This window comes from Paenibacillus qinlingensis (genome assembly GCF_031455095.1).
GTDB classification, from domain to species: domain Bacteria; phylum Bacillota; class Bacilli; order Paenibacillales; family NBRC-103111; genus Paenibacillus_E; species Paenibacillus_E qinlingensis_A.
In genome coordinates, this window is sequence record NZ_JAVDSB010000010.1 from 173,014 (window position 1) to 230,684 (window position 57,671).

The following is a 57,671-nucleotide window of genomic DNA, read 5'->3' on the forward strand; positions in this document are numbered from 1 at the left end:
TCCGTGAAGAAATCGCTCGGTATGTGTGGGAGTGGTGGGATTTGGGGACGGATTTGACGCCATTGTATGAGATGGAGGATGCAATCCTCCGGCAAGTGACAGAGGAATTCCGAGGGCTTCGCCTGATGGGGATTCCCGATTTGTTTGAGGCGATGAGCTGGGGGATTACGGGGCAGCAGATTAATTTGACTTTTGCCTATACGCTCAAGCGGCGTCTAGTCGAAACCTTCGGCACCTCCCTAGATTGGGAGGGTCGAACGTATTGGGCGTTCCCGACGCCGGAGCGGATCGCTGCGCTGTCGACGGAGGATCTCACCGCTTTACAGTTCACGGGTAAAAAAGCGGAGTACCTCATTGGCGTTGCCAATCTCATGGCGGAAGGCACGTTGTCCAAGGCTGGGCTGCTTGCGATGGGCGATTTTCTAGCCATGGAAAAAGAGCTGCTGCGCATTCGCGGCATCGGCCCCTGGACGGCCAACTATGTGGGGATGCGCTGTCTGCGCAACCCCGCCGCGTTCCCTTTGGCCGATGTCGGCCTGCATAACGCGCTGAGGCATGTGCTTGGGCTTGCGGCCAAGCCCTCGCTTGAAGAGATCCGCCAGCTCGCGGAGCGCTGGCGGGGGTGGGAAGCCTACGCCACGTTTTACTTGTGGCGTGTGTTGTACTAGCCGCGGCTGGGTGACGCGGCGGTTGAGTGCGGCTGCGCTTGTGGCGGCGGCCTGACTAGCTCCGCCAACAGGCGCGCCGTCAAATGCGACGCTCAGCCCAACCACCCGTCACCATCGCCACTAGAAACACTGCCCAGCCTTCATCACGCCGCCTCCCCCCGCCATCCTTTGCAAATACCTGGATTTTATGCAGTTAAATCTAGCAAATCTCAGCTTCAAAGCGATTTAACTGGATTTCATGCAGCTAATTCCCCCTCACGTCACCCTTTTAAGCAAAATCGCTGAATTTACCTACATATTTTCCAGTTATTTGCTCATTTCAACGAAATCCTTCAAAAATAGCTGTACTTTTTCCATCTAATGTCGGGCTTACGTGTAAAGTTGGGAGTCGGAGAGCCGGAATTGGGAAATGCACTACGGAAGAGTGACGTCAGCGTTCACCAGTCACTCTTCCTTATCCGCAATCACATGCACCACGTGTACCTCAGAAGAACAATCAAAGCATAACAAAGTTTTATCCGGTTGCACGACACCATCTAGAAAACCCATTCTACAATAAATAGGCTTCTCACATGTGCGACAATGCCCGATGAGCTCCTCCATTCAACTACTCCTCCTTCACTAATCGTTCTTAGAAAAATTTTCCTTACCCACTCGACACAAAAAAGGTTGCCCACGCTCGATATACTCGAATGTAGCAACCTTGTACTGTTCCAAATACTACGTAGCCGCAGGCGCCTCTGTCGGTGACGGCGGTGATGGCGGGGCAGGTCTATGCTCGCCGCCATGGCCTGGCTTCCCTTTGAACGAACCGAAATCGCCGCGAGGCTGAGGCACTGGACGTTCGCCGCCTTTGCGTTCGACGAAGTTTTTCAGTTCATCTGTCATGCTATCTTTGAGCTTGGCAATCAACTGATCTTGCGTGATGCCTTTGGCAGCCGCGATCTCGGCAAGGGATTTTCCTTCTTTACGCTCAGTCGCAAGTTCTTCTTCGGTTATACCGAGAATCGCAGCGATTTCCTTCGGAGCAACCCCAACACCACCAGCCATTGGCATGTTACCGCCACGAGGCATAGGCTTTTTATCAAAATTCATGGCGTGAGATTTGGCTTCAACGATTTTTTTCAACCGATCAGCAAGACCTGCTTTGAGCTTATCCGCTTGCTCTTGCTTGATTTTCCCCGAGCTCAGCGCTGTATCGATTTTCGTCGTTTCCGCCTCAGTCAGCTTAGCAATCAACGCATCTTCACTGAGGTTCGCTTTCTCTTGGGCGATTTGAACGAGCGTTTTGCCCGCTCCAATTTCCGTTTTGAGGACGCCTTTATCTATGCCCAGTATGGAAGCAAAGTCGATAACGCCGCCAAAACCGCCCTTCCCAAAATCAAACCCACCCCTCGGTGGCGCCGGATGTTTATCAAATCTATGTTTATCCTGAAACTTCTTAGGTACTGATGACGTCGTCGAAGCTGTGTCGTTAGCAAATGCTTGATTATACTGAAGTACGAAGCCGCCACTGATCAATAATCCAGCTGCGAGCGTGCCGATAAGCAACGTTTTATGGATGCGCTTCATGCGTAGTACCCACCTTTTTCAAAAATTGGTCAATTCTTCTTCAGTATAAATGATAATTGTGAAAAATCTTTGAATTTTCTAAAAAAGGTGAGCGCTGATCACGTTTTTTCTCGCGTCATCCAAACGAAGCAAAGCACGCCACCCAGCTCCATGAGTGCGATGATAATACCCAGCGGCACAGCCGTTTGGCTGCCGCCAAGTCCGACAAGCGGTGCCACTAATCCTCCGATGACGAAGGTCATAAGTCCTAGCAAGGCTGCGGCGCTGCCGGCTGTTTGGCCTTGATTTTGCAGGGCCAAGGAAGAAGTCGATACGGAAACGGGACCGATACAAGCGACTATGAGGAAAAACGCCGGCAAAATCAAGACGAGCCCGGCCCCGATAAGTGTCGCAATGAGCAGCAGCAGACCCCCGAGCACAGCTATAGCTAAGCCACCAGCTAGCAGACGGTGATTGCTAACTTTGCCTGCGAGTCGCCCCGTAATTTGACCAGCCAGAATAACGCCAGCCCCATTGACCGCGAAAATAACACTAAACATTTGTGGGGACACATCAAATATATCCTGCAAAACAAACGGCGACCCCGAAATATAAGCGAACATACCAGCAAAAACAAGCCCCTGCGTTAACGCGTAGCCCATGAACAATCGATCTGTGAGCAGGCCACGGAAAATACGAAGCGTATTCGTAAGACCGCCTTTGGAGCGGCGTTCAGGCGGGTGTGTTTCTTTTAGCCCAAAGACAACAACGATAAGCATCACGACACCGATCAAGCTGAGCACAAGGAATACCCCGCGCCATGATGTGAATTGCAGCAACTGGCCGCCGATAATCGGAGCTAGAATTGGAGCCGAACCGTTAACGAGCATCAACAATGCAAAAAACTTCGTCAACGCAACGCCCTCATACATATCACGAACGATTGCCCGAGAGATAACGATCCCCGCAGCTCCTGCCATCCCCTGTATAAAGCGTAGGATCAGAAACGCCCAAATAGAAGGAGCTACCATACATAGCGCAGAGGAAATGCCATAAATCAAGAGGCCAACCAACAAAGGCATGCGTCTTCCGCGCACATCACTCACCGATCCAGCTATGAGCTGGCCTAAGGAGAGACCGAGCATGCAGGCGGTTAAGCTCATTTGAGCGAGCGAAGTTGTCGTATGGAGGTCACCAGCAATGACAGGCAGCGCTGGCAGATACATATCGAGAGAAAGCGGCCCGAAGGAGGCGAGTAAACCGAGCACCAATACCATCCATAAGCGGCTGCCACCAGTTGTTTCTTTGGCTTGCGAGGCTATAGACATCATGAATCACATACTTTCTTCATTATCCATTTAACCTACCATTGGGATATGGTTTTGTCTAGTTAGTTCATCATGTAGGGACTACTTGCCGCAACGCGTGCCACCATCCAAAATAAAAAACAACCCATCTGGTCTCCAACCAGAAGGGCTGTTCTTCATGTTCTACATTCCGTAACTCGCTTACTTCGTAACCGTAACACTAACTACGTCGCTTGATGTCACGCCTGCTGCGTTGAACAGCTCGACGCGATACTGATAAACGCCGATGGCGCGACCCGCGATGGCTGTGACTGCGCTTTGTGCACTTGGTGAGGCGGCTTGCAAACTTTTCTCATCAATGAGTACATCATTTTCGTACAGGCGGTACCCTGTTGCGTTCGTGCCCCACCACATGTTCATGGTGACTTGATAGTTGCCATCCCCATCCCAGTTATTGTTCGATAAGACAGGCTTACCTGGCGTTGCGTCTGTGATTGTGACTACAAGAGGCTGGCTGGTTGTCGTCCCGAATACATTGATAAGTTCACTGGTGTATGTGTACGTGCCATTTGGTTTGCCAGTCACATCAACTTTGGCGATTTGAGCTGCTGGGGAAGCATCTGAAAGTGTTTTCGTGCTGATGAGTGAACCATTTTCGTATAGGTTAAAAATAGTGCCATTATTCCCCCACCACATGTTCATCGTGATCGAGTAACTGCCATCTTTTAAACCGGAATATCCGGCATTAGAGGTTAAAACAGGCTGACCAGGAGCGCCGATGGATAATGGCTTCTTAACCACGTTAAATGTCTGTGCACCACTTGTCGTGTTCCCTGCGGCATCCGCTACAAGATACGCCACCGTGTGGGCACCTAGAGCTAAACTTCCTGCAGCAATCGTTTGACCACTTGTAATGGCATGACCATCCAAAGTAAGAGAGAGATCAACAACACCCGAAATTGCATCACGGGCAATCAAATCGAATGTCACCGCATTCGCTTCGGTCACATCCTTGACGGCATGCCCAGATTCCGTAAGGGTCGCTGTTGGCGCTGTTTTATCCAGCTTCACTTGCAAGGACTGCGCAGCTTCCCCATTGCCCGCAGCGTCCGTAGAGGAATAGCTCACGGTTGTTGTGCCCTCAGTAGCAATCGCGATTGGTGCTGTGTAGGCCACCGAAGTTCCACCATTGATGGCATATTGCGTGACCACCGCTCCCGCTTGATCATCTACAGCCGTTAACGTTGCCGTTACGTCTTGCTTGAACCAACCCGCTGCATTCGGTGTGCTGGATAGGGTTGCAGTTGTTACTGGTGCCACTGTGTCAGCCACCACGCTGAAATCACTCAAGCCCCGTGGCTTCAATTGGAATACACCTTTGAAAATAGCGCCAACACCTTGAATCGTCACCTTTTGTCCAGCTGTGTACGGGAAGGTGCTTAAAGATAACCCAGTTCGTGTATCGACACGAATGTGGTTGCTTACGCCGTCTTTGATAGCGTCGAATTCAAAAGAACCCGTCGGTGTTGCCGTGATGATATTGCTTATCGTCACATCACTCAATGTGAGCAGTTGCCCTTGATTATCAGCTGTCACAGCGGATACAGGGGTTGCTGTTGGAAGTGCAGCGACGCCTGTTTTGGCAATCTCTACAGGATCAGCAAGCTCAAACTCTGTGTTGAATAGCGCTGTTGAGGCTGTTACTTTTGCCGTATCCCCTTGGTGGAAACCACTCAAGCTCTGGAATACGTACACGCCGCCTGTTGCATCTTGCAGGTAGAAGGCTTGCCCGCCAAAAGCACCTGGCTCCGTCGTAACAACGCCCTCTACCGTCACCAACGTACCTGCTGCTTTGGCACGTGCTTCCGAGATGGCGATCTTCGCAGGAATCGGATTTTCCTCTTCTGGGAGCGATTCAGCAGGTACGTTTCCAAGTGTGACGGCTTCCGTTTTCAGATTCGTGCCATTCTGACGCAATCTGAGATTCGCTGGTGCGGTCGTGCCTGGAACAACACGAACATTCAGATCCTTCGTCGCGTGTCCGTTGATGTCTGAGGTTACGCTAAACGTTGCACTGTATCCATTCGCTGTCGGCCATGTGCCATCTGCGTTCTGTACTTTGGCGATTTGTGAACCGCCAGTAACTAAGTAAATACCAAGACTGAAGCCCGTTACGGTTGTCGAAGGCGGCAAGTTATCCACAACGACTCTGATCGGGAAGTCCGCTGCATTTGGCAATACGGCTTGTTTTACAAAGCTGTACGTGGCACTCGCCGTTGCCGCTGGGCCACCGTAGGAGCCCGGCTTAAATGTGCTGCGGTCATACCATTTGTAGCCGGCATTTGGTGCCGCCCATGGTTCTGGCTGTGGTTCTGTCGATGCCGCTGGAGCTTCAAAAGGCAGCAAAGCCGTTGGCTGATCCAGCTGCAAGCCGCTTACTTCAGTGAGGCTCGTGTAGCTTTCTTTGGTCGAAAGCCAGTTCACCATATTCACCAGCAGTATGCCGTCATCCACTTCTTTAAACCCATCATATGTCGTCTTCTTCGCGCCTGTATCCTCGCGTACATATTTCGGCGTTGCATCCTCAACCGGTGAGGAATCCCCGATGAATGCCGCTTTGCCTGCGCCCGCTTTTGAAATGGCCACATACGGGCCTTCCGCAACACCGCCACCGTTGTAGACGCCTTGATCCACCGCGTTCGCCCAAGCTTCATTCGTCTGCGGCAAGTACACAATACCCTTCGCCTTCGTCGGGTCAATAATGGCTAGCGTAGATCCTGCATGCATCGCGACACTGGAGACACCTGTCGTTATCCCAAAAGCTTGCGCAGGCGCTACGATGTTATTCGCATTAATGTCGCCGAGGGCGTTATAGCGAAAACGCAGACCGAACTGCGTAGCCAGCCAGTCCGAGCTGGCTACATCTTGCATCGCAGAAGATGCTGTCTCTTCTGCGTTCATCCCCGCTGCTGGGTTCGTCCAAGCACCTCGGCGGTAGCCGTTGAATACCTCGGAGCCGTCCCAGCGGTTCTTGTTGCGATCAGCATTGTAGTGATCGCCGATGAAGAAAATACTGCCGCCACCAGCCACATATTGGGCTAAGGCGTTTTGCTCACTCGTTTTGTACGGAACATTGGACTCCGCTACCACGAACACATCATAACCGCTCAAATCGGCCAATGTGATTGGCGTTGTTTTGCGCAGTTCTTTTACATAATAACCATTATTCGCTAACGCATTGCCGAAATCCGAAAAAGCCCCATCAATGACCCAATCCGCTGCTCCAGCTGTCTGCTCGTGTGTATTGTCAAAAAGAACTTTCTTCCCAGCATTCCCGTTAACGACTTTAGCTTCAATAAAGGGTGCCGGATCTGTCGGCCCCTCCGCCATCACCGTCTGCCAGCTGCTCGCAGCTAACACTTGGAACGGTATCGCTACTGTCAACGCCAGCGTTGTCTTCCATAATCTCGTCTTCCATCCCTTGAGCTTACTCATTGCAATTCCTCCTTAGCTTATTGGCTGAGTCAAAATCTTTTCTACATAAGCGCTTGCTTATCGGACAGACAAGCTATTAAGAACGCTCTTATTCTACCATAGGATAATTGCGAAATTTGCTATTTTATTGTAAACACATGGAAATTTGTGCAGGATACCAAATAACTAGAGGGATTTCCAAAAGAGTTTAGATACTGCCTGTTCCCAGCCATAAAGCAGTGTCCTTCTGCTCACCCTTTACTCTCATCTCCCCCACCTGATGTTAGATGGAAATTATACAGTTAAATTCATTAGATTCCTCCATAAATTGGATTTAGATGGCAAAGATACAGGTAATTTAACCCGTTTCAGTAAAAAAGGTGAGAATGGCCAAAATTAGCTGCATTTTTTACAGTTAGTTCATTAAACACCTCGAATATCACAAATTTAGATGTAGGTTTTCCAGTTATTCGGTGGGAAGAGGAACGGTTCTCCGAGATTGGCCCTACCACATATCAGTTATTTATAGGTACCTGCTAATTCTTCACTCTCCGCTCCGCAATATTGTTCAGGAATATCACTTTCGTTCAGTTGTAAACGCTTACAATAAACCGTACGATACAGTGGAGACACGAGTTCAGAGCATCCTGAGTGACGGTCATCCCATTCATAGAAGGAGGAAGTTAACGAATGACAATCTACATAAGACGAATGCTCACTGCACTGTTGTATGCACTCTTGGCTGCTGTGTTTTTGGCACTTATCCCGCATCAAGCAAGCGCTGCAAGTGTTACGATCGCAAATGGCACAGCTTGGACAGATACAGCAGGGAATCCCATTCACGCAAGAAGCGGCAATATTTTAAAAGTAGGATCAACGTACTACTGGTACGGCGAGCATGCGGTGAGCGGAACGTTCGATAGTGTAAATGTATATACCTCAACAGATCTCAAAAACTGGACCTTCAGCAACGCCATCCTCACGAAAAACTCTGCGACCGAGCTTAACTCTAGCAAAATTGAACGGCCAAAAGTTATCTATAATGCCTCTACTGGCATGTACGTCTTATGGGCCCATTATGAAAATGGCACCGACTATAGCCTAGGCCGAGTCGCCGTCGCCACGAGCTCCACACCAAACGGAAACTTTACCTACCAAGGCAGCTTCCGCCCTCTTAACTATGAATCCCGTGATATGACGGTCTTCGCTGATACGAACGGTTCCGCTTACCTCGTGACGGCTTCCCGTAAAACCGGCGGCGCCAACGACACGATGGCTATCTTCCAACTCAACGCCAGCTACACGAATGTCTCTTCCTTCGTTGGCTGGATCTTCGAGAATGGCTATCGCGAAGCGCCTGCCGTCGTGAAGAAGAACAACACCTACTACCTGTTCACCTCCCAAGCGTCCGGCTGGTACCCAAATCAAGGAGCTTATGCGACGACGACTTCTATGACAGGCACTTGGTCCGCACTTTCGCCGTTTGGAGATCCTGCGGCTTACGCCACACAAATCGAGAACATTATGACGGTCTCCGGCAGCTCGACGACCAGCTACATTTACATGGCTGACCGTTGGAATCCGCTAAACCTGAGTGACCATAAATACATTTGGCTGCCACTGACATTGAATGATACGAGCGCCTCGGCTACATTGAACTGGTATAGCTCTTGGAACATTGACGCCGTAACCGGCACCGTCACACTGCCAACGCACGTGAATCACGCCACAGGCAAAACCGCAACGGCAAGCTCAACCGCAGCCAGCTCTTCCGCGGCTAATGCGCTAGATGGCAATGCCCAGAGCTCTTGGGCCGCTTCAAGCTCCACATGGCCAGCTTGGTGGCAGGTTGATTTCGGAGCACCGAAGACAATTACAGAGGTCGATATCTCTTGGTTTTTGTACAAAGGTTCTGAAGCCTATCACAAGTACAAAATCGAGATCAGCAACGACGGCGTCAACTACGCTGCGATTGATCGCACGACGAATACCGCCTATGGGTTTACAACGGATCAAGTACACTTCACGGCGCGCTATGTACGGATTAACCTCGTGAATGCTGTGCTGTTTAACAATCCGAGCAACTGGTATACGCCTACCCTGTACGAGGTTCGTCTCTTCGGGCCTTCAACGACGGATGCCACTGGCTATAGTAAATTTGCGTCTCACAATTTTCCAACCTACTTTATACGTCATAGTAACTACACACTTCGCATAGATCCTAACGTGTCACCTGCTCTGGATTCTCAGTTCCGTGTGGTTCCAGGTTTAGCTAATACGTCTAGCGTTTCACTGGAGTCCATTAATTTCCCAGGCTATTTCATCCGGAAAAACGCCAGTAATCAGATCGTCCTTGCTCAATATGACGGCACGACAGCTACTAATCAAGACGCTACCTTCAACCTTGTGGCCGGTTGGGCTGACAGCAGCAAAGTCTCGTTCCAATCCTACAGCGCGCCTACCTACTACATCCGTCATTACAACTATGTCCTGCGCGTGGAGGTCATTAACGCTTCAAGCACGGCGACAGTGAAGAGTGATGCCACTTTTGCGCGTACGAACTACTGAGTGGGCTTGCGCAATAGAAAAAGCACAAGTGACTGCCTCCTAAGAGGCCGTTTCTTGTGCTTTATAATACTTAGTATAAACGTTTTAGTGCATCAACTGTGAATGGCAGCAATTCATCGAATCGTCCGTCGCGAACCTTCTCAACCCAATTAGGATCAACCAACAAAGCGCGTCCGATCGCCACGAGATCGAACTCGTTCTGTTCTAAACGGACAAGCAACTCGTTGATGTCCGCTGTGCCTGCGCTTTTTCCTCGGAAGGAACCCATGAATTCATCATCTAAACCGACTGACCCCACAGTGATCGTAGGCTTACCCGTTAACTGCTTCACCCAGCCTGCGAAATTAAGTTCAGATCCTTCAAACTCCGGTTCCCAGAACCTGCGAGTCGAGCAGTGGAAGATATCTACGCCAGCTTCTACAAGTGGTGCAAGCAATTGACCCAACAGTTCGGGTGTATCAGCGAGTTTCGCTGTATATTCAGCCGATTTCCACTGTGACAATCGAATTATGATTGGGAAATCCGGCCCTACAGCACGGCGGCATGCTTCAATAACTTCAACAGCAAATCGCGTACGAGCTAACATACTGCCACCGTACTTATCGGTGCGTTGATTCGTTCTTTCCCATAGGAACTGGTCGATCAAATAACCATGGGCACCGTGGAGCTCGATACCGTCAAAGCCAATTCGTTTCGCATCTGCAGCTGCTTGCGCGAAAGCTTCTACGACTTGATCGATATCCGCTTGTGTCATCGGCTCATTCACTTGTTCACCTGTCAACGTGAGGCCAGATGGTCCAATCGATAGCGCTTCTGGATGCGGAAGTGATCCATTCTTACGTGTCATCCCTACGTGCCAGAGCTGAGGCACAATGCGTCCTCCTGCTTCGTGAACTGCGTCGACAACGCGTTTCCAGCCTGCGAGGGCTGCTTCTCCATGAATGTTAGGGATATTGGGATTATCCGTTGCCGCTGGATGATTGATTAGTGTGCCTTCGGTAATAATAAGACCAACGCCATTCTCCGCGCGGCGGCGGTAATAGTCCACCACATCCTGCCCGGGGACAGCTTCTGGCGAGAAAGCTCGCGTCATAGGTGCCATCACGACTCGATTAGCTAAGCTAAGATTTCCTAGTGTAAAAGGCTTGAACAATGCCTCGACAGAGTTCGTCTCTTGATTTGTTCTAGAATTTGTCATGGTTGTTCCTCCACTCCATATTTGTCTATTTCGTATAACTGCTGACTTCCGTTACGAATTCAAGTAGTCCATCCATAAGATAAGTTCGATTGTTATCGAACATTAGAAATATAGCATGAGATATGATAAAATGCAATCACTACGCTTTTAACGAGGAGGAAGCATCCTGAAAGTACTATTTCACCCAGACAAAGAGGATATGCATCTCTCATCCGTCCTCTATGCGTTAAGCGATCCTGTCCGATTATCCATCGTTTCAGAACTCAACAAACTAGGGGAACGTACCTGCGGTGGTATTGATGTGAGTGTCGTGAAATCCACCAAGTCTCATCATGTGCGAACCATGCGTGAAGCAGGTGTTGTTCATGTCCGGGTGCAAGGGACTCAGCGCTTATTGTCACTACGGAAGCATGATTTGGAAGAAAGATTTCCTGGCCTGCTCCATGCCATTCTGCAGGCTTACGAGGGGACAGAGGGGCAGAAGGTGTCGGAGTGAGTGTTCCTGCCTGAAACTAAAGAAGGCGCACAGGTATTTCCTGGCGTCTTCTCTTCATTTTAGCTTAAAGTTTTTATTGAAGGTGCAACAGATAATAGGTAGAAAATTGTGGTGTCTTACCATAATTACCCTAATACAATGTAACGTTTAATGGTTATATTTGTACTTGATTGAATAATGGATACATTCTGCACTACGGCGAAAAAGAAACCTTGAAAGGCGTGAAGCCGACCAAGGTTGAATGTTATACAAGTGTTACAGTACAGATTTTCGTTCAATATTAAAAATATCTATTTCATTACTTTCAAACAAATCTTCAAGCTTGTCTGTTCCGTTCTCTTTAGCGAATCGATATTCCTTTTCCGAAATGGGAATGGCAAGCAACCAAGTAACTTTTTTCTCAGGGAAGTCAATGTTTTTCAGGTGCTCTTCCCATAAGAAAGGTGGCACAAATAAAACATGTTCCACTTCCACATTTGGGTAATACATTTTCACAACACCTCTGAAAACCGTACCCGGAGAACAAGATTGCTTTGAGTTGATAATGTTAAACAAACTAGTTGCCAGCACATTTGGAAACAGTTCATACTCCGTTGCACAAACTCCGACGATCTCCAACCTCAATGGTACTTCATCAACAAAGTAATCAATTGAATAATCGGAAAAGCCAATAGTTGAGTAGGAGGTTATTCCATCATAAGGTGTGTTAGCAGATGACAGCAAATCAATGCTACTAACTTTTCCATCATCCCAATACTTTGAAACACTGGGTTTACCACCAAATGCTTGTAAGGCTGATTTTGCTATCACTTTGTTTTCATTTGAAATGCCCATCCGATACCTCCAATTTTGTTGTACTGTTTAACCTTAGTCCCCCGTCAACAACATTAGTTTTAGACAACACTAAAAACTTTTCGGAACAATTAGTATCACTAACTTTATCAATAGCAAAAAAAGAACCTTGAGAGGCATAAAGCCGCTCAAGGTTAAACCTATAAAAACAAAGAATTTTAGTAAATTGCTTTAAAAGGAGGGTGACCAGTTTCTTGATTCTGTAGCTCACTAGGCTTCCGAAATCTTAAGCTAGTCTGTAGCTCAAAAATTAGTAAATCTTCTCTTGACTCCTTTAGTAATACTTTTATCCAAATAGGACATAGCGGAATCCTGCAAGTTAGCATGTTTACAACTGTATCCAAATCTAACTCCCTTCCGTTTAAATTTTTTTCATTTAACATACCCCGATGTAAATATTCATCAGTGGAGTTAAGAGATTTACCACTTTCTTTTATAGGCACCAAGATAAATTTATATTTTAAATCTAGTTTTACACTTTGAGAAGCTAATATTTCGTTTAAAGTTATCAATAAATGCTCTTTGAAAGTAGCTTTATCCAAATACTTTATCATCTTGTTCACTCCGTCAACTTTTTTGATACTACTTTAGTGGAGTCGATAATGAAGCCATCAGTATCTATTTTATAGCTATACAACTCAAGCCATGAACCTTTAACATTTACCCCAGCATCTCGAAGCAGTTGGGGATAATTCATTGCTTCTTCTGGTGTGGGACGATAATGCCCTGATTCATTAGTTATTCTTCTCACCTCACCTTGTCCATTTATTTTCAGCTGTCCTGCCGCAAGAACTTCATCTCTATTTCCCAATGTATGATGTTTATTTCCAATAACCAGGCTTCCGTGTTTATCAACAACAAAATCAACTTCTGTTCTGCCATCAATCCCTTTAATCTTCCCGTTCTCTAGAGTATAGGAAAGAATTTTTCCGTCGGTAGGTAATGCCTCATCAGGAAACTTGTTCTTAATTGTTGGAACACCATTCCCAGAACTACCCTGAGCTGCATTACTTCCAAATTTATTAAATTTACCTCTGCTAAATAAAGTAGAGAGACTAAGAGCATAGAACTCACCTGCATTGTCAAAACCCATTTCCTGACCAGCAGTTTTCAATACAACATCCTTATTGATCTGAACATTGTAATAATCTGCATAATGGTTAAGTAATTCACCTACAGCCCAAGCTTGATCATCTGCATTCTTTAATTCTGAGTATGCGCTCGTTCCTGACGAAACGCCAAATAGGAAATTAAAATCGTTGCCATCCTCATCATTCGGAAGGATCGACCAGCCACTCTCCCCATATTCCACAAACGGAGGTAACATCAAATCAGGGTTTGAAAACGTACTCTTCCACTCTCGCTGAATCTCATCATAAATACTGCTATGCGGCACTAGACGGGCAATAAGAAGGTCCATAGATAAAAGTTTGAGTTTACTCTGAATGAAAGTGGCTTTATCTTGAGCTTGTGACGGCACTAATCCAGCCTGAAGTTCAGATTCTTTGGCATACACTCTATTACGATGATCTTCAAGGTATTTAATCCATGAAGCATCCGTATATCCAACTTCCAGAGTGAGTGATACTATCCGTGCTTGTTCAGGCTTAAGCGAACTAGAATTAGAGCCAGAATCCGTAAATTCTTTGTATCCCTTCGACATTCTATCCATCTGAACCTTGATTTTTCCAGAATCCATGCTTTCTACTACGTCTCTGCCTATACCTTGAGCTACCACAATCATAGCACTGCTCTTTACAAAATTCTCTTGATCTTGCTGAGTAATCTGCTCACCACGATCAATTTTATCCTCAATGTCCCTTTTAACTACTTCATGCTTATACGATTCCCAATCCCCAGCTGCCTCGTTCCCGTTATCCTGAACAAGCTGTGCTACTTGCTGGTTGCCACTCTCCAATCTAGCCAATTCTTGCCGTAATGAATCCGCTGCATTATGTGCATTTTCTTGCGCTTGTGTCCATTGATCGCGACCACTGCCTGCTCCCGCTTCTTCCCTTGCCCATATTTCCTTCTGTTCATCAATTGCCTTGATGATATCATTTACGGTTTGGGCAGCATGGCCAGTTGGATCAACATACATAATCGGATTGTTATGAACATAGGTGTATAAGTTCAGGCTTAATGGGTTGCTGTCTTCACCCCAATAACTGTCCTGAGAAATGAAACGCCCAATATAAGGATCGTAGTATCTTGCACGAAGATAGTATAGACCTACCTCCGCATCAAAAAACTCCCCTGCATACCGAATCGAGTTCGCATACATCTCAACCGTCAACGTAGCATTGCCAAAGATATCGTAGTCATACTGGTTCTGGGCTTCGCCACTCTCGGATACAGTCTGTACCAAATCACCATGACCATTGAACAAGTAGTAAGACAGCTTATCCGTTCCGTCCATACGAGCAATGTAGTTAATACCGCGCACATATCTCACCGCAACATCATCAGCCGCATCTGTCTCCAGAATAACATACTGACGATCATACAAATAATTGGTCACTTTCGCCGCATACTCATCCTTCGAGCTGCGCACAGTTTTGCGAATGCGGAGATCATCGCCATCATACAAGTACTCAACGGTTACGCGCTCTCCAGCCTTAACCTGCTCCACCTGCTTCAAACGGTTGAATCCGTCAAATGTATTGCTGACTTTCTCGATCAGGCTGCTAATATCGCCTTCGATCTCATCCCCGTACGGATTCCCGCCCGTGGTCTGACGCATGTCCCTTTTGTGCGGACGCAGGTAACTGACCTTTTGACGAAGCTCGTTGCCGTTGTCGTCGTACAAGAAGTTGGTCGTTTTTTCCAACACTTCTTTACCCGCGGCGTCTAGCATTTTCTCGACCAGTTGCTGCAGTTCGTTCGAACCCGAGTACATGTACTCGCTCTTCTTGACGAGGTACTTCACTTCCACGCTACTTGCGGAATCGGTAAAGCCGCTAGGTTGTTCAGATGTATACGTTTCGTTCAGCGTTTGGCGATTACCGTTCTTGTCGTATTCATAAGCGGTTGTTTTTCCCGGCGCTTCTACTTTCTCTACGCGACCAGCAGCATCGTACGTATAGTTCGTTGTGCCGAAGCTATCCGTTTTTGAAACTTGTCTGCCCGTTTCGTCATACGTATACGTGTACTCAGAAATGATGCTGCCGCCAGACTTCTTATTCGTCAGAGCGAGCAGTCGATTATTCTTGTCAAACGTATAGTCTTCTTTAACGCCGCCCTCGTACGCGATGGAGGTACGGTTTCCATTTTCGTCGTAGCTGTACTTCGTTGTCTTCCCTTGGAAGCTCACGGTTTCCATACGGCTAGATTTGTCGTACGTGTAGCTAGTCTTAAATCCTGTTTTATCCGTCACGCTCTCGATGTTACCAACCACATCATACGTGTAAGAAATCTGTGTCTTCCCATCCTTGGCAATTTGCTTCAGACGGTTATTGCTGTCATACGTATAGCTGCTTGTTCCGCTCTCGTCAGTCATCGACGCGCGGTTGCCTGCTTCGTCGTACGTGTACTGGATGCGATCGCCTGTTTCGGTGACAGCTCTCTCTACCAGCAGATTACGGCTATCATACAAGTAGCGTGTGTGGTTGCCATTTCTATCCGCGATCTCTGCTACGCTCAACGCCAAGTTATAACGGTAGGCCATCGATTTGTTAACTGCGTTAACAACTTCTCGTAATAAACCAAATGCGCCATAGCGATAGCGAGTTACTTTCCCTTTGCCATCCGTCATGTCCAGCTTATTACCTACCATGTCGTAACTGTACGTGACAGTAACACCTAGCTGATCTGTTACTTGGACGAGTCTTCCTGCATTGTCGTAGGCATAGGTTTTGCTATTGCCCAGTGCATCCGTTTCTTTCACTCTCTCGCCAACTGGATTGTACTGGTAAGCCACGGTAAACTTCTCCGGCTTTTTCAACGCCGCGATTTCCGGATCAACCGTCCTCACCACGCGATTAGCTAAATCGTAAGTATACAACCAGCCGTAGCGTGCTTCGTCCGTACCAGCTGATCTGTAACCTTTGGCGTCCATCGTTTTGACGGCATTCCCATTTTCATCATAGAGGTTTTTGCTAATCACTGCGTTGTACGGATCTGTCACTGTAACAAGTCGGTTCAGCTTATCATATCCGTACGTCATGCTGTTGCTCTTAGCATTCGTCTCAGCAATCTTGTTTCCTGCCAAGTCATACCCATACGTAAATGACTGCCCCTCGGAATCCGTTACCTTCTCAACCCGATTCAGCTTATCGTAGGTGTATTGGGTCTCAAACCCTCGCTCGTTACGCTCCGCTATACGGTTGCCAACCTCATCGTAGGTATACTGCTTGTTTACGTCGGTTCCGTTCACTTGATGGATAACTTGATTCACTCTGTTCAGCGTGTCGTATGTATAACGAGTCGTATACCTATCTCGGTTTTCCGTATCATCCAGTCCGTATGCATACGCACGTGGATCGACCTCTTTAACCCGATTGCCCAACACATCATACCCGTATCCGGTGATGCTATAGACTTTGCCGAAATGCTCAGCATCCTTCAAATACCGAATGTTCGGCCAACTCGCCGAATCAAGCAAATCCACTTCGTCCACAAGTCGAATCCGCTTAATCAGCCTGTTCTGGCTGTCGTACTCAAACTTCTCCGTGTCATATGTAGATGCTTCACGCATCTTCTCCGTCAAAATAACATTGCCATTCTTGTCGTAATGGCTCTTCGTATAGGCACCGCTGTTGTTGGATACGACTTGGAGCAAATTGTTATCGTAATACGTGTAGGTCGTCTCGCGTAAAAACTCAGCATCCTTAGATCCTGCAACGCTCTTCTTGATGACATTTCCGACTGTGTCATACGCGTATTGCTCTACGGCATAAACGACATTGCCACTCTCGTCCAACTCAAGCGGTGTCTGCTTCTCCGTTAATTGCTTGTTGCCATCGTACTTAAAAAGGGAGACACTGCCCCGCTTATCCTTCAGTGATACGAGATTGCCGGTCAGATCGTATTTACCTTCCACGGTATTACCGTACGGATCCTTAACAATCTTTTCTTTACCAAAAGCGTTATACGTATAAGCAGTCGTATTCCCGAGTTGATTCGTCTCGCTTGTCTTCCGGCTCAACTTGTCGTACGCATACGTGACGGTTCCACCATCTGCAAATGTGACTTTGCTCAATGTCTTGTCGGCATTGTACACATAACGAGTAGTATAATCACGTGCATCCGTCATGGTAATTACGTTGCCAAGCACGTCATATTCAAAAACAGAACTGTTATTCAACGCATCTGTCTTACGATTCATTTGGCCTAATCCGTCATACGTAAACACAGTCCCCGACGATGTTCCCATATCACCGTTATATCGCAGTCCGTCTACAACTTTCTGCACCTGACCGCGCATATTGTACTGGATATATTCGATGTCTTTTCCATCAGGTGAAATTGTTGATGTACGGCGGTTCATCGCATCAAATACGTAGGAGCTGCCCACCATCGTATCTACGGATGAAGCGTTATCCATAGCCGCCTCATAATCGTTCGGCAACACCTGCTTCGTCAAATTGCCGACGGCATCGTAGATATATCTCGTCATAGCAAATGAACCGTCAGCCGCAGCCGTTTTCTTCCGAATAAGACGATCCAGCTCGTCATAGCCGTAGAATGTGGAAACGCCCTTCGCATTCTCTTCTTCGACTAAGTTACCTTTGAAGTCATAACGGTACTGAGTCGCTGCTTGCAGAGCATTTGTCTTCTTCGTTGGCTTGCCGTCATAATCGTACGTATACTGAATACGATTCCCCTGAGCGTCCGTCTGACTTTGTAGTTTGCCATTCTTATAGTAGCTATAGCTTGTAGTGGATAGAATGCGATCCACAAATTCGTTATCATACTTCGCTTGCTTCAACGTATCCAAGCTGAGATCCGCTGTCTTCACCAACAGCGATTCCGTCGACAGCTGCGATCTAACATCGTACGAGTATCGGATGACGTCGTAGATGTCGTTCGCTACTTTTTGTTTCTTCGTTACCAGGTTACCAACAGCGTCGTATTCATGAATTGTTTCCTTGCCATTCGGCCCAGAAACCTTCAGAAGTCTTCCCGCTTTGTCATACACATACTCCGTTTTATCTCCAGCAGATTGCTTTGCACCCGAACCCTGCAACAAGAAAGTTTCGCTGCTGAGAAGGCGATTCGCTTCGTCGTAGGCCAGCTCCGTCAGCTTAAAAACAGATGCTGTACCCTCCGTCCGAATAAATTCTTTCTTCGAAACTGGATTACCCGAAGTGTTATAGGCCAAGACCTGCGTATTTCCCGCTTGATCATAACGCTCGGTCAGTTCGCCTTTGGTCGAATAAACAAACCGCTCATTTGTTCCATCCGGGTATTCCATACGGTACGGTTTATCAAAAACCGTGTTGAACGCCTCCGTTACCCGTCCTAGCCGATCAGTCTTTACGACCAGAGACTTCCCTGTCAAGTCATAGTCGTATGCTTCTTTGTTGCCATCCGCGAACGTTTTCTCTTTCGGCAGTCCGTTCAAATAGTACGCATACGTTGTTGTATTCCCCAGTGCATCTGTCTCAGAAAGAACATTCCCCAGACCATCATACGTGTACGTCGCAGAGACATGCTCAGTCCCGTTCTTTTCATTCAAAGAGAGCATCTCAGCCGAAACGACACTTGTCTTTCTGTTACTCGCATCGTACTCATATACATTACCATACGACTTGTTTGGCTGGGCCGAATTATACCCTTCCCCATCCGACTCTTTCACAACATTTCCGCGTCCGTCGTACTCTTTATAGGCAATGACATCTTTCACTTTGCCATCAAAAACAACAGCCTTCACCAAACGATTTAAGGCATCGTACTCGTACTCCGTTCCTGGTGCCTCTTCCTCGGACACAGATAAATATCTAGGATCGATCTCCTTGATCCGATTGCCATTCGCGTCATACACATACCTTGCCGTGTTGCCGAGAGGATCAATCTTTTTAACCATTTTACCGAGACCGTCATAGACAAAACTCATTGTCGTATCGACACCTTGGATCACCAATGTCTCAGAAGTGCGGTTACCCGTCTTGTTATATTGATACTTGGTCTGCTTTCCATCAGGCTTATCGCCATACGGTTCCTGCTTTTCTTTCACCTGATTACGGTAGTCGTAGGTATAGGAAGTTGTATCATAGCCGCTGCCGTTCAACACTTGCTCTTTGACGACATTACCAGCATAGTCTCGCTCCGTCAGTTTCTGATAATTCCCGTATTCTTGATACGCTCCGTGTGGATCAGATTCGCGATAGCTTCCCTTCTCCTCTTTCACACGTCCAGCAAAATCATAGCCATACGCGTACACGCGGTATTTCATTTCAGCTTCATCTGCATAATGGATGGATGATGTCTTGTTGCCATTTTTGTTATAAAAGTTTCTGATATGTCCCGTTCTCGTCTCTTCCATCTTGCTTAGCTCATCTATTAGTTGATTCAAAGCATCATAGATGTAGCTAACATCGGAATCTACAGCATCTGTTCCAGCAGTTACATGACCCAGCTTCACATTGGTGACATTGTTCGCCGCATCGTATCCGTAAGACGTATACGTGTAATCGGACGAGCCTTGTTTTAACACCTTTTTGACCGAAACCCTACCTAACTCATCATAGGCAAGATCAGCGACTTTTCCGCCTGGTTCCTTTTGCGTTACAGCTTGATTCCGTGCGTTATAGCTATAGCTGGTTTCATTACCAAGCGCATCCTGCCTCGACATCAGTCTTCCAAGATTGTCATAATTAAAACGAGTTGAGTTACCCCGCGCGTCCGTCTCGCTCACTTTATTCCCCACATAATCGTACATGTAAGTGGTCGCATAGAACTGGACGTTATCTGGAGTTACCTCCAACTTGGTGAGCCTGTCCAAGCTATCGTAGTAATATTTTTTCACATAGCCTTCTTCATCCGTAATCGTTACAACTAGTGGAGTCGAACTGTCATAACCAACCTGATAGCCGATCTTCACGTCGCCCTTGTTAACTGTATCTTTTTCATAAAAAGACTTCTGCTTTAACCTAAACTTACTGTCATATTCGTAACGAATACTTTGTCCATTCGCGTCAGTTTCCTTCGTCTTGTTACCCTTTGCGTCGTAAACGAAGGTCTGCAATACAGCCCAATTCCCATTATCAAACACGGTTGCCTGAAGCAAATTGCCCATGATGTCATACTCATACTGAAAAGGTACCAGCTCTGGGTCTGTGTAGCGAATCTTCATGTTGGCAAATGGATTTTCCTCGTAGCTGTATGTCTTAAAACTGTTGTCCGGTCGAATTGTCCTAACCACTCTGTTCATCGCATCGTATTCGTAGCTAGTTCTCTTGCCCCGCGCGTCAACCTCTACCGTTCTGTTCCCCGAGTTCAAGTCATAGGCATATTTTTTCGCACTCTCTTGCCCGTCAAGCATCCCGTATTCCTTGCTCAAATATGCGCCTTTAACGTCCGCGCCATTGGCGTCAGTGCCATATTCATATTGGGTAACAAACGTTTGCCCGCCTGATCCCGCGGATTTCTTCGTTAAATTGCCGTAGCCATCGTACTCATAGTCCGTCACAATCCAGTTATTCGTGTCCGTAGTATTGATCTTCGTCTCTTGCTTGACATTCCCTAGCCCATCTACTGTGTATAAGTTCTGAGCGGTCGTGTCCTTATCTTTTTTCCACGTTTTCGAAGCGAGCACATGGAATTTGTCATAGGCATAAGAGTAGACAACCGTGTGTTCCGTGTTAATGGGATACCCTTGCTCGTCCCTTTCCGCCTCGGGTCCTGTATAGTTGGTCAAATTCCCGTATTCATCGTAGCGGTAGTTTTCGATTTTTTTGACAGGGTCGCCGTTAGCTTGTCCGTCTACGACTTGGTAGCTCTGGGTCTCCTGCTTTTTGACCAATTTCATCTCATCTCGTTCGCTAAGGAGGATTTCTTTATGATCCTTCCCCAGCTTGTCCGTCACGAGCAATTGGTTAACGCCGTCATACGTATATTTAATGATATTACCCAATAGATCCGTTATTTCCGTAAAATACCGATATGTCCCCTTCAAATAGGTATCATCGTATTCTTTGTAACCCACTGTACCAAAGCCGTCCGCCTCATTGGTATAGGCATAGGTAACCTTGTCCTTCACATCAACAATGAATCTATCTTCGAACTTGCTCTGATCTGGGTTATAGCCTGTTTTGACAAGCTCTTTCTGCTCAAAAATTTTACGATACTGCATACTGCCCTTATTTAGTTGTTTGGTGTACGAATTATATAAGTATTGCTTGATATGATTGGTCTTGGTGTAATCAATCTGTGTCAAATTCTCATATCGGTTATATGCGGCATACTGGGTGCCATTCATGTAAGTAAATCCTAGGTCCGGCTGCTCGTACCAAAAATGATACTTCGGACGGTCGTCCACATCGAATACCCGCTGCAAGCGTGTCCGCATGACGTGCTTCGTCGAATTGACTAATACTGCCGATTTGTCGTAAACGATCTGCTTGTCGCCGGGTACATGGACAATAACTTGGAATTTGCCCTGTAAATCCCCAGAATCCGTGTTATTCGGGTTTTGTGACGCTTTATAGCTCTCTTCCGCAGCGTAAGTCTGATTGGTAATCGGCCCGACTGTAAACGTTGCGTCCTCTTTATATTCAATCGTCGTTACTCTGCCGATCGTATCTGTAATCTTGGACATTAGCTTCTTTGTAATCGTCTGTTCATCGAGTGCATACGACAACGTTGTATACTCGAACACAATCGTATTCCCATAACGATCCTTAATACCTAGAATTCTTCCATCCTCTGCAAAATACGTCTTTTCCCCGTCTTTCCCAGTCATGACGTACTTGGACGAGCCGTCCGTTTGTCCGTTGCTAAACTCGGTTGTTTCTTTCACTACGACATCTTTAATCGTCTGTCCTTCTGGTAAGTACGTCTGCACACCATCCACTATGGAGGCTTTGAGTCGATATACATCGCCGCTATCCGTATGCAGGAACTTATGACTGGTACCGTCATCGTTCGTTCTTATTTCCATATTTGGAAAAGAGAACCTCATCCCGATCCCTAAATTATAGCGATCCTCATAAAAGGATGACGTCTTGGCACTGGATTCGACATAATCCACCCACGCGCCATTGACATACTTCACTTTCATCTCCTGAACGCTAGCTGATCCGCTTTTATAGATGCGTTTAAACTCCAAATCAAGCCCGTTTCTTCCTGGCAGTACATAGTCTGTCTGGGCTATCGTCAGCTCACCACTTTGCGGGCTGATTTGCTCTTCTGTCGTGTTATTTCTTAGATAAACGGGCGATAACATCGTATTATATTGCTGCTTCGGACCAACCAAATTGTTCATCTGTTCTTCCAAAGTTTCAGCATATATCATATGAAAAGGAATGATAAAAAATAAAAAAGTCAGAACAAGCGTTTTACCCCAATACTTCACCTTAACACCTCCACAATTCCAGTCTCAGCTAGTTGTATTTCAGCATATAGCTCTCTGCCCTAATGGCAGCTTCTGTTTTACCTGCTTTCATCTTCTCCACCACAGTCTCCGGATTTTGGCCAATTTGCTGGGCTAGCACGAATGCTTCAGCTATCTTGTCCTCCGTAAATGACCCTGGCTTAACGAATTTGCTTAGCTGCTGGGCCGTAATTTGTACTCTCGGCAGTGTAGCGGTACCGTGCAAAAGATCCAGTTCTGCAGTAATATCCATCCAATTGCGCTTTGATTCTAGTTTTGAAGTTATAATGTCTTTTACATCTATACCTGAGGCAAATGAAACCCGATCTGCCATCATGACATCATCGGAAGTAAATCCTGGCTTCTTCATTAAGTCTTCCAAATAATCCGGGTCGAATGCTCGTGGAACAAACGCCTTATGGCCGCTGTTATAGCCTGCGAATAAGGCTTCCCATGCCTTCCCCGCTTCCTTTTGCTTAACTAAAAGCTCTAATTCTGGCAGTTTTCCGAATTTTTGATATAAAAATTCAAAAGCAATTAACACATTTGACAAGCTATGCCCTGCCATTACTAATCGTTCAATTTCCTGTTGCACTTTGGCGTGCACATTCAGGTCTGCAAGCAACTGCTTATATTTCATTACATTGCTATCAAAATGGCTGGAATCTGTCGCTTGCAGCTTGTTCAAGACGTCTTGCGGAATTACTTTCTGATCGATCGAGGTAGCTCCGGTTTCAGTCGTAGGTACCTTTGGCGCCTCTTCATCCATAGCGACCGTTTGTGCATGAACATAAGATACGAGTGTGTAGCCCGTTTGGACGGCTATACTCAAAGCCAATACAATAAGCAGCGCTTTGGACACTGTGTTCATCTTTATTCTTTTCATATGGGTTCTCCTTAAAGTTTTTCACTAGAAAAACTGACATCGTAAGCATAAGCTTATGGCTTGTTTGGATTCAGTACGTTAACTTCCTTCATGATATCTGCAGCTGGATTTCCTGGCTTTACGTCTTTAACTGTAGGAAGAGGTACGTCAGGCAGCAGTGATTTCTCTTTCGTATCTTTGGTTGTGGCGCTGCCTGCCTTTCCCTGTGTGGTGAACTCATCCTTTGCTGTTTGATTATTTTGCTGGATTTTTTCCAACAAGGCAGATTCAATAACTGACATTGTGATCACCTTGTCACGCGTAAGTCCGATACTCTTCTCTTCTTTCGCTTTGAGATACTTATCTTTGTCTTGAATGTAATCTTCCAAGTTAATGCCAATTTGCAAAGCGAAAAGGTACTCATCCAGCACAGCTTCTAGACTGCCGAAATCCTTTTTTAGCATCAGCATAAAATAAAGCACGGAATTCACATCAAATTGCTCCGTAATTTTGGGAAATTCGGATAATTTATCATCTTTCTTTGTATCTAATTTGATTTCTAGTACAGGAACTTGCGGTGTAATCTTCGTATCGTTGACTAGCTCTTTCAACTGGAATTGCACTCTTTCTGCAAGCATTTTCGCTTCCATAATTTCCTCATTGGTGAATCCCTGCGCAATCAGTTTCGCCACGGCATCTTCACCCAATTCCATCCCTGCGAGCAAATTGCTCCTGTTACCTTTTTGAGTATCCGTATTGGGTGCCTGTTTCAACTTGTCTAACACTTCATTCCAGGATAAGCCCGACTGTTTTAGCTTTAATATCTCCTCGATCTTCACACCGGTCATATTGGAAATATCCGCAGCAGTTTTGTTGTCATCACTTTGACTTGATTCGGCATTCGTTGTAGTCAGGGCCTTATCTCCCACTACGAACAAGAACATCTGTGCAATTAATGAAACCCCTATGATTACAGCAATGAATTTCCTATTTTTATAGAAAAATTGTTTCACATCATCAACTCCGCTATCCTATTCTTCTTACTCAACTACTACATTCATCTGCGCTTGCCCATCAACCTTAGACTTAAAGACAATCGTCGCAATTTCACCAGACCATGAGGTTCCAGGTACTACATTTTGATTAATCCTGAATGTTATTTCCCCAGCCGTATACGTCACATCCAGATTCGAACCTGGGATTTTTCCTGCTGTTGGAAGATCAGCGTTAGGCGTGAATCCAAACAAATCTATAGCTTCCAGCTGACTAGGATCATAAGTAACAACATACGTCATCTCACTGAAATCCTGTACATTGGAAGCTAGCAAGGATAGATCGAAGGTTTTTTCTTTCTCGCCGTTCACGGTGTATGTCGGACTGGTGGTGCTTTTCACAATCGCCGCGCTCCATGCCGTTACGCCAGTTACGTTCTTAGCTCTAACTCGATACGTATGAGCGGTACCAGAGCTTAGCTCATCATGAAGGTACGAGGCTGCCTCGCCTGCGTCCATCGTCTTGCCGTCAATCTCAATATCATATCCGGTCGCTGTGCTATTCTTTTGCCAACGCAGCTCAATGCTGTTATTGGTTGCAAATGCTTCTATATCGGTTGGAGCATCCGGAGGATTCGGCAACGTGGATAGGGAAAGCATCGCTACCCATTCCCCAGGGTGATCTTCATTTTGGAGACGAATTTTGTACGTGTGGAACTCGTTCGCTTTCAAACCGGTATGATGGTAAATGGTGTCGTCTCCGTTATTCATGAGTACACCATCTACCTCAATATCATATCGAGCTTCGGGAGCTACTGTATCCCAAGAAATCGTGATGTAGCGATTCGTTACTATTGCAGCGATATTCGTTAGTGAGAGCGTTGTGTCACTCCCGCTTGGGAATGTGGTTAGTGTAACTGGCGCACTCCACTCGCTGTCACCGCTAATGTTTTTCGCACGAACTCGATATGTGTGTCGGCTATCCGGCTCCAAGTCGCTGTGAACAAACTGGTTGTTCGTAACGTTAATTTTCGTTATGCCATCAATCTCTACTTCATAACTTGAAGCATGAGGAACTTTGTACCATGTAGTCGTAATGGATTTTTCCTCCGCCGTTGTCATGATGTTCGTCGGAATATTCGGTATCTCTGGATGTGTCGTAACGTCGAGTGGCTCGCTCCACGCGCTCATGCCTCCAATATTTTTGGCACGCACTCGATAGGTGTGACCACTCAAAGCATCCAAGCCATCATGGAGGTAAGTCGTTTTGTTGCCATTTTCAGTACGGAGTCCATCAACCTCGATTTCGTAAGCGTCTGCTCCATCGGCGGTACTCCAGTTAACCATTACTTGATGAATAGAGAGATCCGCTGTCAGATTATCCGGTGTATTTGGTGGATTCGGCAGCGTCTTCATCAAGACCGGCTCGCTCCATTGGCTAATACCCCCAGGGTTCTTAGCTCGAACTTGGTACGTATGTTCGGTGAGAGGCTGTAGATTCCGGTGTACATAGGTTGTTTGAGCACCGTTGTCAATTTCCGTTCCACCATCCACTTTAATATCATAGCCTTCTGCCCGGGCAACACTGTCCCAGGATATGGTCATTTGTGTCTGCAGAGGAACCGCTTGGATGCCCGTAGGCACGGCTGGTGGATCTGGCAATGTAAACTTGCTGATCAAGGGACTCCACTTGCCTGTTCCTCCTGCATTATTGGCACGTACTCTATAGTTGTGTTGTGTATTAGGTGCTAGTCCATTGTGTGAAAAAGTTGTAGATGTGCCGTTATTCATAGGCACGCCGCCGTCTACCTCAACATCGTAGCTGGCAATCCCCGGTGTGGCTGGCCAAGAGAGTTTAATTAAGCGTTGAGCCAATTCAGTTGTAATGGGCGCAGGCGGGCTTGCTAATGTAGTTCCACCTGCAAGGGGACCATAGTTCGTTTCCACACCTAATTCATTTTTGGCTTTTGCTTGAAAGCTATAAGATGTGTTAGGTGCTAAGCCTGTTACTTTGATCGTTTTGTTTGTAAGTGGGATCCACGCAGGTGCAGTTGTTACTGTACCCGCAGCGTTCACATACTGCCCACCAATTTGGACTTGATACTGCGTGCTGGAAGGATTGCTGTCACTAAAGGAAATATCCAGACCTGATTCGGTAGCTTGGCTTAGTGACAATGTAGGAGCTTGTGCTTTGGTCCGTATCAATTGCTCTTGGCTCGCGATATGTCCAACGTTATCCCGAGCTTCGAACTTAACGTTATAATTGGTGTTCGGTGTTAAGTTTGATTGTGTATATTGAAGTAAACTCGTCCAAGCGCTGGTGTTCGATCCTATTGAATATCGGTAAGATTCCGAACTTAAGCCTGATATTGAATCCGATGCGGAACCCGAAATCTGCACTAATGTATCTGTAGATGTTGCGGCAACTACTCCTAATACAGGAGAAGTTTTGTCAACCATTACTTGCGCTATTGATTCGACCTTCGCTGAACCATCATCTACCGTAAATCGTATCGTATGTGTTCCTTCAATTATTGATTCTATATTTAACGCATTGAAACTCACAGTTTGAGCAGTTTGCGTATTGGATATTACTTTTGTATCACGTGGTGACGTCTCCGAATCCAAGAAATAAGAAGCAATCAATGTGTCTCCATCGGGATCGCTTATTTTTATGCTAGGTATAAAAGCAGTATTAAACTCGCTTAAAATTTGCCCTGATATAGGCGAAACGACTTCTATATTAGGAACTGGATGTGTAAAGTTTATTAGTGTCAGGCGTGAACATGTGTCGCAATAAGGATCTGGATACGCTCCAAGAGGATAAAATCCAGCTGGAATAGGTTTAGATACGCCAGATGCTCCCCACCCTCCGCTACTAAAATATCCACCTCCGGAATCCAAATATGACCACCTAATTTCTCCAGTATTTTTGTTTATGATCACCATTCTTGATAACGTTGGAGCATATGGATCTAAGTAAGCTCCAGCAGGAATAAATCCTGTAGGAATTGGTTTAGAAACATTTAGATCTCCACCAAACCCACCGCTATAGAAACCATACCCCGATTCCAAGTAGGCAATTTTTATCTTACCTGTGGTAGGATTAATAATAATAATCCGAGAGCAAGTATCGCAGTAAGGATCGTTATAAACCCCTGCCGGTATATATCCCTCCGGTAATGGCTTATTAGCTACATTCGAGCTCCACCCACTACCGCTGTATGAACCATCAGGATTATTTAAGTATGAAAATCGTATATCTCCTGTCCTAGGATTAATGATCCAGGCTCTAGATACCCCCGAGGCATATAAATCCTTACTAGCGCCAGCTGGCACAAACCCATCTGGAATTGGCTTGGAAGCCCCCGTACTTCCCCAACCTCCACCACTAAAATATCCTCCACCTTGGTCAAAATAGGACATATATATTAAACCCGTTCCTAAAGCTTTTACTTGAGTTGGCATCGGAAATATGACACTAGTCACCATGATAAAAAAGCATAAAACCCATATGAGTCTTTTCATTTGCATTCTCCTCTAAGAGCACCGCTACTCCACCGTATAAGTAATCTTCGAATCCTCATTGCTTTTCGCAAGCAATTTAATACCATTAACAACCGTTTTATCAACATTCAAAATGGTGTACACAATTCTTCCGCTCGCAAACTCGCTCACGATCATATTCGTTCCATGAATTGGACCTACTCCAAGCTCAACCTCTGGAGTAATCGCACTGGAATCCAATACTTCCAACTCTTCTGGATTATACGTAACCGTAATCTTGCGTTCAGTAACGCCATCCTTCTTAGGTGCCACAATAACAAAGTTGAAAATGTTGTCCTTACCCACGTTCACAATCATCTCAGGTGTAGTCCTCTTTTCTAGTTTCTCTGACCATTCGCTGCGACCATACTGATTCTGCGATCTAACTCTATAAACGTGCATCTTATTTGGCTCTAATGCATCCTGCGTATAAGTCGTGTTCGTCAGTCCACTAATAACTTTTCCGTCAACTTCAAGATCATAGCTATCTTCCCCCGATGCGGAGCTCCAAGTAACTGTAATTGAACTGGTTGTTGCCTTAGCAGAAATAAATCTCGGAACATCGGACGCCGTGCTTTGGGTCACTAGACTACTCCAGTTGCTCCAATCGCTGTATATACTAGGGTTCTTTGCTCTTACCCTATATGTATGTAGGGAATTTGAAGACAGATTTGAATGTGTGAAGGAAGTCTTCACTCCGTTATCTACGAGACTTCCATCTACCTCTATCTCATAACCGTCTGCGCCAACAACACTTCCCCAGTTGACTATAATCTGCGAACTTGTTGCTACCATACGTATTATTACAGGCGTACCGAGCATCGTTGCCTTTGTGAATGTATCGCTCCACTCGCCACTCACATCGGCATTTTTGGCTCGAATTCGGTACACATGCCAAGAGTAAGGCGTCAGTCCATCATGGAGGTAGCTTGTCTCTTTTCCGACATTGACGACTTCACCATCGACTATCAATTCATAGTCATCGGCACCGATGACCTCATCCCATGTGATAGTAATTGAACGAACTGTTGAATCGAGGGTTATGTTTTGCGGTTCTCCGAGCGTAGTGACTACGGTAATCGCATCCGTCCATGGGCCATTTCCACCCCCATTCCTAGCCCTTACCCGATAGGTATGTTCACTATAAGGAGACAATCCAGAATGGACATAAGTCAGGCTCATGCCGTTATTTACGATTTGACCATCGACTTCCACATCGTAACCGACCGCACCAACAGCCATATCCCAAGTTACCGTGATTTCATTACCTGCAGCCAGAGCGCGTAAATTCGTTGGTAATCCCGATAAAGTTGAACGCTTTAACAGCCCGCTCCATTGACCAATGGCTGCCCCATTATTTGCTCTTACTCGATACGTATGCTCTGAATTAACAGCTAATCCGTTGTGCACATATGTCGTACTTAAATCATGAGCAACAATTACTCCGTCGATTTCGATGTCATAATTGGAAGCTCCTACTACCTCGTCCCATTCAATTGAGATTTGTGTATCTGCGACAGTTGCACGTAAATGTTCTGGAATAGATGGCAACGTGACAGCTGTCGCAAGTGCGCTCCAATTGCTCGTGCCTACTCCATTTTTTGATTTAAGACGATACGTATGTGTAGAGTTCGGCTGCAAGTTAATATGGATGTATCTCGTACCAGTGATGCCAGACACAACGACTCCATCCACTTCCAAATCATAGCTTTCTGCGCCTGACACAGCATCCCATGAAACAGTAATTGTGCTATCCGTCGCAAGTGTAGCAAGTGAGCCTGTTGCTCCTGGCAACGTAGCCTTTGCGATGATGGGACTCCATTTGCCGGCTCCGCTTGAATTTTTAGCACGTACTTTATAGGCACGCTGTGTATTCGAATTCAAAGATGAATCTACAAACGTTGTTGAGTTGCCATTATCGATAATCGTATTATTCGTTTCGATGTCATAACCCGTTGCTCCGATAACGGCTGGCCACACAAGAGTAATTGCCGTGCTTGTCGAAGTTGTTTCAATTGGACCAGGCACATCAGGAAGCGTCCATTTGATCAGTAGTTCCGTCCACTCACCTGTAATGTCTCCGTTATTTGCCCTAACTCGAAATGTATGTGAAGTTCCTGCTTCAAGATTTGGATAAACATATTGAGCAATTGCACCGATGGATTGAATCGTGCCATCTGTTTCTACCTCATATCCACTCGCATTAAAAATTGGCGGCCATTGAAAAGTAATATCCGTTTCTGTTGGAATTGCCGTTACTACGGGTGTACCGTACGGGTACAATTGCGCTTGTGGAACAAACTCCGGATTCTGACTTTGACTTTCCCATCGCAATGTTGCTTTGGCATTACCATCATTGTTGGAATAATCTAACCTAATGTCGTATCTTCTTCCCGCCTCAGCAACGAACGAACCCGTCTGCTTGTCATTATGAGCTTGTAATCCATCAATGATGAGATCACCATCTACCCATAACTTCACAGAACCTTTCCAATGAACTTCAAATGTGTACTCCTCCGTATACAAAGGCTTAATTTGCCCTGTCCATCTAACAGAAAAGTCTTGATCCGTAAAGCCGAGAATCGGCAAGTTCGGTTTAGATTCCAACTTCACGTTTTCATCCACTCTTGTCACTTTATCCCCTGTAAAATTGCTTCCACTAAAATATTCTGCCTGCAACCCATTAAGTTTGTATTTCAATAACGTTTGACCTTGCCCGCCGCTCCCGGTCTCAATGATCGGCTTTTGATTGGCAGTCAGATTGCCACCCATGGCAAATACGCCACCTGTTTTAATACTAAGATGATTGTTTACACTCATGTTATCTCGGATGAACAAATCACCGATTTGGACATGTATATTAGCCGTTTGATTATTCGAAATCAGTTCACCAACAAGCATCTCTTGCGCGATATTCATATCGACTTTCGTATTGATGTTTAAATTATTCTCAATGAGCATATGATCTGCTTTCACTTGCAACGTCCCGTTATTATAAATTAAGCTTCCTGCCATAAATTGATTAGCTGCTTCAACACTTGAATCTTGATTCAGGTGAAGATTGCTTTTGACCCACAAATTCCCCATATTCAAAAGCGATGCGTTAGATGGTTGACTAACTTTGAGATTGAGCTTCGAATTGGCATTCAAGCCGTTTTTTAGAATAAGACTGCCAATGACAGTAACACTCAATGGTTGATTCGTATTCATGCCATCCAAAATTAGTACAACTGGTTTATCCAGTGTGCCAATGGTCATGGATGTGTCCAGATTCAGTTGTCCAGCTTTGATTACAACCGGATTATTGAAACTAGCGTTCACCTTAGCTTGTATAGCCGGAACATCACAGTTATTACACGCTATAGCCAAATGTTCATATTGATTAATGACACTATCGATTGTTTGCAGTTCAGTTGCCATGTATCGGCTTATTTCTTGTTGGAGCCCAGGTATACGAATGTATTCCGGTGTATTATGCACGTTCTGTGATTCCCCGGACATTAGCACTCTATTACCCGAAATCTTCCTCGCCTCAGGAGGCAAAGCAATCTGCGGATTGTTAGGTACAGGACTGAACATAGCAACTCTTGTAATTTGTATGGCATTTAGTGCAGTAAAATCCCCCGACGATCCGAATGTCAGTGTCAGCTTACCGTCGTTGACAGTAACATTCTTATCAAAAGCGCTATGCGCTCCTGGCTGAATGTACACATTTTCGCTTACCGACACCCCTTCAATGTAAAACGTATTCGTGCTTGAATAGACGGCATCCCCTACCGTTACGGAGACGTCATAGGAACCATTCTCTAAAGCAATCTCCCAAATATCCTGATTCGAAGCTTGAATAAATGAGTCAACAACTTCGCCTTGGTAGGTTTGTCGAACAACCGTATTATTCGTTTGATCCTGGTTCCAGCCATACGCCAATCCATTACGTGAACCATAGACATTCCCATAGTCCGCGATAAATCCGCTTGGAGTTGTTGCAGTATCATTTTGGAAGTTGATGCTAATGGCTTCCTGTCCGGTATCAGCAGACGCTTCAAGCGTCATAACTTGTAGCGCTGATAAAATAAATTGAATAAGTAACATCATACAAACTGCTTTTGAAACTTTGCCAATGTGCTTGTACATAAACTTCTCCTCCACTTAAAAAAATGCACAGCAAAAAAACAACTGACGTAGGTAACCCGGCTGCCGTTTCTAAGGCGAATGTCTTGCGACAAAATACCTCATAAAAGTAGGCCCGTGGCTTTGCGCCCCTGTCTTTCGAACAGGTTTGCCATTTCATTTCCACTTGGTCCAATAGATTAATAGTACTTTTATATCAGCTCACCATTTACTAAACAGGTACATTTCCCCTTTTTCGAGCTTTTATTTCATAATACTGGAAATGAAGTTGTCTGAACACCCCTTGAAATGGTGAATTTTGTCACATTTTGAATTCACTGAAGCTTTTATATTAGGACTTTGGATACAAATGGAGCGTGGTAACCCTAATGCGTGATTACGATGTTGGGGTATATGAATAGAGAATAAGCGAGAAATACCCTAGCCCCTACCAAAAAAAAACACAAAAGCCTGCATTTTAGCAGGCTTTTGTGCTTTCACACGGCTTCATCAAGAACTCCCCTTCGTCTGCCCCCTGTACGCATTCGGCACGAAGCCGGTGTGTGCCTTGAAGAGCTTACCGAAGTAATTTTTATTCTCGTAGCCGAGCATATCCGAGATTTGTTCCACGCTTTTATCCGTGATCTCAAGCAGCTCTTTCGCTTTCTCCATCTTCATCCGCGTCACATATTCGATGAAATTCTCGCCCGTCTCTCGCTTGAATAAGCGGCTCAAGTAACTCGGGTGCAAATGAAGATGCGCGGCAGCGTCCTCGAGTGATATTTTCGTATCGAGATGGCTATACACGAAGCGCTGACACTCCAGGATTTCACGATTATGCGACTCCCGATACACTTGTCCCGCCCACTCGATGGCCTGCTGCAAATAATCCTTCAGCCATAGCTCCATTTCACGGATTGAAGACAGTTCGTGGACATCATGGTGCAACAGCTCCGAAGAAAATGTCGATTGATAGTGCTGTAGGGATTTTAGACGCATCCGCACATCGAGAATCATTTTGAGCAGCCAATCCTTCACTTCTAAGGGACGGAAGCGATTATATTGGATAAAATCGACCCACTTCGAGACAAACGAGTCGATTCCTTCGATACGCTCATCGAACACCACAGTGCGGAATTCATCCAACGCTTGCGCATATTGGGCGAGCAACTCCCCGCCATCCCCGAATCCTTCCCGCAAATTGCCTAGCTTGCTGATCGAGGACTCTGGCATGTAAAATCGGCCAGCCTTGCCCTCGACCATGCGGATTAATTGATCCTTTAATGCTCGAACATCCCTCACTGGATTCCCGGTGATGAACGAGAAGGAGATTTTGGCGTACTTTTGCAAACAGGTTTGCAGCTGTCGAAGTGTTTGCTCCATTTTCTGACTATTGTTCACATGCAGTTCCGAGAAATGTGGAAATAGCAGCACGATTTCACCTGTATCGTAGGTGAATAAAGTCACTTCCTTTTGATCCACGAGAATCTCTTCGACAATATTCTGAATCGTATACTCGAACAAGTCCTTCGATTGAAACCGGCTATTCGCTTCTTTCACCCGGTTGGCATAGCCGAATACAGGCAGAACCGCATGCTTCGTAAGCCTTATCCCAAAATCCTCCGCTTTGGCTCCCCACTCGTCCGCATCGAATAACGGCTCATTCACCGTGCTTCGGATAAACTGGCGTTTCGATGCGCCGCGTTGCTGCGACACTTCTTTCTCTAGCTTGCGGCTCTTCGATTGCAGACGGTCCTCGGCGTCTAACTGCTCTTTGAGCCTGATCAATACCTCCGTGATATTACTGACGTTCATCGTTTCCTTCAATATATATTCACTCACCGAAAGCTTAACGGCCGCCTGTGCGTAGTGGAATTCATCGTGACAGGAGAGAATCACAGCCTTCACGTGGGGATCCTCCTCACGGAGGGACTTAATCAGCTCAAGCCCATTGATCCCGGGCATCCCAATATCACTAATCAATACATCTGTCTTCGCTTGCTGACCTGCCTTCAAAGCCTCCAAGGGATTCTCATAAACGCCAGTCAATTGATAACCGAGCTCTTCCCAATTTATCGTCGTTTTGAGAAATTCAAGCACGGGGATATCATCATCTACAATCATGACGGTGTACAAGGTTACACCTCCTTCTCTGGTTGCTGTGGAAAGCGAAGAATAATTTGAGTGCCGCGTCCTAGATTACTTTCAATTTCATAATCGAATCGAAGTCCATAAATCATCCGCAGTCGTTCAAACACGTTGTGTATACCAATTCCTGATAGCGAAGGACTGCTTGCTTCTACCACTACAGACGTTGTTGGTGTGGCTTCTAAATGATTGCGAAGCGTAAGCAAACGCTCTGGGGTCATACCAACTCCAGAATCCTGAATCTCCACCTGCAGTCTGCCATCCTCTGCAATCCGAGAAACAATCGTAATCTCACCTGCTTTACTTTTGAGGCCGTGAATATACGCATTCTCAATAAGTGGCTGCAGCAAGAAACGCGGAATTTGAATAAGCAGCGTGTCCGAAGCCGCGGATACTCGCAAGACAACCCGATCGCCGTGTCGCGAGTTCAACAAACGAACGTAGTGCTCGTTGATCCCAATCTCCTCATGGAGCGTTATATATTCGTTATTGCGATTAATGGTCATACGCAAAAGAGCAGACAATGAGCTGATCAGTTCCGCATTCTCTTCGTCGCCTTTCATCATAATTTTCAACCGGATGGAATTCAATACGTTAAAAAGAAAATGCGGATTAATCTGTGCCTGAAGCATCGCCAGCTCAGCCTTGCGCTTGAGTTCTTGCTCTCGCTTATTCTCAAAAAGCGTCAGCTCGATCCGATCAATCATTCGGTCAAATACATACCCTAACCGACCAACTTCGTCACCGCCACTAATGTTAGATCGTTCACTCAACTGACCCGATTCGATACGGACAACCGTTTGTACAAGCTTAGCGATGGGCTTCGTCAGAGTTCTTACAACATAAAGGAGCACGATGGCAAACAAGATTAAAAAGAAGAGCTGAATAAGGAAGTCTGTCTTGCGGAATGACTCAATTTGTTGAGCAGCAGACTTGTACGGTGCCATGCTGACGAGCTTCCAATTGGACGAAATTTGATTACTCTGCATAATGTACTCTTCACCTGCTACCTTGACAAAAGAGGAACCCTCCTCAGAAGGAAGCTGATCGAAATTAGCAAATTGCGTGCCAATGCGACTCGTATCCTGATCAACCAAAATCCGGCCATTCTCATCAATGATGACCATCGTTTCATTTTCCTTATATTGTGCAAATAAGTTCTGAAGAACACTCAACTCAAGTCCGACTATGACATAGCCGTAGGTTGTACCATTCAATCCAAGCGGCTTCGCTGCAGCTAATACATACGGTTGCGTTGACTCACTATTGTAATTGAACTCAGTCCCAATCCAATGTACATTATAACCTTTTATCTGATTAACTTCCTTCATCCAATCTTTACTCAAAAATGATTTCGGGTCGAAATTAATGGTTGTATAGGAGGCCACATATTGCCCATTGGGAAGTAATAATGTCACATTCATATTCCCCAATGGATTCATGACGGTTGAAATTCTTTTATTTATGGTTAGCTTGGCTTGAAAAATGTCCCCTATTGTCGACGTCTCATCCACATGACCAAGGCTGAGAATTGGCTTCTGCAGTTCTTCATCAAATTGAATAAAATTCATCATGTACACCATGTTCTTCAACTGTCCCGTTACAATCTGACTCGTGATACGCATCGATTGCCTTGCGCTGTCTGCCACTTGTGAACGAACCGCATCCCGTGTAAAAAAATTCGACACATTCATCGACACGATGGACGGTAACACCAGACAAACCAGAATCGTTAGTACTAATTTATTACGAAGTGATAATGTGCGAAACCATTGCAGCACTAGCGTTTCCCGCCTTCTCCAATAAAATGGGAAAAAAGAGGGGCCGGTGGCCTCCTCTTGCTTCCTATACACATTATACCAGTAAAGCTAGTCTAACCGTTACCGATTACTTTGCATTACTTTTTCTGATGTCTTCAATTTTCGCTTTCGCTGTGGAAATTGTTTTCTCCAGATCTTGCTTGCCAGTTAAGAACAACTCAACTTGCGTTAGGTATTCTTTCTCTTGTTGCAAGGCATACGTTGGAGGAACTACCAATTTCGTCGCTTTATTTACTTTCAAAGTAGAAAGCAAAGAAGTTTTATCAATTTTAGCTACTTGATCTGGTTTACCGCTTTTTAGAATGGCATCTACGTTAGCATTAATGTCGGCTTTCTTCCAACCGGAGAAGAACAGACCTTGTGTTTGAATACCTTCTGTTGTGTACCATTTCACGAAGTCATAAGCTGCTTGTTTGTTTTTGGAGTTCGCAGCAACACCCATGAAGTCAGCACCAACTTCAGTTAGACCGTTTGCATCTTTCGCATCATATTTCGGATACGGAGCAAATACCGTGTTGAACTTCGCATTTTGTGCAAGCTCACCAACCATCCAGTTACCTGTTGCTAGCATAGCTGTTTTACCTGCGTAGAACACGTCACGGTAAGCCATTTTTTGCGAAACAACTTCAAAGTAAGGAACAGATGATTTATCCACGTTTTCCATTTGATTACGCAGGTTCAAGGAGAAACGAACTTGTGGGTTATCAATGTTCTCTGTACCATCTGATTTCACTAAGTACGGGTTATCCATATTGTTGTTCAAACCAAGTAAAGCATAGTCTTTCCAGTTATGGAAGTAAGAACCATATTGTTTTGCTGCGCCTTCACCCGAAGTCATTTTCTTCGCGTATTCAGCGTAGTCATTCCAAGTCCATTCTGTTGGAACTGGAAGTTTAGCTGCGTCCAATTTATCTTTGTTCAATAGAACGAACCATTCAATCATTTTACCAGGAAGCGCATAGTATTTCCCGTTAACAACTGGATCAAGTTTATATTCATCTTTGACGACAATGTTATCTTTTTTCAAATATGCATCAAGCGGCTCAAGAATTCCTGCGCCTACACGTTGTGCAAAGTCAGAAGCACTGGAGTACATAACTACGTCCATTTGCTCGCCGGAAGCAGCTAGTAGGTCAAGCTTTTTCATACCTTCTTGGGAATCGCCCTTTTCGGACATGCTCTCGTAAACGACTTTTACGTTAGGGTGAGTCTTGTTGTAAGCTTCAACTGTTGCGTTCCAGTTCCCTTGCGCTTCTGTGTACCATGCTTGTACTTTGATCGTAACAGGTGCTTTCGTTGTGGATGTTGCTGCACCACCAGAAGTTTCTGCTGGCTTATCTTCTGATTTACTACCGCAACCTGCAAGCGCAGCACTAATTGCTAGAACACCACTTAAAACGAGTAAACTCTTTTTCATATGAACCCCTCCAAGAAGATATTTGTATGTTTGCGAAAACTGAAAACCTTTACATGACGAATCGTAACAAACTTGGTTGGAGCACACGAGGCACTATTTTAACCTCATGTGCTCTTATTTTGACATTTTGCATGTAAACTTGGATTAACCTTTAACGCCACCCATGGAAATACCTTCGATAACTTGCTTTTGACCAATTATGAAAATAATCAACAAAGGCAAGATCGCAGAAACGGATGCAGCCATGATCAGGGAGTAGAACTCGCCATTTAAATCGGCAAAAGAGCGAATACCCAGCGGAAGCGTGAATAACGACTTATCTCTTAAGAAAATCAATGGATTCTGGTAATCGTTCCAGGTCCATATAAAGCGCAGAATGGCATAGGTCGCAATCGCAGGGCGTACAAGCGGTGTACAGATCGTCCAGAAAATGCGGGCATGACCAGCGCCATCTATCCTTGCTGATTCCATGTACTCATCATGAATACCTAGATAGAACTGACGAAGCATGAACGTACCCAGAACACTGAAAGAGCCTAGAAGGATAAGTCCAATATGTGTATCGTACAAGTGCATCGAACGCAGCAAAAGAAATTGTGGTACGAGAATCGCCTGACTCGGCACCATATAGATAGCAAGAACGAGAACGAAGATAATATTTGAGCCGCGGAACTTAATTTTTGAAAAAGCGTAAGCTGCCATCGATGAAAACAGAACGGATAAGGCCGTTGTGATCACAGTAACTTTAATCGAATTCCAATAATACAGCGGAAATTTCGTCGTCCATACCGTTTTATAATTTTCAATCATGTTAAAATGCTTCGGAATCCACTGTATCGGGAAAATGAATACGTCGGCTTCGGGCTTCATAGATGCTGAGATCATCCATAGGAATGGCATCATGAACACGATACCGAAGAGTGCCATGACGATCGTAATGATAATCTTTCTGAGACTTTTTTGGTTATCCATGTGTTAACCTCCATTCTAGTTTAATAGTTGACCCATTTGCGTTGGCCGAACCATTGAATTAACGTGATTAATAGTACGAGTATTAGAAGCACAATCGCCATCGCAGATGCATACCCGGATTGCAGATTAATGAAGGCTGTTTCGTATAAACGGAACACAACCACACTCGTTGAGTTCGCCGGTCCACCATTGGTCAATACGGAAATTACGTCGAATACTTTGAACGTTCCAATAATACCGGACACAAGCAAGAAGAACGTTGTTGGTGACAGTAAAGGCACGGTAATGCTATAAAATTGCTTCCATTTGGATGCACCGTCAATATCAGCTGCTTCGTACAGATCTTTCGGAATGGATTGAAGTCCCGCCATGAAAATAATCATGTTGTACCCAATGTTGATCCACACCATGAGTCCCATCACACAGTACAAAGCGTAATCAGGGTCCGCCAACCATTTGGGTGGATTCGCAAATCCCCAATCCATTAAGGTTTGATTAATCGGGCCATATGTGGGATGGAAGAGAACTTGAAATATGATTGCTACCGCAACTACACTCGAAATATAAGGAATGAAGTAAATCACTTTGAAAAAACCTTTGAAATACACTTGCTTATCAATAAGCACCGCTAAAACCAGTGAAACAATGAGTGTTAACGGAACAACGATCATCAGAATCATATTATTTTTGAGTGAAAGTAGAAAGACACTATCATGAATGAGCTTGGTAAAGTTGTCCAATCCAAGGAATTTCACTTTCGAAAACCCGGCAACAAAGTTCCAATCGGTAAAGCTTAAGAAGAAGGAAGCGATGATTGGAAATAATGTGAATATGAATAAGCCGATCACCATGGGACTAACGAAAAGATATCCGGCCAAATCCTCGCGAATTTGCTGCTTAGACCGCTTTGGCTTCACTTTAGTTGTTGGCAAACTACTTGTTTGAGATTGTATATGGTTAGCCATGAACTTCACCCCATGTCGTGTTTTCTATAGTCTACCTTGCGAGCGATTCATGGATAAGTCACAGAATTGACCCTTTCGAGTAATATTTTAACCTGCCGCGTCGATTTTATGAAGAAAAGGCAGGAGTTACACCTAGTTTCGACACAGAATCCCCCTAATTTGTCAGCGTGCGACGGCGGAAATCGACGGATCGGACAGGTAAATGAGCCTAGTACGGGGAGTCGCCTTGCGAGACGGCAGTAATTGACGGCTCAGCGGCGTATCCGCGCTCGTTTACGTCTGAGACGTCAAAAATCGACGGCTCAGCGACGCCTCAGCAAAAAACCAGAGAGCCTCCATGGCCATCTGGTTTCAATCCCCACTACTTATTCGCTTCATGTACCTTCAACAGCTTGCCCTTGATGGTGGTGCTTTTCATGATTTTGAGCACCATCGGCCCTTTACCGTTCAAAATGTCGACATACGACACATTATCCTGAATCGTGATGATGCCGATATCATCTGCGGTGACACCTTCAATTTTAGCGAGAGTGCCGACAAAGTCGACGGCGCGAATCTTCTTCTTTTTGCCCCCGTTAAAATAGAGCTTCATGATGCCCTTGTTCAATTGGTCACTGCGATCCCGCTTGATGACAGGCGTAGCCTGCATCTTCTGGTCAAAAGCAGCTTGCTTCGCTGCCACTTCCTCCGAGTCAGGAGCATCCTGCCGCGGAATCTCGAAGCCCAAATAGCCCTCGATTTCGGCTAGAAACTTATCTTCGTGCGGTGTAACGAACGAAATCGCTTTGCCTGTCTTCCCAGCGCGCCCTGTTCGACCGATCCGGTGGACGTAACTCTCTTTCTCCATCGGGAGATCGTAGTTGATCACATGGGTGATGTCCTCCACATCGATCCCACGCGCCGCAACATCCGTAGCGACCAGGAATCGGAACTCACCGCGCTTGAACGCATTCATCACGAGGAAGCGATCATCCTGCACCATGCCGCCGTGAATTTTATCACATGGGAAATCCAACTGATCAAGCTGCGTGAATAGCTTGTCCACATTTTCTTGTGTCCGGCAGAAAATAATGCAGTTCTCTGGATTTTCCATCACGAGCACGTTCTGAAGCAATGTCCACTTGTCGTTCTCCCGGACGGTGATCAGGGAATGCTCGATCTGAACCTTCGCAGCTTCCGGTGTTTCGATCTCGATATCGATCGGCTTCCGTAAGTACTGATGACACAATTGCTCGACATCCTTCGGCAATGTGGCTGAGAACAACATGGTCATCCGATCCGTTGGCAGCTCATCAATGATGGCTCCCACCTGCTCAATGAAGCCCATCCGCAGCATTTCATCTGCTTCATCGATAACTAAATACTTCAGACGCTCTACGTCCAGCGTTCCTTTTTGGATATGATCCAGCACGCGTCCTGGGGTACCCACGACTACGTGGCACTTCTGGTGAAGCTCCAGCTTCTGCTTCGCAAATGGCTGTTTCCCATATAACGCTACCGCCTTAATCCGCTTAAAACGCCCAATGTTCGTCATATCCTGCTTCACTTGGTCGGCAAGCTCACGCGTTGGCGTCAGGATGAGCGCCTGCGGCCTGTTCTCTTCCCACTCCACAAGCTCGCAGATCGGTATGCCGAATGCCGCCGTTTTCCCGCTCCCCGTACGAGACTTGACGGTCAGGTCCCTCTCTTGCAACGCAATAGGAATAACCTTATGTTGCACATCCGTCGGCTGCGTGTAACCTAATGTGGTTAACGCGCGCGTAATCTCTTCGCTTAATGCATAATCGCTAAAACTTCTTGTCGTTGTCGTCACTTATTTGACTCTCCTTCATATTGCTGTGGCTCTATTCTACTACATCTGACAGCGGAAATGAAAAAGGATGAGTGAAGCAACCTACATTGGGAAATAGTAACAAAAACAAATTAGGTGGCCTTATTCATGAAGAACTCCATATTTTCCTTTATGCAACGCTTGCTGAAGCAAAAGCACCTACCTGTAGCTGTAGCGAATACCGAAATCAATGAGGTTCAAGCAATGCCTGAGGGCTTAGAAGAAATCCTGCTAACTATCGTCGAAGAACTCGGACATAGTACAGACCTCGTGATTCGAAGAATGATGCTTCCCTCTGTGCCTCCTTGCAAAGGAGCCATTGTCTACGTGGATGGACTTGCAAATGTCAAAGAGGTTTTGGATTCCCTTCTTATCGATTATCGTTCAGGAGAATGGGCACTACCTTTATTAAACGAGATCGAACCCTTATCCCTTATTAAAGAGTACCTATTAAAATCAGGTGAAGTCACAGGAACTTCTGACTTTACAACGCTGTACCATATGATTTTATCTGGCGATACGGTCATATTCGTTGATGGCTTTAATGAAGGAATCTGCGCAAGTACACGAGAGTGGAAAGACCGCGGGGTCACTGAGCCCTCCTCTCAGACGGTTGTAAGAGGACCCCGCGAAGGATTCTCCGAGACTTTGCGTACGAATACTGCTTTGATTCGAAGAAAAATTAAAGACTCACATCTATGGATGGAAACCAAGCAGATTGGTCGCGTAACCCAGACCGATGTTGCGCTCATGTATATCAAAGGTCTCGTGACCGACAACATGCTTGAGGAAGTACGCACCCGCTTGGCGCGGATAGATATTGACGGCATTCTAGAGAGCGGCTATATCGAAGAACTGATCCAAGACGAAGCTTACTCGCCATTCCCGACCGTTTTTAATACCGAACGACCGGACGTCGTTGCGGCAGCATTACTTGAAGGACGCATCGCTATCCTTGTAGACGGAACACCGTTTGTCCTCCTGGTACCTGCGGTATTTACACATTTTTTGCAAGCAGCAGAGGATTCTTACCAACGGGCCGACATTAGCTCATTAATCCGTATTCTCCGCTACGTAGCCTTATTAATTGCCTTGCTGGCTCCAGCAGCCTACATCGCAGTAACGACCTTTCACCAAGAGATGATACCGACAACATTGCTCATCAATATTGCCGCGCATCGAGAAGGAATTCCTTTTCCGGCATTTGTAGAAGCTTTTCTCATGGAAGTAACTTTTGAGATCCTCAGGGAAGCCGGGATCCGAATGCCGCGTGCCATCGGGCAAGCGGTGTCCATTGTAGGAGCGCTTGTCATCGGACAAGCAGCTGTTGAAGCTGGATTAGTCGGGCCAGCGATGGTCATAATTGTCGCGATTACCGCGATATCTACCTTCATTATCCCTTCCTTTAACATGGGAATTTCTATTCGGATGATCCGTTTCTTACTGATGATACTCGCAGCTGCTTTAGGCCTATTCGGGATACTCGTCGGTGTCATTGGCTTGATCCTTCATCTATGCAGCTTGCGTTCTTTTGGAGTTCCGTATCTAGCTCCATTTGCTCCGTATAACATCGAGGATCAGAAGGATAATGTCATTCGTCTCCCTCAGTGGGCGCTATTGAAGCGTCCTAGCTTTGTTAGTCCAAACAATAGACAGAAACAAACTTACAATCCCCCACAGAAACCAAAATCCTAATCGTATTCATCCTAAATTAGGGGAAAGGGATATTTGAATGCTGAAACGAGCCCTGCTATTCATTCTCATCATGGTGATCACTTCAGGTTGTTGGAACCGAAAAGAACTTGATCAAATATCCATAGCGACGGCTATTGGCATTGATAAAAAAGGAGACTCCTACAACGTATCCGTCCAATTACTCAACTCCGATGAAATCGCGTCAACGAAAGGAGTCGGCCAACGAATGCCCGTTGTAACCCTTCAGCTTAGCAGCGGACATACGTTATTTGAGTCGTTTCGCAAGCTGACAACGAGCTCACCGCGTAAAATCCTTTCATCCCATTTGCGCATTCTCATCCTTGGGGAAGGGCTGGCCAAAGAAGGGATAGCCAAGGTGCTGGATCTCTTATCAAGAGATCATGAACTACGCTCAGACTTCAATATCTTATTAGCTAGAAATGCTACGGCGAATGATATCTTACAAGTACTGACCCCGCTCGAGAAAATTCCAGCTAACAAACTCTATTCTTCCCTTATCGCTTCCGAGAAGAATTGGGGAGTTACCACCGATGTTGACTTACATCAACTTATTTATGATCTAGTGGATCCAGGTAAAGACCCTGTCCTCTCTAGTGTTCATATCAAAGGAGACTCGCAATTAGGAAAGTCTCGCAATAACTTGAACTCTGTTCTTCCGCCAGCAACATTGGAGTTTGAAAGCCTGGGTGTCATACATCAAGATCAGTTTGCCGGATGGCTGACAGACAGAGAAAGTAAAGGCTACAATTATGCGCTGGGCAACCTTCAGAGTACAATCGTTCCCCTCTCATGCCAATCTGGTGGCCGAATGTCCATCGAATTGATAAGTACAAAAGCCAATATCAAAGCAAAGTTCATGAATGAACACCCGGAGGCCTTCGTCAATCTGCAAGTAGAAGCGAATATCGGAGAAGTGGCCTGTGAATTAAACCTGAAATCCACGTATACACTGCAAAACATCGAAGAGCAATTAAATGAAGAAATTAAACAGACGATCCTAGACTCCGTTGCCAAAGCGAAATCCTATCAATCCGATATTTTCGGATTTGGCGCTGCCCTCCATCGTGCCAATTACAGGCTATGGAATCCCATGAAAGATAACTGGGAGAAGGCCTTTGTGGATCTACCTGTACAAGTAACTGTGAATAGCAGAATTCGGCGTACAGGTTCCGTTGTTGAATCTTTTATCGATCAAATGGAGTGATGAATCATGATATGGTGTCTGATCATTTTGCTTATATCGCTGTGGGCTTTGAAGATCGAAGTCCCTCGTTTAAGACAAAAGCAGGGGCATAAAGAGCTCTGGATCTTCCTTGCATCCATCAGTACCTCTGCCCTATTCAGCATGGCAGTAAGCTTGCATTTGCGCATTCTCAATCCTTTAGATGTGATCACCTACCTCTTTAAACCCATGGGTAAAATGATCACAACGTTATTAACGTAGTTGTAAGCCAAAGGAGTCAGCGATGTTTAATAATGAGAAAATAAGTCTACGGCAATTTAAAATATTGGTTCTGCTTTTTAGCTTAGGAAGTACGATCTTAATTGTGCCGTCTGTCCTTTCAGCTTTCGCCCATCAGGACGCATGGATATCAGCCATTCTAGGTATTGCGATGGGCTGTGGCATGATATGCCTATACGTAGCCCTAGCTAATCGGTATCCGAATCATACAATCATGGAATATAGTAAGTTCATTCTTGGTAGATGGCTGGGCACATGTGTAGGGCTCATCTTCTATATCTATTTTGTCATTACCGCCTCACTCGTTCTTCGCAACGTGGGCGACTTTATTACGACCATTATTATGCCGGAGACACCCATCCAAGTTATTCACTTTGTTTTCTTACTCATCATTATGGCAGGAGCAGGGCTTGGCTTAGAGGTATTTGCACGCGCTGCGGAAATATTCCTTCCATGGATACTGTTGTTTATCGGTGTGCTTATCGGCTTTCTAATTCCACAGATTGAATTGAATCGCTTGCCCCCTCTATTTGAAGCCAGTTCCAAAGCAATCATTCATGGAAGTTTGTCCGTTCTTTCAATTCCCTATTTAGAAATGATCGTCTTTCTTATCATCTTTCCTGCCATTCACTCGAAATTAAACAAAAGCAAAGGGTTCATCCAAGCAGGACTTATGGGTGGACTTATTATACTTATCATAACCATACTATGCATCGCCGTGCTTGGTTGGGATTTCACCTCACGCCATACGTTTCCCAGCTACACACTAGCTAAGAAAATACATGTCGGTGGATTCATCCAACGAGTTGAAGTATTGGTAGCTATTATTTGGTTCTTAACCATTTTTTTCAAACTAATCGTTTGCTTCTACGGTTCACTGGTAGGACTATCACAACTGCTCAAACTAGGCACTTATCACATTTTCATTGTGCCAAGTGCACTTATGATGTTTGCCCTCGCCTACCTCATTTACCCTAACATCGTGTATTTCCGAGATTTTGCTACCAACATCTGGCCTCCCTTTGCCCTAACCGTCGGGCTGTTCCTGCCTGCAGGTTTGTTAATTGTTTCTTTTTTCAGACCGGGGAGTAGGTTAAACAACTAATACTGCGTCAAAACGCGAAGTCCTCTTGCAAAATGACAAAATTGTCACTTTAGTTGATGGTAGTTCGATGGATAGCATGCATCTGAAGCCGTATAGTTAAGTCATGAAGGGAAGGCGAAACGATGACGACTATTATTCAAACTAAGAACTTATCAAAATCTTACGGAAAAAATCAAATTTTAAAAAATATCGATCTGACCGTCGAACAAGGGGAATTCACCGCGATAATGGGGCCATCTGGCTCTGGAAAAACAACATTAATGAATATGCTCTCCACGATCGACGCCTTTACGGGTGGGGAAGTTTGGATCGAAGGAAAATCGCTGTTAGATTTGAAAAAGAAAGATCTCCGACAATTCCGCCAAAAACGAATGGGCTTCCTTTTTCAAGATTACAACTTACTAGATACGCTCACGGTGAAAGAAAATATACTGCTGCCGCTATCGTTGCAAAAAACACCTGTCGCAGAAATGGAGCAGCGATTAGCCAAAATCATTGAAGCGCTAAATATCGCATCTATCTTACCTCAGTATCCGTCTGAGATTTCTGGCGGCCAAAAGCAGCGTACGGCTGCCGCTCGGGCGATCATTACCAATCCAGCGATTGTATTTGCCGATGAGCCAACAGGGGCGCTTGATTCCAGATCCGCTACCCAGCTGCTGGAACAGATTCAATCGCTCAATCACACCCTTGCAACAACCGTTCTGATGATTACTCACGATCCCTATGCGGCTAGCTACTGTCGGCGTGTCATTTTTCTCCGTGATGGCAAAATCGTCAATGAAATGTTCAAAGGTGAACAATCGGAAAAAGAGTTCTTCGACCGAATCCTGACGATCCAAAGTGCCATAGGGGGCGACAGACGATGAGTTTGCTTGATTTATCATGGAGGAATATGAAGCGGAACATCCGTTTATATACCATCTATTTCATTTCCATGCTTGTCGGGGTTATCATTTACTTTACCTTTGCTGGATTAATGTTTAACGAGGACGTCGTTACAGCTATTCAAAATAAAGAAAACTACAAAACCATTATTTTTGTTGCGTCCATGATCGTCTTTCTGTTTATCGTGTTCTTTATCTTGTACGCCAACTCTTTCTTTATGAAGCAGCGCAAAAAAGAATTCGGTATGTACATCCTTTATGGGATGAAAGAAAGACAAGTTGCCTCAATGGTCTTTTACGAAACGTTATTTCTAAGCGCTATTTCTGTTACTAGCGGTATATTCATCGGTGGATTACTTTCGAAATTTTTCGGTAAAATATTAATGAACTTAATGCATTATAAGGATGACATTTCTTTTGCCTTTCCACTTGAAGCTGTCGTCTCAACGATTCTGTTATTCGCTTTATTAATCGGCATTATTACATTTCAGAGTTATTGGAACGTTCGCCGAATGCAGATCGTTGAATTGTTTCACGCGAAAGAAAAAATGGACAAACCACTCCAATTCTCCATGCCTTTGGCGATACTGTCCGTCCTACTCATTGCATCGTCCTACTACACCATAACCATGGGTGGAACTTCAAACCTATGGAAAGATTATTTTAAAGAAAGTTTACTAGCTACAACGGTGGCCTTAATTGTGGGAACGTATTTATTTTTCCGCCAGTTTTCCGGTTGGATATTACAAAGAATGAGTCGAAGTAAGAACTATTTACTTGGCAACAAAATGTTATGGATTTCCTCCCTTCGTTTTTCCATTCGAGGGAATACCGTAAACTTTACATTTAACTCACTGATTAGTGCTGTTATCATCTTTGGCGTTGGATTTATTGCTGTAGATTACGCCGTAAAGGCCGATGTTGTACGAAAAGAATACCCGAACGATATGATCTTTTCCTCACAAGATAACAGAACTCAACAACAAATTGAACAAATCCTGAACGACTCACATCCCATTTTGGCTCATGAAACAATCACTGGCATTCAAACTGAAAAAATCGCAAATCGAAAACCATTCCTTGATCATCCCGACTACTACACAGAGGAATTTACCATTTTTCCTGAGGCGCAACTCAATGCGATTGTTGATTTACGAGGCGTCGGTGAAAAAGTAGATGTAAAAGGCGATGAAGCTATTGTTTTAACAAGAGGAATCGATCAACCGAAAACTTATTTAAGTACGCTGCCTACAATGACCGTCTTCGGTGATCATACATTCCAAGTCGTCGAGCGAATACGATTTCCGTTGTTAAGCATCCCTACAGATGCTAGTGGAGGTTCCGAACATCAACCTTCTGTACTCGTTATTTCTGACGAAGCATTTGAGCAACTGAAAGGAACTCGTCCGATAACTTCCTATGAAGTATATAAAATCGAAGATCCGAAAACGTCCAATAACGTATCACGACAAATATACGATATCGTTAAGCGTACAGAAGGATCCTATTATTCAGCCTTCATTGATATGTACTCCATTGATATTGAGTCGTCTTCTTTAATATTGTTCTCTGTTGCTTTTTTTGCAGCTATTGCGTTATTTGCTTTAGCAAGCGTTATTTACTTTAAACAGCTGCGTGAAGCGACGGAAGAGCGAGAACATTACGCGATTTTACGAAAAATGGGTGTCCACGACAACGTGATGAAACAGATTATTTGGAAACAATTGCTGTTCGTCTTTTTACCGCCTCTTTTGCTTGGATTGCTGCATAGTTGGTTTCTTTTGTACTATACGGTCATCCTCATCATTAAAGATTTACCTGCCTTAACGACGATTATCTTCTCTGTCATGGGATTATATGTGTTAACGTATATGATCTTTTACGTATCTTCAACATCTATTTACTTCAAAATTATCAACGAAAAAAACACACGATGAGACTTACTCATTGTGTGTTTTTTTGTCGCCTGACATAAGGATCGTCGTCTTTCGGAAAATGAACGATAAACTGCGTATACACAGCGGCCTCCGACGTGCAGTCAATATAATGACCAAGTTTATTCGATAATTGCTGAGCCAAATATAACCCCATGCCAGTCGACTTGGGATGCAATCGTCCGGTCTCTCCCGTAAACCCGCGATTAAAAATTCGCGGGAGATCTTTTTGACGAATGCCAATCCCGCTATCCCGAATCAGCAACTGCTTCTCTTGCGGTGTTTCGAGTATGGAAATCGTAATTTCCCCGCCATGCTCTGTATATTTCAAACTGTTCGTCAGAAGCTGATTGATAATAAACTGCAGCCATTTCGGATCACTTTGAACGACAAGCGTTTCAGCTTGTAGGCTAATGCGAATCTTTTTGGAGAAAAAAGTTTTCGAATGTGACTTCACGATCTCTTTCGAAATCTGGATAACGTCACAATGCTGAATCGCATAATCCTGATTAAAACTATCCAGCTTCGCGTAATAGAGTGCTTGATCAACGTAATTTTCAATCTTACCGATCTCTTCTCTTAAACTATTAGCGTCCATATCGGTTTGTTGCAATAAACGAAGTACCGCAATCGGTGTTTTGATTTCATGAAACCAAGAAACGATAAAATCATAATGCTCATGCTGCATGTTCTGAACTTGATTCATTTCGTGGATATGCTGCTTTTTGAGCTCCTCGATAAGCCCTTGAGCAAATTCGCCTTCCAGGGACAAGCTCTCATAATCGCCACTTTTCATCTTTCGGATCACACGTACATGCTGTTGGTAGCGAAACAATAAAAATCCCAGCAACACAATAGCGGATAAGGCAAAGGCATAGAAGAAGGTTCCCCATCTCCAGTCATCACCATACGTATAAAATACCGCGGCCGGGATTAGGAACCCCGCCAGATAGATAGACATATATGACTTTTCGTAGGCGAGATAGCGAAGGAAGGTCATTCGATCAAATACCCCAATCCTTTCCGGGTGACAATGAAGTCCTCCAGCCCAAGCCCCGTAATTCTCCTTCGCATCCGATTCACGTTCACGGTCAACGTATTATCATCAACGAACTGATCCTCATTCCATAGTGCCTGCATAAGGTCCTCACGTGAAACAATTTTGCCAATATTCCGCATGATCAACTGTAAAAGGATGAATTCATTCCTGCTTAACTCCGTGACTTGTCCTTTATATTCTATCGTGGAATTCGTTACATGTAATTTCAAGCCCTTATGAACGAATGTGGGGCTCTCCTCTTCCTGATACGTATATTTCCGGCGAATGAGTGCACTGACTTTGGCAACTAGGATGTCCAGTTCAAATGGCTTCTGAATAAAATCATCCCCGCCCATATTTATCGCCATGATGATATCCATATTCTGATTTCTAGATGATAGAAAAATAATCGGCACCTTCGAGATCGCGCGTATGTGCTGGCACCAATAGTACCCATCAAACACAGGAAGATTAATATCTAATAGGATGAGATGCGGATCGGTTTGCTGAAACTCCTTTAGAACCTGATCAAATTGAGTCACTTCTACTACATCGTACTGCCACTTTTTCAACGTATCCGAAACAATCCGCCTAATCTTCTCATCGTCCTCAATCATCATAATTCGATACATAGGATCCCTCAACACCCCTGTCGTTAACTTTAGAGCTTTTTACGCATAACATACCAACTGTCTATCCGCTCTGGATAAAATTTGTGCTCAATGACTTCGTAATGCAAATGTTTGTATAGCATAATATTTTCTGGGATAGATAGTCGTACCTCAACCCGTGTCTCCATAATCCCCTGATTGCGTGCTTTGTTTTCCACGAAAGTTAATAGTCTTTTACAGACGCCCTTTCCCCGAAAATCAGGAAGCACCGACACCCTGCCAATATACATATAATCGTCAATCGGCTTATATCTTGCTGAGCCTACCACTTTATCCCCTTCACATGCGAGTGCTGCTCCACCGCCGATGTGAAACGTATGAATGGTATGGTCCACCGTTTCTTTAAGTGCACCTGATGGTGGATTAAGTTTGCCGTTGTATTCTTTGAATGATTCTATCATGACCTGATAAATAAGTTCGGATTCATCGATGGTTGCTTCTCTGATAGGTAGAGTCATCGTTGATTAGCTCCTTCTAAGTGGAAATTGATATACGAGTCCTTAATCGATCGTGGGTGCTTCCTGATAATGACGGATGTCTGCATGAAGTATAATCTGGGGAACATTTTCCGTAAAAATAATTTTACATAAACAAGCAGGATGAATATAAGGTGGTTGCCAGATATCCTTCATCAACCTTTGCTCATAATATGCCATGATCAGCTTCACTACCACCGTATGCGTCACAATGGCAATTGTCTTCCCTGCATGAGCTTCATGAATGCGTTGCAGCATCGTCATCGCCCGTTCAGCTACCTCCGCGAAAGTTTCACTGTGAGGGACACCGAACCGATCAGGCTGATTCCAAAAATGGTCAAATTGTTCCGGGTACTCTTCCTTCACTTCCGATTGCAGCTTACCTTCCCAGTCTCCGAGGTTAATCTCTTTCAAAGCATCACTTTGGACGATCGCAATGTTTCGTTGACCACGAACGATTTCTGCTGTTTGGAGCGCTCTATCACTTGAGCTTGAGTACATCACATCAATCTCTTCATGTTGAAGAGCCTCACTTAACCATTGAGCCTGCTTTATGCCCAATTCCGTTAGCGGGGAATCCTGATGACCTTGTAAACGGTGCTCGACGTTCCATGTTGTTTGGCCATGTCTAATTATATAAATGGTGGTTGTATCCGTCATAACGGGACTCCTTAATGCTTCATATTTCTTACATAGTCAGGCATTCTTCGCATACAGCGCTCGGCATCGTGCTCAAAATTATACTGCTCATACAACTCATGCGCATCTTTCGTCCCCAATAAGCCCATAAGATCTTTATATTCATCAGAGGTGACTAAGCTTTCAACAAGCTTCTTGCCGATGCCCATGCCCCTGTAGTCTTCATCGATAAATACGTCGCATAAATAAAACATGGTCGCATGATCCGTTATCACTCTAGCGTAACCTACTTGTTTGCGTCCCTCATACACGCCATAACATTCGGAATTCTCGATGGAGCGCAACGTTCTTTCTTCCGGACGCTTATTCGCCCAATAGCTTCGTGCAAGGAAACCTTTGATCACATCTACATCTAGCCGTTCTTTGTTATCACTAATAACAAATTGGTTCCAAGTAATCTCCATCGTTTCTACTCCTCTACTTCTATTTGTGGTAACTACCATAATATCTCAGATTTTCACACGCGTCATCTCAGAAAAGTCCTGCATACTTGTGCACGAAATGTCGGATAGCCAGGAATGATTCCTGCTATTCTATAGATATAGGAGGTCAGAACGATGGATTTGCTTAAAAATATGAACAATGCGCTCAAATATGTTGAAGACAACCTGACGGACACGATCGACACCAAAGAAGTAGCTCGACTTGCCTTATGCTCGGAATATCATTTCAAGCGCATGTTTTCCTTTCTCGCAGGCATTCCACTTTCGGAATACATTCGCCGCAGGCGGCTAAGCCTTGCCGCTTTTGAACTGAGAGACAGCAATATCAAAGTCATTGATGTAGCCATCAAATACGGATATAACTCGCCGGACTCGTTCACAAGGTCATTTCAAAATTTGCATGGCGTTACACCGTCCGAGGCTAGGAGTAATGGGCAATCATTGAAAGCCTATCCGCCTATGACCTTCCAAATTACCATTCAAGGGGGAAATGAAATGAATTATCGTATTGAGGAAAAAGAAGCCTTTTCAATCGTTGGTCTTTACAAAAGAGTCCCGATTATCTTTAACGGCGTTAATCCTGAGATTGCCGCGATGTGGCAAAGCTTGAACATAGACTTAATTAACACCCTTAAACAACTCTCCAATGTCGAGCCTATTGGATTTGTAAGTGCCTCCACCAACTTCTCCGAAGGCCGCATGGAGGAAAAGGGAGAGCTTGACCACTATATTGGCGTTGCTACAACGAATCCGTGTCCAGATAATCTCAGCCAACTCGACGTATCTGCCTCGACGTGGGCAGTTTTCGAAGCCATCGGCCCTTTCCCCGAAACGCTGCAAAATGTATGGGGACGCATCTATTCCGAGTGGTTCCCGTCCTCTGGCTATGAACAAGTCGCTGGACCGGAGATGCTATGGAACGCGGATAAGGATACGACTTCACCTACGTTCCGGAGTGAAATCTGGATACCCGTGAAGAGGAATCAGAGTAGCTAAGCTGCCATACACTTGCTGCCTCGGCGCTTCTCTTGCGCACATTTTCTGTGCGCTAGTGTGCGGCTGGCTACCTCAGCACCTCCCTTGCGCACATTTTTTGTGCGCTAGCGGGCGACTGGCTGCCTCAGCACCTCCCTTGCGCACTTTTTTTGTGCGCTAGCGGGCGGCGGGCTGCCTCAGCACTTCTCTTGCGCACATTTTTTGTGCGCTAGCGGGCGACTGGCTGCCTCAGCACCTCCCTTGCGCACATTTTTTGTGCGCTAGCGGGCGGCTGGCTACCTCAGGCCTGCTCTTTGAATCATAAACTTTCTATTATGTTAAAAAAGCTCCCTATTCCTGCAAAAGTGCAGGAATTAGGGAGCTTTTTGACTTAAGCACGAGCTTTCTTGCCACTTAATCCGCGAAACGCGTGTAACCCTTCCATATGTTTGGCTAAGGATCCTTTGTATTACGGCTATTATTCCTTTTCCACTAGGGATCCTTTGTATGATGGCAATGCTTCCTTTGCATTAGGGCTTCCTTGTATCAATGATGATGCGCCATATGCGCAAAGTACTTATCTATTCTGCGATCATCCTTGATCGTAGGACACGTGTAGCAATAATTATCTTCGCCTGGCATGCGGAAATGCAGACAGCATTTTGAGCGGATCATGATCTTGTCCTCATCAACTCCTGGTATATCTACGCAGCGGAACGCATCCGTTAACGGGTTCGCCACAGCCGCGAACACATGGATGGGATTGGCTTCGTGGATTAAATAGCGGAAATTATCCGCAATGTACGCCTTCTCCGAAGCTGTTTCAGCTTCTGTGCGCCATTCGTCTCGATAATAAATCAAATTATAAGATATCGTTGCCCACAACGTTTGGACATCGATCCCGCTCCAGTCCACGAGTTGCTTCAAAAAGGGCTGCGCATGGTCCGTAAACAGGTGGCGAGCATAGCTCTCTCTTTCCACAGCGTACGAGCCACTCCCTGCCCAATTCTCCAGCGAGTACGGAAACAATAGACGGTAGTACAGATGTTTATTTTTGAGTGAAATCGCAACATTACTAGGAGACACATTTAAACAACGTCCATAGCGTACCCAAGCGTCCCATGCACCGGTAATGAAATGACTGTACCGCTTAACGAACAAAGAACTCGCTATTTTATGATTAGGGGCACCAATTTGCTCAGCGAACTGTTCTAGCAGCTCCGCGATCCCCTTTTCGTCGTCCAGCCTATATTCCCTAATAAGCTCTAAGCTCTCTGAGGAATCGAGTAGTAAATGGTAATGTTTAAGCGAAGTTACGATGTCGCTAATCATGTTCAGCCATCCTCCAAAGTTATGCAATACCGACTTAGTCTAACACGGAATGCAATCGATTCAGCTGTTGATGCAGCCAGCCGATCTCTTCTTTGAGCACGCGCATAGGATCTGCGCCGAACCACTCCACAGACGCGAACTTACCGCTCTGACTAATTCGATCTATAATCGAGCGATAATTTACCGCCCCCTTTTCCAATGATACCATACCTTTCCGGCTGCCGTTCGCTGCATACACTTGATGAGGTTGAAACACGCTGCAATATGCCAGTGAAGTCACATTTTTCAGATGAAAATAGGCTACCCAAGGCGCTAACAACTCGTAACTTTCTAATGGATCATCACCGGCTTCCCACATATGAAGAAAATCCAAGTTCAACCTAACGGCTTCATGGTTAACCTCCATCATTAACCTATGAGCAGCCCCCTTATGATCGGCCAACGTGCCTGGGTGTGTTTCCACAAGCAATTCGATGCCCTGATTCATACACAGGTCTCCAAGAATTCGTAATTGACGGACCGTCTCTTCGAACTCCACCGTGTCCACCTCTCTGCTCCCACGCATGCCTGCAAAAGTACGAATTTTACTTGTTCCAAGCCAATCCGCGATAACTAGCAACTCCTTGCACTTGGTGATCGTATCTGCAAAATTAACTTGAGTGCCCACATCCAGATAATCGCTAATCATCGAAACAGTCAATCCAGCTCCCTCAAGGATTGCTTTCTCCGACCCATCCCGCTCCTTATACAAGTGACCGGCATGAGCTCCCCATACTTCTAGCCCATCGAAGCCTTCCCTTTGAGCGAACTGGACCAGTTCCTCGAATGAAATCAACGTGTGTCGAAAGGTAATGGTGCAGAACGAGCATCGTAATCTAGACATTTCTGACATTAAATAGTCCCCCCTTTCACATTTGCGTATTGAGCCGCAGACCATAAGGTCAACTCACGTTCCAATTCAGACTTAATGCCTCGTTCAATGGCTTCTGCCTTATCCAATGTCCCTAGAATGGAGGTAAGCTGCTTCGTACTTCCTGTCAGCGACATCTTAACAGCCAGAAATTGCAGGGTATTAAAGGCTTGAACCAAATCACGGATTTGCTGCGCCCAATACTCATAATGATCCCTAGGCAATTGCAGTTCATCATGAAAAAACATCAGGGCATAGTCATACCCGTATTTGCGTATCACAATGACGTAGAGATGCTTGAGCGCATCCCCTAGAGAGGCAATCTTGGCCGTATCCTCCGTTAATCTTGTGACTAATGATCGAAGTCCAGTAACCAGATCATTGCGATCAAGATGAAATTGATCATAGAAATAAGCCATAACGTTCTCCGGCGTCGGTGCTTCAATAGTCTGGGCATCCATATAAAACCCGTCAGGGTACGCATTTTGAACAAAGGCTTGGAGCAGTTGCTCGCGGCTTACCAGGCCTTCCCATTTCATGTCCGCATCCAGCATAAACCATTCATCTTCACGTTCCGTGGCCGAAACAATCACATAATGAGGGAATGGGTTCAAGTTAAACTTATTTTCCCGTTCCGGCATCAGGGACATGTCAATCTGAACAACGACGTGTCGATGAGGAGGTGCTTGCTCCACAAGCTCGACTAGTTTGGCCGCATTCGTTGCCGGATCTTGATGAGGGTCATGCCATTGCACGGCCTGAATATCAAACAAACGTTCGCACCACTCCATTAACCGAGTAGGCCTAAATGAGTCTGAATAATAGGATAAGCCCGATTCCTGCCATCCAAACTGCTCTTCCCACACGTTAAAATAAAAAGGGCGATAATCGACATTGCTATGCCTTTTAACCACTTCACACATGCAGCTGAGCACACAATGGACCTTGATGCGTTGATCTTTCCATCCAAACATGACCGTACCTCCTTCCATCACTTCCCTAGTTCCTCGGCTATGCCGACTGGCGTCAATCTATCCATGAAATCAAGCAGCGTTCCTACCGTGTCAAACACTCTCGGATCCACTTCTTCCTCCGGAATGGAAAGTCCAAATTCAACCTCAATCCAGACCAGCAGCTGCATCATCATGACAGAATCGATGCGAAGATCCTCGTCCAATCGGTGTGATTCTTCTAGAATAGGCAGCTGCGCCAGAAGCAACTTGGTTGCCATAATGGCCTGCAACTTATCAATTCGTTGTCCCCTTGTCATTGACTTAACTCTGCCTCCTCTAGCAATTTACGACTAATTTTTCCTGTTGCATTTCGTGGCAGCTTCGCCACACAGGCTACTTTAGATGGCACTTTATAAGGAGGCAATTTCTGAATACACCACGCTCGGATCGTCTCCGGCTCCATCTCAGGATCTGCTACGACCATGCAGCAAGCAATCTCTCCCATCACAGGGTGACTTCCCCGGTAGACGACACACTCCTTAATACCATCCAATTGGGAGATTACATTCTCCACTTCAAGGGGATATACTTTTAAACCCGATACGTTGATGACATCATCCGCTCTGGATAAAAGATGTAAAGCACCTTGATCTTGATAAGCAAGATCGCCCGTACGAATCACCTGATTCTGAACAGCAATGACTAACTCTTTTGGCACATCGGGTGATGAACCTGCTTCCACAAGTTGAATGTGCCCTAGCAGCTTGCCAATGTCGGCACTGTTCCGGAGAGATCGATTCATACTAATACATCCCGCTTCGGAGCAGCCGTACTGCTGAAGTAAACCACCAGCTGCCATCGGGGCCAGCTTATCAATTAATCCTTGCGGCATCGGCGCGCCAGAGCTCATGAATTGGTAAAAACGAATATCCGACGGGAACGAAGTCAGAACATGCAGCGTCATAGGGACGCCATAAACGATATGTTTCGGTGTATCCCGCAGCAGAGCGAGCGTCAGCTTAGGATTGGTATAAGCGGCAACATGAGGTACGACTTGACGCGCCATAGCGGCAAGCACACCACTGATAAGGCCGTAAGAATGACTCACGGGGGAAATCACGATTGGCGTAATCGAACTATCCAAACCAATTGCTGCATTATAGGCAGTAATTTCTGCCTCAATAGACGGCCAGCTTCTGCTGATTAACTTCGGTTTGCCTGTCGTGCCCGAACTAAACATACAGATGGAAGGCTCCTGTGAGGAGGTGATATCAGATTCACTTCCAGCTATCGGCAAGTACCCGCTATCCACGGATTGGTACACAAGTCCGATGCAACCGGCTTCTTGGCTAAGCGTCTTTGCCGTTTCGAGCGGTGTCTCTCCGTGCAGCAGCAGTGCAGATGCCCCTAGCTCCTTCAGATAGAGCACAAGTGGAACCAGCTCAGCAGCATTTGAAATGCATACAGCAAGCCGTTTCCCGGATTTCCATGCTTCCCTTGTGTGCTGCAAAAGACCCCATGCTCTCCAGCGCGCTTCTAGATCATCCCGGCCAAAATACGTTTGATTATAAGCAAACAAGTTCTTATTCAAAGACGTATCTCCTCTCTGTTTGTACAGTACGAACTTGGAAGGAAGGCAGACAATGGATTCGGCACTTCATGCGACAACCCTTTGGTTTGTAAGGCTAGCCGCTTATGCGTCAATTGCTCGACACGCGTTGTCGGAGCAAATAAATCCAACGTGTCAAAGCGCTC

At 45.4% G+C, this 57,671-nt stretch carries 39 protein-coding genes and 1 riboswitch (2 of these 40 only partly in view); of the genes, 10 read left to right on the forward strand and 29 right to left on the reverse strand.

Annotation, left to right across the window (positions count from 1 at the left end; genetic code table 11):
• On the forward strand, positions 1-668 hold the 3' portion of the coding sequence (locus J2736_RS22970) for a DNA-3-methyladenine glycosylase family protein (protein WP_310500925.1). 274 nt of this gene lie to the left of the window's left edge; the window shows 668 of its 942 coding nt (coding positions 275-942); its start codon lies beyond the left edge, outside the window; its stop codon occupies positions 666-668.
• A 444-nt stretch (positions 669-1,112) separates the two neighbouring features.
• Here the strand turns inward: J2736_RS22970 and J2736_RS22975 are convergent, their stop codons facing one another.
• The 4 genes from J2736_RS22975 to J2736_RS22990 form a co-directional block, all read right to left on the reverse strand.
• Positions 1,113-1,271 (reverse strand): hypothetical protein, encoded by a 159-nt coding sequence (locus J2736_RS22975; RefSeq protein WP_310500926.1) that lies wholly within the window; start codon positions 1,269-1,271, stop codon positions 1,113-1,115.
• Between the two features lie 117 nt (positions 1,272-1,388).
• Entirely contained in the window at positions 1,389-2,240 is an 852-nt protein-coding gene (locus J2736_RS22980; RefSeq protein WP_310500927.1) for a hypothetical protein, read from the reverse strand.
• A 98-nt stretch (positions 2,241-2,338) separates the two neighbouring features.
• On the reverse strand, positions 2,339-3,547 hold the full coding sequence (locus J2736_RS22985) for a multidrug effflux MFS transporter (RefSeq protein WP_310500982.1): 1,209 nt from the start codon (positions 3,545-3,547) through the stop codon (positions 2,339-2,341).
• A 180-nt stretch (positions 3,548-3,727) separates the two neighbouring features.
• A complete protein-coding gene (locus J2736_RS22990; RefSeq protein WP_310500928.1) occupies positions 3,728-7,021 on the reverse strand; it encodes an OmpL47-type beta-barrel domain-containing protein in 3,294 nt (1,097 codons plus the stop codon).
• A 690-nt stretch (positions 7,022-7,711) separates the two neighbouring features.
• On the opposite strand from J2736_RS22990, the gene J2736_RS22995 reads away from it, so the two are divergent.
• A complete protein-coding gene (locus J2736_RS22995) occupies positions 7,712-9,568 on the forward strand; it encodes an AbfB domain-containing protein (RefSeq protein ID WP_463675861.1) in 1,857 nt (618 codons plus the stop codon).
• Positions 9,569-9,638: 70 nt separating this feature from the next.
• Here J2736_RS22995 and J2736_RS23000 read toward each other — a convergent pair whose 3' ends face one another.
• The gene (locus J2736_RS23000) at positions 9,639-10,766 is read right to left on the reverse strand and encodes an NADH:flavin oxidoreductase (protein ID WP_310500930.1); all 1,128 of its coding nucleotides are present in this window, start codon (positions 10,764-10,766) and stop codon (positions 9,639-9,641) included.
• Positions 10,767-10,932: 166 nt separating this feature from the next.
• Here J2736_RS23000 and J2736_RS23005 point away from each other — a divergent pair, with 166 nt between their 5' ends.
• The gene (locus J2736_RS23005; protein ID WP_310500983.1) at positions 10,933-11,262 is read left to right on the forward strand and encodes an ArsR/SmtB family transcription factor; all 330 of its coding nucleotides are present in this window, start codon (positions 10,933-10,935) and stop codon (positions 11,260-11,262) included.
• A gap of 255 nt (positions 11,263-11,517) precedes the next feature.
• Here the strand turns inward: J2736_RS23005 and J2736_RS23010 are convergent, their stop codons facing one another.
• The 13 genes from J2736_RS23010 to J2736_RS23070 all read right to left on the reverse strand — a co-directional run bounded on the left by J2736_RS23010 (position 11,518) and on the right by J2736_RS23070 (position 41,296).
• Positions 11,518-12,096 carry a suppressor of fused domain protein gene (locus J2736_RS23010; RefSeq protein ID WP_310500931.1) on the reverse strand — a complete coding sequence of 193 codons (579 nt, stop codon included), beginning with the start codon at positions 12,094-12,096 and terminating at the stop codon, positions 11,518-11,520.
• A gap of 176 nt (positions 12,097-12,272) precedes the next feature.
• The gene (locus J2736_RS23015) at positions 12,273-12,668 is read right to left on the reverse strand and encodes a hypothetical protein (RefSeq protein WP_310500932.1); all 396 of its coding nucleotides are present in this window, start codon (positions 12,666-12,668) and stop codon (positions 12,273-12,275) included.
• Between the two features lie 5 nt (positions 12,669-12,673).
• Positions 12,674-22,630 (reverse strand): RHS repeat-associated core domain-containing protein, encoded by a 9,957-nt coding sequence (locus J2736_RS23020; protein ID WP_310500933.1) that lies wholly within the window; start codon positions 22,628-22,630, stop codon positions 12,674-12,676.
• A 28-nt stretch (positions 22,631-22,658) separates the two neighbouring features.
• A complete protein-coding gene (locus J2736_RS23025) occupies positions 22,659-23,534 on the reverse strand; it encodes a hypothetical protein (RefSeq protein WP_310500934.1) in 876 nt (291 codons plus the stop codon).
• A 53-nt stretch (positions 23,535-23,587) separates the two neighbouring features.
• A complete protein-coding gene (locus J2736_RS23030; RefSeq protein WP_310500935.1) occupies positions 23,588-24,526 on the reverse strand; it encodes a hypothetical protein in 939 nt (312 codons plus the stop codon).
• A 27-nt stretch (positions 24,527-24,553) separates the two neighbouring features.
• Positions 24,554-28,033: a fibronectin type III domain-containing protein gene (locus tag J2736_RS23035; RefSeq protein WP_310500936.1), complete on the reverse strand. Its 3,480-nt coding sequence runs from the start codon at positions 28,031-28,033 to the stop codon at positions 24,554-24,556.
• Positions 28,034-28,057: 24 nt separating this feature from the next.
• On the reverse strand, positions 28,058-32,185 hold the full coding sequence (locus J2736_RS23040; protein ID WP_310500937.1) for a fibronectin type III domain-containing protein: 4,128 nt from the start codon (positions 32,183-32,185) through the stop codon (positions 28,058-28,060).
• 47 nt (positions 32,186-32,232) lie between these two features.
• Positions 32,233-32,345, reverse strand: a riboswitch (cyclic di-GMP riboswitch).
• 326 nt (positions 32,346-32,671) lie between these two features.
• Positions 32,672-34,297: a helix-turn-helix domain-containing protein gene (locus J2736_RS23045; protein WP_310500938.1), complete on the reverse strand. Its 1,626-nt coding sequence runs from the start codon at positions 34,295-34,297 to the stop codon at positions 32,672-32,674.
• Between the two features lie 2 nt (positions 34,298-34,299).
• On the reverse strand, positions 34,300-36,090 hold the full coding sequence (locus J2736_RS23050) for a sensor histidine kinase (protein WP_310500939.1): 1,791 nt from the start codon (positions 36,088-36,090) through the stop codon (positions 34,300-34,302).
• A gap of 106 nt (positions 36,091-36,196) precedes the next feature.
• Positions 36,197-37,546, reverse strand: coding sequence for an ABC transporter substrate-binding protein (locus J2736_RS23055; protein ID WP_310500940.1), 1,350 nt, complete (start codon positions 37,544-37,546; stop codon positions 36,197-36,199).
• 144 nt (positions 37,547-37,690) lie between these two features.
• Positions 37,691-38,518 (reverse strand): carbohydrate ABC transporter permease, encoded by an 828-nt coding sequence (locus tag J2736_RS23060; RefSeq protein ID WP_310500941.1) that lies wholly within the window; start codon positions 38,516-38,518, stop codon positions 37,691-37,693.
• A 20-nt stretch (positions 38,519-38,538) separates the two neighbouring features.
• Entirely contained in the window at positions 38,539-39,483 is a 945-nt protein-coding gene (locus J2736_RS23065) for a carbohydrate ABC transporter permease (RefSeq protein WP_310500942.1), read from the reverse strand.
• Between the two features lie 361 nt (positions 39,484-39,844).
• On the reverse strand, positions 39,845-41,296 hold the full coding sequence (locus J2736_RS23070; protein ID WP_310500943.1) for a DEAD/DEAH box helicase: 1,452 nt from the start codon (positions 41,294-41,296) through the stop codon (positions 39,845-39,847).
• A 126-nt stretch (positions 41,297-41,422) separates the two neighbouring features.
• On the opposite strand from J2736_RS23070, the gene J2736_RS23075 reads away from it, so the two are divergent.
• From J2736_RS23075 to J2736_RS23100, 6 genes are all read left to right on the forward strand, one after another.
• Complete coding sequence (locus J2736_RS23075) at positions 41,423-43,009, forward strand: spore germination protein (protein ID WP_397341391.1); 1,587 nt, start codon at positions 41,423-41,425, stop codon at positions 43,007-43,009.
• Positions 43,010-43,046: 37 nt separating this feature from the next.
• Positions 43,047-44,234 (forward strand): Ger(x)C family spore germination protein, encoded by a 1,188-nt coding sequence (locus J2736_RS23080; protein WP_310500944.1) that lies wholly within the window; start codon positions 43,047-43,049, stop codon positions 44,232-44,234.
• Positions 44,235-44,240: 6 nt separating this feature from the next.
• Positions 44,241-44,474 carry a hypothetical protein gene (locus tag J2736_RS23085; protein WP_310500945.1) on the forward strand — a complete coding sequence of 78 codons (234 nt, stop codon included), beginning with the start codon at positions 44,241-44,243 and terminating at the stop codon, positions 44,472-44,474.
• Positions 44,475-44,496: 22 nt separating this feature from the next.
• Positions 44,497-45,597 carry a GerAB/ArcD/ProY family transporter gene (locus tag J2736_RS23090; RefSeq protein WP_310500946.1) on the forward strand — a complete coding sequence of 367 codons (1,101 nt, stop codon included), beginning with the start codon at positions 44,497-44,499 and terminating at the stop codon, positions 45,595-45,597.
• Between the two features lie 122 nt (positions 45,598-45,719).
• Positions 45,720-46,466, forward strand: a complete 747-nt coding sequence (locus J2736_RS23095) for an ABC transporter ATP-binding protein (RefSeq protein WP_310500947.1) — start codon at positions 45,720-45,722, stop codon at positions 46,464-46,466.
• Positions 46,467-46,492: 26 nt separating this feature from the next.
• On the forward strand, positions 46,493-48,421 hold the full coding sequence (locus J2736_RS23100; protein ID WP_310500948.1) for an ABC transporter permease: 1,929 nt from the start codon (positions 46,493-46,495) through the stop codon (positions 48,419-48,421).
• A 7-nt stretch (positions 48,422-48,428) separates the two neighbouring features.
• Here J2736_RS23100 and J2736_RS23105 read toward each other — a convergent pair whose 3' ends face one another.
• The 5 genes from J2736_RS23105 to J2736_RS23125 are packed head-to-tail and all read right to left on the reverse strand — an operon-like array spanning position 48,429 to position 51,707.
• Positions 48,429-49,379: a sensor histidine kinase gene (locus J2736_RS23105; RefSeq protein ID WP_310500949.1), complete on the reverse strand. Its 951-nt coding sequence runs from the start codon at positions 49,377-49,379 to the stop codon at positions 48,429-48,431.
• A gap of 35 nt (positions 49,380-49,414) precedes the next feature.
• Positions 49,415-50,089, reverse strand: a complete 675-nt coding sequence (locus tag J2736_RS23110) for a response regulator transcription factor (RefSeq protein WP_310500950.1) — start codon at positions 50,087-50,089, stop codon at positions 49,415-49,417.
• Between the two features lie 29 nt (positions 50,090-50,118).
• A complete protein-coding gene (locus J2736_RS23115) occupies positions 50,119-50,586 on the reverse strand; it encodes a GNAT family N-acetyltransferase (RefSeq protein WP_310500951.1) in 468 nt (155 codons plus the stop codon).
• A 42-nt stretch (positions 50,587-50,628) separates the two neighbouring features.
• Positions 50,629-51,264 (reverse strand): histidine phosphatase family protein, encoded by a 636-nt coding sequence (locus tag J2736_RS23120; RefSeq protein ID WP_310500952.1) that lies wholly within the window; start codon positions 51,262-51,264, stop codon positions 50,629-50,631.
• 11 nt (positions 51,265-51,275) lie between these two features.
• Positions 51,276-51,707 (reverse strand): GNAT family N-acetyltransferase, encoded by a 432-nt coding sequence (locus tag J2736_RS23125; RefSeq protein WP_310500953.1) that lies wholly within the window; start codon positions 51,705-51,707, stop codon positions 51,276-51,278.
• A gap of 153 nt (positions 51,708-51,860) precedes the next feature.
• Between J2736_RS23125 and J2736_RS23130 the strand changes: the two genes are divergently transcribed.
• The gene (locus J2736_RS23130) at positions 51,861-52,742 is read left to right on the forward strand and encodes an AraC family transcriptional regulator (protein ID WP_310500954.1); all 882 of its coding nucleotides are present in this window, start codon (positions 51,861-51,863) and stop codon (positions 52,740-52,742) included.
• A 525-nt stretch (positions 52,743-53,267) separates the two neighbouring features.
• Here the strand turns inward: J2736_RS23130 and J2736_RS23135 are convergent.
• The 6 genes in view from J2736_RS23135 to J2736_RS23160 are tightly spaced (at most 34 nt apart) and all read right to left on the reverse strand, a layout consistent with a single transcriptional unit that may run on beyond the window.
• Positions 53,268-54,053 carry a (2Fe-2S)-binding protein gene (locus J2736_RS23135; protein ID WP_310500955.1) on the reverse strand — a complete coding sequence of 262 codons (786 nt, stop codon included), beginning with the start codon at positions 54,051-54,053 and terminating at the stop codon, positions 53,268-53,270.
• 34 nt (positions 54,054-54,087) lie between these two features.
• Entirely contained in the window at positions 54,088-54,945 is an 858-nt protein-coding gene (locus J2736_RS23140; RefSeq protein ID WP_310500956.1) for a sugar phosphate isomerase/epimerase family protein, read from the reverse strand.
• Entirely contained in the window at positions 54,945-55,937 is a 993-nt protein-coding gene (locus tag J2736_RS23145; protein ID WP_310500957.1) for a DUF6005 family protein, read from the reverse strand. The genes J2736_RS23140 and J2736_RS23145 overlap by 1 nt, the downstream gene beginning before the upstream one ends.
• A 17-nt stretch (positions 55,938-55,954) precedes the next feature.
• Positions 55,955-56,233 carry a petrobactin biosynthesis protein AsbD gene (gene asbD, locus J2736_RS23150; protein ID WP_310500958.1) on the reverse strand — a complete coding sequence of 93 codons (279 nt, stop codon included), beginning with the start codon at positions 56,231-56,233 and terminating at the stop codon, positions 55,955-55,957.
• Positions 56,230-57,507, reverse strand: coding sequence for an AMP-binding protein (locus J2736_RS23155; protein ID WP_310500959.1), 1,278 nt, complete (start codon positions 57,505-57,507; stop codon positions 56,230-56,232). The genes asbD and J2736_RS23155 overlap by 4 nt, the downstream gene beginning before the upstream one ends.
• Positions 57,504-57,671, reverse strand: the 3' portion of a protein-coding gene (locus J2736_RS23160; protein ID WP_310500960.1) for an IucA/IucC family protein. Its footprint extends 1,683 nt past the window's final position; the window shows 168 of its 1,851 coding nt (coding positions 1,684-1,851); the start codon falls outside the window, past its right edge — the gene reads right to left on this strand; it ends in the stop codon at positions 57,504-57,506. The genes J2736_RS23155 and J2736_RS23160 overlap by 4 nt, the downstream gene beginning before the upstream one ends.

What these genes read in the sequence shown, in the direction of transcription:
- J2736_RS23025 (WP_310500934.1), bottom strand. Translation starts at nt 23,534, where the DNA reads ATGAAAAGAATAAAGATGAACACAGTGTCCAAAGCGCTGCTTATTGTA.
- J2736_RS22980 (WP_310500927.1), bottom strand. Translation starts at nt 2,240, where the DNA reads ATGAAGCGCATCCATAAAACGTTGCTTATCGGCACGCTCGCAGCTGGA.
- J2736_RS23105 (WP_310500949.1), bottom strand. Translation starts at nt 49,379, where the DNA reads ATGTCTATCTATCTGGCGGGGTTCCTAATCCCGGCCGCGGTATTTTAT.
- J2736_RS23080 (WP_310500944.1), top strand. Translation starts at nt 43,047, where the DNA reads ATGCTGAAACGAGCCCTGCTATTCATTCTCATCATGGTGATCACTTCA.
- J2736_RS23120 (WP_310500952.1), bottom strand. Translation starts at nt 51,264, where the DNA reads ATGACGGATACAACCACCATTTATATAATTAGACATGGCCAAACAACA.
- J2736_RS23110 (WP_310500950.1), bottom strand. Translation starts at nt 50,089, where the DNA reads ATGTATCGAATTATGATGATTGAGGACGATGAGAAGATTAGGCGGATT.
- J2736_RS23135 (WP_310500955.1), bottom strand. Translation starts at nt 54,053, where the DNA reads ATGATTAGCGACATCGTAACTTCGCTTAAACATTACCATTTACTACTC.
- J2736_RS23095 (WP_310500947.1), top strand. Translation starts at nt 45,720, where the DNA reads ATGACGACTATTATTCAAACTAAGAACTTATCAAAATCTTACGGAAAA.
- J2736_RS22995 (WP_463675861.1), top strand. Translation starts at nt 7,712, where the DNA reads ATGCTCACTGCACTGTTGTATGCACTCTTGGCTGCTGTGTTTTTGGCA.
- J2736_RS23060 (WP_310500941.1), bottom strand. Translation starts at nt 38,518, where the DNA reads ATGGATAACCAAAAAAGTCTCAGAAAGATTATCATTACGATCGTCATG.
- J2736_RS22985 (WP_310500982.1), bottom strand. Translation starts at nt 3,547, where the DNA reads ATGTCTATAGCCTCGCAAGCCAAAGAAACAACTGGTGGCAGCCGCTTA.
- J2736_RS23085 (WP_310500945.1), top strand. Translation starts at nt 44,241, where the DNA reads ATGATATGGTGTCTGATCATTTTGCTTATATCGCTGTGGGCTTTGAAG.
- J2736_RS23075 (WP_397341391.1), top strand. Translation starts at nt 41,423, where the DNA reads ATGAAGAACTCCATATTTTCCTTTATGCAACGCTTGCTGAAGCAAAAG.
- J2736_RS23100 (WP_310500948.1), top strand. Translation starts at nt 46,493, where the DNA reads ATGAAGCGGAACATCCGTTTATATACCATCTATTTCATTTCCATGCTT.
- J2736_RS23040 (WP_310500937.1), bottom strand. Translation starts at nt 32,185, where the DNA reads ATGTACAAGCACATTGGCAAAGTTTCAAAAGCAGTTTGTATGATGTTA.
- J2736_RS23140 (WP_310500956.1), bottom strand. Translation starts at nt 54,945, where the DNA reads ATGTCAGAAATGTCTAGATTACGATGCTCGTTCTGCACCATTACCTTT.
- J2736_RS23035 (WP_310500936.1), bottom strand. Translation starts at nt 28,033, where the DNA reads ATGAAAAGACTCATATGGGTTTTATGCTTTTTTATCATGGTGACTAGT.
- J2736_RS23000 (WP_310500930.1), bottom strand. Translation starts at nt 10,766, where the DNA reads ATGACAAATTCTAGAACAAATCAAGAGACGAACTCTGTCGAGGCATTG.
- J2736_RS23015 (WP_310500932.1), bottom strand. Translation starts at nt 12,668, where the DNA reads ATGATAAAGTATTTGGATAAAGCTACTTTCAAAGAGCATTTATTGATA.
- J2736_RS23055 (WP_310500940.1), bottom strand. Translation starts at nt 37,546, where the DNA reads ATGAAAAAGAGTTTACTCGTTTTAAGTGGTGTTCTAGCAATTAGTGCT.
- J2736_RS23145 (WP_310500957.1), bottom strand. Translation starts at nt 55,937, where the DNA reads ATGTTTGGATGGAAAGATCAACGCATCAAGGTCCATTGTGTGCTCAGC.
- J2736_RS22975 (WP_310500926.1), bottom strand. Translation starts at nt 1,271, where the DNA reads ATGGAGGAGCTCATCGGGCATTGTCGCACATGTGAGAAGCCTATTTAT.
- J2736_RS23090 (WP_310500946.1), top strand. Translation starts at nt 44,497, where the DNA reads ATGTTTAATAATGAGAAAATAAGTCTACGGCAATTTAAAATATTGGTT.
- J2736_RS23065 (WP_310500942.1), bottom strand. Translation starts at nt 39,483, where the DNA reads ATGGCTAACCATATACAATCTCAAACAAGTAGTTTGCCAACAACTAAA.
- asbD (WP_310500958.1), bottom strand. Translation starts at nt 56,233, where the DNA reads ATGACAAGGGGACAACGAATTGATAAGTTGCAGGCCATTATGGCAACC.
- J2736_RS23130 (WP_310500954.1), top strand. Translation starts at nt 51,861, where the DNA reads ATGGATTTGCTTAAAAATATGAACAATGCGCTCAAATATGTTGAAGAC.
- J2736_RS22990 (WP_310500928.1), bottom strand. Translation starts at nt 7,021, where the DNA reads ATGAGTAAGCTCAAGGGATGGAAGACGAGATTATGGAAGACAACGCTG.
- J2736_RS23010 (WP_310500931.1), bottom strand. Translation starts at nt 12,096, where the DNA reads ATGGGCATTTCAAATGAAAACAAAGTGATAGCAAAATCAGCCTTACAA.
- J2736_RS23125 (WP_310500953.1), bottom strand. Translation starts at nt 51,707, where the DNA reads ATGGAGATTACTTGGAACCAATTTGTTATTAGTGATAACAAAGAACGG.
- J2736_RS23115 (WP_310500951.1), bottom strand. Translation starts at nt 50,586, where the DNA reads ATGACTCTACCTATCAGAGAAGCAACCATCGATGAATCCGAACTTATT.